Origin of the sequence: Janthinobacterium sp., from assembly GCF_031995485.1 — a bacterium.
Lineage (GTDB): Bacteria > Pseudomonadota > Gammaproteobacteria > Burkholderiales > Burkholderiaceae_D > Janthinobacterium.
Genome location: NZ_DAMAGB010000004.1, coordinates 110,195 through 167,865, shown reverse-complemented (window position 1 = coordinate 167,865; position 57,671 = coordinate 110,195). Strand labels below are relative to the sequence as shown.

General features: G+C 59.0%; 45 protein-coding genes (2 of these 45 running past the window's edge). 20 read left to right on the top strand and 25 right to left on the bottom strand.

Translation table 11 applies throughout. The features are described 5' to 3' along the window. A protein-coding gene (locus tag RTQ46_RS04910) for a phage integrase N-terminal domain-containing protein (RefSeq protein ID WP_312435015.1) crosses the window boundary here: on the top strand, window positions 1–445 show its 3' portion. The gene continues 437 nt to the left of window position 1, outside the view; the window shows 445 of its 882 coding nt (coding positions 438–882); its start codon lies off the left edge, out of view; it ends in the stop codon at window positions 443–445. Window positions 446–581: 136 nt separating this feature from the next. After that, on the top strand, window positions 582–740 hold the full coding sequence (locus RTQ46_RS04905; protein WP_312434967.1) for a helix-turn-helix transcriptional regulator: 159 nt from the start codon (window positions 582–584) through the stop codon (window positions 738–740). A 510-nt stretch (window positions 741–1,250) separates the two neighbouring features. Here RTQ46_RS04905 and RTQ46_RS04900 read toward each other — a convergent pair. The 8 genes from RTQ46_RS04900 to RTQ46_RS04865 form a co-directional block, all read right to left on the bottom strand. Then, on the bottom strand, window positions 1,251–2,279 hold the full coding sequence (locus RTQ46_RS04900; protein WP_312434966.1) for an RES family NAD+ phosphorylase: 1,029 nt from the start codon (window positions 2,277–2,279) through the stop codon (window positions 1,251–1,253). Next, window positions 2,276–3,211 carry a sce7725 family protein gene (locus tag RTQ46_RS04895; protein ID WP_312434965.1) on the bottom strand — a complete coding sequence of 312 codons (936 nt, stop codon included), beginning with the start codon at window positions 3,209–3,211 and terminating at the stop codon, window positions 2,276–2,278. The genes RTQ46_RS04900 and RTQ46_RS04895 overlap by 4 nt, the downstream gene beginning before the upstream one ends. A gap of 4 nt (window positions 3,212–3,215) precedes the next feature. Further along, window positions 3,216–4,115, bottom strand: coding sequence for a sce7726 family protein (locus RTQ46_RS04890; RefSeq protein ID WP_312434964.1), 900 nt, complete (start codon window positions 4,113–4,115; stop codon window positions 3,216–3,218). 1,166 nt (window positions 4,116–5,281) lie between these two features. Continuing rightward, complete coding sequence (locus RTQ46_RS04885) at window positions 5,282–6,109, bottom strand: hypothetical protein (RefSeq protein WP_312434963.1); 828 nt, start codon at window positions 6,107–6,109, stop codon at window positions 5,282–5,284. Window positions 6,110–6,345: 236 nt separating this feature from the next. After that, window positions 6,346–6,990 carry a hypothetical protein gene (locus RTQ46_RS04880; protein WP_312434962.1) on the bottom strand — a complete coding sequence of 215 codons (645 nt, stop codon included), beginning with the start codon at window positions 6,988–6,990 and terminating at the stop codon, window positions 6,346–6,348. 10 nt (window positions 6,991–7,000) lie between these two features. Beyond that, entirely contained in the window at window positions 7,001–7,870 is an 870-nt protein-coding gene (locus tag RTQ46_RS04875) for a toll/interleukin-1 receptor domain-containing protein (protein ID WP_312434961.1), read from the bottom strand. Between the two features lie 103 nt (window positions 7,871–7,973). Continuing rightward, window positions 7,974–9,398 carry a hypothetical protein gene (locus RTQ46_RS04870; protein ID WP_312434959.1) on the bottom strand — a complete coding sequence of 475 codons (1,425 nt, stop codon included), beginning with the start codon at window positions 9,396–9,398 and terminating at the stop codon, window positions 7,974–7,976. A 622-nt stretch (window positions 9,399–10,020) separates the two neighbouring features. Continuing rightward, window positions 10,021–10,410, bottom strand: a complete 390-nt coding sequence (locus RTQ46_RS04865) for a hypothetical protein (protein WP_312434958.1) — start codon at window positions 10,408–10,410, stop codon at window positions 10,021–10,023. 713 nt (window positions 10,411–11,123) lie between these two features. Between RTQ46_RS04865 and RTQ46_RS04860 the strand changes: the two genes are divergently transcribed. The 3 genes from RTQ46_RS04860 to RTQ46_RS04850 all read left to right on the top strand — a co-directional run bounded on the left by RTQ46_RS04860 (window position 11,124) and on the right by RTQ46_RS04850 (window position 14,902). Beyond that, window positions 11,124–13,487: a TonB-dependent hemoglobin/transferrin/lactoferrin family receptor gene (locus tag RTQ46_RS04860; RefSeq protein WP_312434957.1), complete on the top strand. Its 2,364-nt coding sequence runs from the start codon at window positions 11,124–11,126 to the stop codon at window positions 13,485–13,487. 81 nt (window positions 13,488–13,568) lie between these two features. Beyond that, window positions 13,569–14,102 carry an EF-hand domain-containing protein gene (locus RTQ46_RS04855; RefSeq protein WP_312434956.1) on the top strand — a complete coding sequence of 178 codons (534 nt, stop codon included), beginning with the start codon at window positions 13,569–13,571 and terminating at the stop codon, window positions 14,100–14,102. Next, window positions 14,099–14,902, top strand: coding sequence for a DUF4198 domain-containing protein (locus RTQ46_RS04850; RefSeq protein ID WP_312434954.1), 804 nt, complete (start codon window positions 14,099–14,101; stop codon window positions 14,900–14,902). Before RTQ46_RS04855 ends, RTQ46_RS04850 begins: the two co-directional genes overlap by 4 nt. 203 nt (window positions 14,903–15,105) lie before the next feature. Here the strand turns inward: RTQ46_RS04850 and RTQ46_RS04845 are convergent, their stop codons facing one another. The 4 genes from RTQ46_RS04845 to RTQ46_RS04830 all read right to left on the bottom strand — a co-directional run bounded on the left by RTQ46_RS04845 (window position 15,106) and on the right by RTQ46_RS04830 (window position 20,648). Further along, complete coding sequence (locus tag RTQ46_RS04845; RefSeq protein ID WP_312434953.1) at window positions 15,106–16,686, bottom strand: isocitrate lyase; 1,581 nt, start codon at window positions 16,684–16,686, stop codon at window positions 15,106–15,108. 292 nt (window positions 16,687–16,978) lie between these two features. Next, on the bottom strand, window positions 16,979–18,535 hold the full coding sequence (locus tag RTQ46_RS04840) for a sensor domain-containing diguanylate cyclase (protein WP_312434951.1): 1,557 nt from the start codon (window positions 18,533–18,535) through the stop codon (window positions 16,979–16,981). Window positions 18,536–18,709: 174 nt separating this feature from the next. Next, window positions 18,710–19,999, bottom strand: coding sequence for an MFS transporter (locus RTQ46_RS04835; RefSeq protein WP_312434950.1), 1,290 nt, complete (start codon window positions 19,997–19,999; stop codon window positions 18,710–18,712). Between the two features lie 133 nt (window positions 20,000–20,132). Further along, window positions 20,133–20,648 carry a hypothetical protein gene (locus RTQ46_RS04830; protein WP_312434948.1) on the bottom strand — a complete coding sequence of 172 codons (516 nt, stop codon included), beginning with the start codon at window positions 20,646–20,648 and terminating at the stop codon, window positions 20,133–20,135. 88 nt (window positions 20,649–20,736) lie between these two features. Here RTQ46_RS04830 and RTQ46_RS04825 point away from each other — a divergent pair, with 88 nt between their 5' ends. The 7 genes from RTQ46_RS04825 to RTQ46_RS04795 all read left to right on the top strand — a co-directional run bounded on the left by RTQ46_RS04825 (window position 20,737) and on the right by RTQ46_RS04795 (window position 27,025). After that, window positions 20,737–21,186: a hypothetical protein gene (locus RTQ46_RS04825; protein ID WP_312434947.1), complete on the top strand. Its 450-nt coding sequence runs from the start codon at window positions 20,737–20,739 to the stop codon at window positions 21,184–21,186. After that, window positions 21,183–21,539: a hypothetical protein gene (locus tag RTQ46_RS04820; RefSeq protein WP_312434945.1), complete on the top strand. Its 357-nt coding sequence runs from the start codon at window positions 21,183–21,185 to the stop codon at window positions 21,537–21,539. The genes RTQ46_RS04825 and RTQ46_RS04820 overlap by 4 nt, the downstream gene beginning before the upstream one ends. Continuing rightward, window positions 21,536–21,958, top strand: a complete 423-nt coding sequence (locus tag RTQ46_RS04815; protein ID WP_312434944.1) for a hypothetical protein — start codon at window positions 21,536–21,538, stop codon at window positions 21,956–21,958. Before RTQ46_RS04820 ends, RTQ46_RS04815 begins: the two co-directional genes overlap by 4 nt. 67 nt (window positions 21,959–22,025) lie before the next feature. Then, the gene (locus tag RTQ46_RS04810) at window positions 22,026–22,667 is read left to right on the top strand and encodes a TetR/AcrR family transcriptional regulator (protein ID WP_312434942.1); all 642 of its coding nucleotides are present in this window, start codon (window positions 22,026–22,028) and stop codon (window positions 22,665–22,667) included. Between the two features lie 110 nt (window positions 22,668–22,777). Next, window positions 22,778–23,596 carry an alpha/beta hydrolase gene (locus tag RTQ46_RS04805; protein WP_312434940.1) on the top strand — a complete coding sequence of 273 codons (819 nt, stop codon included), beginning with the start codon at window positions 22,778–22,780 and terminating at the stop codon, window positions 23,594–23,596. A gap of 141 nt (window positions 23,597–23,737) precedes the next feature. Next, on the top strand, window positions 23,738–25,936 hold the full coding sequence (locus RTQ46_RS04800; protein WP_312434939.1) for a TonB-dependent receptor: 2,199 nt from the start codon (window positions 23,738–23,740) through the stop codon (window positions 25,934–25,936). Between the two features lie 99 nt (window positions 25,937–26,035). Then, complete coding sequence (locus RTQ46_RS04795; RefSeq protein WP_312434938.1) at window positions 26,036–27,025, top strand: PHB depolymerase family esterase; 990 nt, start codon at window positions 26,036–26,038, stop codon at window positions 27,023–27,025. Window positions 27,026–27,034: 9 nt separating this feature from the next. On the opposite strand, the gene RTQ46_RS04790 is transcribed toward RTQ46_RS04795, so the two are convergent. Continuing rightward, window positions 27,035–28,009: a nucleoside hydrolase gene (locus RTQ46_RS04790; protein WP_312434936.1), complete on the bottom strand. Its 975-nt coding sequence runs from the start codon at window positions 28,007–28,009 to the stop codon at window positions 27,035–27,037. 225 nt (window positions 28,010–28,234) lie between these two features. Between RTQ46_RS04790 and RTQ46_RS04785 the strand changes: the two genes are divergently transcribed. The 7 genes from RTQ46_RS04785 (at window position 28,235) to RTQ46_RS04755 (ending at window position 37,739) form a co-directional block, all read left to right on the top strand. Next, window positions 28,235–29,431: a HAMP domain-containing sensor histidine kinase gene (locus RTQ46_RS04785; RefSeq protein ID WP_312434935.1), complete on the top strand. Its 1,197-nt coding sequence runs from the start codon at window positions 28,235–28,237 to the stop codon at window positions 29,429–29,431. Window positions 29,432–29,508: 77 nt separating this feature from the next. Next, entirely contained in the window at window positions 29,509–32,316 is a 2,808-nt protein-coding gene (locus RTQ46_RS04780; RefSeq protein ID WP_312434934.1) for a type VI secretion system Vgr family protein, read from the top strand. Window positions 32,317–32,333: 17 nt separating this feature from the next. After that, window positions 32,334–34,601, top strand: a complete 2,268-nt coding sequence (locus tag RTQ46_RS04775; RefSeq protein ID WP_312434933.1) for a DUF3274 domain-containing protein — start codon at window positions 32,334–32,336, stop codon at window positions 34,599–34,601. 2 nt (window positions 34,602–34,603) lie between these two features. After that, complete coding sequence (locus RTQ46_RS04770) at window positions 34,604–36,259, top strand: DUF2875 family protein (protein ID WP_312434932.1); 1,656 nt, start codon at window positions 34,604–34,606, stop codon at window positions 36,257–36,259. A 9-nt stretch (window positions 36,260–36,268) separates the two neighbouring features. Next, entirely contained in the window at window positions 36,269–36,535 is a 267-nt protein-coding gene (locus RTQ46_RS04765; RefSeq protein WP_312434931.1) for a PAAR domain-containing protein, read from the top strand. Between the two features lie 49 nt (window positions 36,536–36,584). Beyond that, window positions 36,585–37,262, top strand: a complete 678-nt coding sequence (locus tag RTQ46_RS04760) for a hypothetical protein (RefSeq protein WP_312434930.1) — start codon at window positions 36,585–36,587, stop codon at window positions 37,260–37,262. A gap of 39 nt (window positions 37,263–37,301) precedes the next feature. After that, a complete protein-coding gene (locus tag RTQ46_RS04755; protein WP_312434929.1) occupies window positions 37,302–37,739 on the top strand; it encodes a DUF695 domain-containing protein in 438 nt (145 codons plus the stop codon). Here RTQ46_RS04755 and bla read toward each other — a convergent pair whose 3' ends face one another. Both bla and RTQ46_RS04745 read right to left on the bottom strand, forming a co-directional pair. Next, window positions 37,740–38,636 (bottom strand): class A beta-lactamase, encoded by an 897-nt coding sequence (gene bla / locus RTQ46_RS04750; RefSeq protein WP_312434927.1) that lies wholly within the window; start codon window positions 38,634–38,636, stop codon window positions 37,740–37,742. Next, window positions 38,629–41,637, bottom strand: a complete 3,009-nt coding sequence (locus RTQ46_RS04745; protein WP_312434926.1) for a PAS domain-containing protein — start codon at window positions 41,635–41,637, stop codon at window positions 38,629–38,631. Before RTQ46_RS04745 ends, bla begins: the two co-directional genes overlap by 8 nt. 505 nt (window positions 41,638–42,142) lie before the next feature. Between RTQ46_RS04745 and RTQ46_RS04740 the strand changes: the two genes are divergently transcribed. Further along, the gene (locus RTQ46_RS04740) at window positions 42,143–44,362 is read left to right on the top strand and encodes a TonB-dependent receptor (protein WP_312434925.1); all 2,220 of its coding nucleotides are present in this window, start codon (window positions 42,143–42,145) and stop codon (window positions 44,360–44,362) included. Between the two features lie 74 nt (window positions 44,363–44,436). Here the strand turns inward: RTQ46_RS04740 and gluQRS are convergent, their stop codons facing one another. The 10 genes from gluQRS to tssF form a co-directional block, all read right to left on the bottom strand. Then, window positions 44,437–45,345, bottom strand: coding sequence for a tRNA glutamyl-Q(34) synthetase GluQRS (gene gluQRS / locus RTQ46_RS04735; RefSeq protein WP_312434924.1), 909 nt, complete (start codon window positions 45,343–45,345; stop codon window positions 44,437–44,439). 154 nt (window positions 45,346–45,499) lie between these two features. Then, window positions 45,500–45,751, bottom strand: a complete 252-nt coding sequence (locus RTQ46_RS04730; protein ID WP_312434923.1) for a hypothetical protein — start codon at window positions 45,749–45,751, stop codon at window positions 45,500–45,502. A 26-nt stretch (window positions 45,752–45,777) separates the two neighbouring features. Then, a complete protein-coding gene (locus RTQ46_RS04725) occupies window positions 45,778–46,038 on the bottom strand; it encodes a hypothetical protein (protein ID WP_312434922.1) in 261 nt (86 codons plus the stop codon). A 166-nt stretch (window positions 46,039–46,204) separates the two neighbouring features. Then, complete coding sequence (locus tag RTQ46_RS04720; protein ID WP_312434920.1) at window positions 46,205–46,594, bottom strand: VOC family protein; 390 nt, start codon at window positions 46,592–46,594, stop codon at window positions 46,205–46,207. Between the two features lie 379 nt (window positions 46,595–46,973). Next, entirely contained in the window at window positions 46,974–47,600 is a 627-nt protein-coding gene (locus RTQ46_RS04715; protein WP_312434918.1) for a hypothetical protein, read from the bottom strand. Between the two features lie 191 nt (window positions 47,601–47,791). Then, window positions 47,792–52,444: a PAAR-like domain-containing protein gene (locus RTQ46_RS04710; RefSeq protein ID WP_312434917.1), complete on the bottom strand. Its 4,653-nt coding sequence runs from the start codon at window positions 52,442–52,444 to the stop codon at window positions 47,792–47,794. Further along, window positions 52,441–53,724: a DUF2169 domain-containing protein gene (locus RTQ46_RS04705; RefSeq protein WP_312434916.1), complete on the bottom strand. Its 1,284-nt coding sequence runs from the start codon at window positions 53,722–53,724 to the stop codon at window positions 52,441–52,443. Before RTQ46_RS04705 ends, RTQ46_RS04710 begins: the two co-directional genes overlap by 4 nt. Window positions 53,725–53,726: 2 nt before the next feature. Further along, the gene (locus tag RTQ46_RS04700; RefSeq protein ID WP_312434915.1) at window positions 53,727–55,883 is read right to left on the bottom strand and encodes a type VI secretion system tip protein TssI/VgrG; all 2,157 of its coding nucleotides are present in this window, start codon (window positions 55,881–55,883) and stop codon (window positions 53,727–53,729) included. A gap of 91 nt (window positions 55,884–55,974) precedes the next feature. Then, window positions 55,975–57,027, bottom strand: a complete 1,053-nt coding sequence (gene tssG, locus RTQ46_RS04695; protein WP_312434914.1) for a type VI secretion system baseplate subunit TssG — start codon at window positions 57,025–57,027, stop codon at window positions 55,975–55,977. Further along, on the bottom strand, window positions 56,991–57,671 hold the end of the coding sequence (gene tssF, locus RTQ46_RS04690; protein WP_312434913.1) for a type VI secretion system baseplate subunit TssF. The gene runs 1,149 nt beyond the window's last position; 681 of the gene's 1,830 nt are visible here — the last part of the coding sequence; the start codon falls outside the window, past its right edge; the stop codon is at window positions 56,991–56,993. Before tssF ends, tssG begins: the two co-directional genes overlap by 37 nt.

Here is a 57,671-nt window from a genome sequence, read left to right as displayed (position 1 = left end):
GCGGCGCGAGGAAAGCATCAAGATCAAGCCGGGATGGGCCGATGGCGGGAACATCTTGCGGCTGCAGGATAGCTGGACCAAGGGTGGCAAGTACAGGGAGGTGCCGATCACAACCATGCAGCAGCACGCCGTGCTGGAAGCTGCCAAGGCGCTAGCGGGAAAAGGCAGCTTGATTCCGGCGCAGTTGCGGTATCGGGACCAGTTGAACCGCTTTCGTGCGCAGTGCGACAAGGCTGGCATTCGTGGCGTGCATGGGCTGCGTCATGAGTACGCGCAGCGGCGCTATACCGAGTTGACTGGCCGACCTAGCCCAGCCTGTGGCGGCGCGACTTCCAGACAGCTGGATGCGTCGCAAAAATTGGTGGATCATGCCGCGCGGCTGAAGATTTCGGCAGAGATGGGGCATGGCCGTGAACAGGTCACCTCCATCTATCTGGGCAGATAACCGACCACTTGTATCAGGGGCGCAGCGCATGGAGCGGAAGATATGTAAGGAGTGCAGCCCTGGCGCTGCCGGAACTATCGCGGAGAGTCGGCATGACTCTCCATTGTTTGCAGTTCATCAATCGAAGGAGAATCTTATGACCACGACTAAAAAATTCCTCCGCTTGCCTGCGGTAATCGAGGCCACCGGCTGGTCCCGCGCCACAATCTGGCGCAAGGTGAAGGCAGGCGTGTTGCCTGCACCTATTCCTATCGGCCCCAAGTCTATCGCCTGGGATGCAGAGGAAATCGCTTAATGGCAACAACGCTGCATTGACGCTAGGCGGGGAGTTGCTTGAGTTGGAGTTAATAGTGGCTGGATTAGAAACGTCCCACCTCGTAAGACGTCACAGGGGACTACCGGCCCTCTCCGAATCGTCCAACTGCTGCTGCGCGGCAGCCCGCGCGTTCGTGGTTCTAATTAGGTATCGGCTGAGTATGCTTTTACGGCGTCCAATACGTCAGTCTGTGTCCGAATGGCAGACCTGACCCTGGCGGCATACTGACTGCTAGCCCTCCGCGCGCCTGCGGCGCGGTTTGATGGTGCTATCAGATTTCGACTGAGCAAAACTTTTACGGCGGCCAACGCATGAGTCCGTGTTGGATAGGCAGACCGGATACCATCGCGTTGTAATGCTTGCTATCGTAGATATTTTAAGAGGAAAATCAGCAGCATCACGTGGTCGATAGAAATGACAAAGCATGTCTCGTTGGTGCGATAGATGGGAAACAAATTGGTGATCTGAGTATGGCTCGCCTGTGGTGGGTCAGACGGCGTGGAACTGCACAGACACATGTGAGACTGAATGGACTGTTACATTGTTTGCAGTGCCCTTGGCAGGATCAAACAGGGCCAGGTTGACTCCGCCGTCAACTGAGCTACGATACATTACGCCATCGTAGCCGCATTTCTTCGCAAACTCGCAAAGGTATTGGCTTGGAATGTAGTCATAGGCTGCCGACTTGGGTAATACAGGACGGGTCAACTCCTCGCCTAGACGTTCCAATAGGCGAACATCCTCGCACATCTCTGACACCTCTTGACTGTCGGGCAAGATAAAGGGCGAGACCATCTTTCGAGGATTGCGCAGGTCTGCAATCTTCAAGCCCTCCGGGAGCGTTATTGCTGCTACAGATATGAAATCGCCGCTATGTGGCCTGACTTCCGAAATTGCCGTTGCAAAGCTGGATGCGATGTATAGATATGGAATTCCAGCTGGATTTGCTCGACCGTGCGATGCAAGTTCAGGTGGCGGCGCGCCCATATGCTCAGCGAGATATGCCACATCGGACCCTTGAATTCTTGCGCGGTACCATAACTGTGGCATGTCAGCTTGGTCAAGTAATAGATTTGACAGTAACTCTTCCAGGCGCTCCAAGTCCACCCTAGTGGTAGGAAAAAAGCGATTCGAATGCATGAGCTCCACACAACGATTCTGCCAATTGGTAAGGCCTTCAGATTTTCGCTCTACTACGGCTTGAAACCGTTCGCGCACTATCTGACCATCATCCAGAATATCGCTAAGCAAGTCTTTTGTGTGAGCAATATCTAAGCGCTCGAATAAGCTCCAGTCTTCTCTGAGGAATTCGACCAAAGTCTTGCCTGTCGGATCTTGTTTGTAGACGCCGATCACAAGTTCAAACTGTTCACGAAGGAGTATCGGATCTAGTAGCGGTTGCTCCTTCGAGTCGCAATAGGAGCAATTACCGGACGTTTTAGATAGAGTGGGAAACAGTTCTCGTCGTAGATATCGATCGCCGAAGCACTCGGGACAGCACAGGCGCGGGTCGCTCATTTTTTTGCAAGAAAATATGCTGCAAGCGTTTCAATATGATGATTCATGGACAATTTTTTCGCATAACCCAACCCTGGGAAGTGGCCACTGTCACGCAGAGACAAAAACTCTAGAACCGCATTGGTTCTCAGAATATTCGTACCTTCTGAGTTGACTTCAGCGGCTAAATTGTCAAGCGCTTCCGCAAATTTCCCTGCAGGATCTGTTGGGGTTTCATAGCGAATTGATTTGAAATGATGAATAAACATAGCATCATCTTTTGATGGGTCAATGCAAGTCAGATGAATTGCAACTGAGTAGGCCGGACCACCTCCATCGCTATAGTCGGCACCCACTATCAAGAAGTCACCGAATCCGTCCATTCCCACTTCTTCAAAAGTCACGTGGAGATCAGAAAATTCCTCGTACTCGGGATGCTGCCTGTTGGCTCGTTTTTCAAATCCATTTAGAACGAGAATTCGTTCGTCACCTTTGAAGTGCTTCCTATATAAACGATTGTCCCCTACAAATACGTGGCGGATAGCCATCCCCCCTCGCTCTAGATGATCTGCCAGTGTGCGATCCGTGAAGCCGCTATGTATGAGTGTAATCTGCCGCTCACGATATGAGTTACATAGGGCCATGATCGCTTCAACGGTCATTCCTTCGCTCAAAAGGATGCCGGGAGCGATATTTTGATGTTCGTTCAACTCGTCTTGCATCAGAGCTGTCAGCGCCGCCGGGTCCTCAGAGTGCTGTCCATTTACAGGATTGACAATCAGGATAAGGTTCCCTCCAGCCAAGTTAACCGCATCAATAGCACGCTTGAGACCGTTCAAGTTTTCCTTGACCGGTTCTACAATTGGAGTGAATCCGACTTTCGCCATAAGAGGCGCGCATTCTCGGATAGTGATTAAATCGAATTGCTTACCACGGAAGTATGGATAGTACATGCAGTTAAGCCCAGGTGAGGGCCTCCGCAACCGGAGTGGAGAGCGATGCGATTAACCTTTCATGATCCCGCTCGCGTATTGAACTTGAAAACGCCAAGGGCTTCAATGACTTTGGTAACGCTCGCGCAAGCTCAGATAGTGGAAGCAAGCTACGGGTTTCTTTTAGAATCCTTATCATACACTCATGGAGTTTGTGTGGAGGCAATCTTGAAAATATTGTAGCTAATTCGCTGTGAATGCGGGTATTAGGGACATCCGGAATGGGTACACCGAAAGATTTTAGGATTTCAAACGCTTCGTTCCTATGTAGCGAGTCAAGCAAAGTCAACGGACACAGATCCGTCAGCCGGTCTTGGGCCTCTCGTACGGGGGAAATTTTAAGGCGGCTATTGAGAAGCAACACACCTACATCATCGGGGACGCTGTCAAGCACCGCGTCTATGTGATTCTCGCTCGTTATGATGTTTACGCGTGAAAAGACTTTAAAGTACGCGGCGATTTGATTCGGAAGTCGATCAAGGTTATCACGTTCTGATTTGATCTCGTAAACAGTGGATGCGCCATTCAATATGACCAGGTCAGCCTTGCATGTCCCAATTCTAAATTCCGAAAGCATTGAGGCGGTGTTTAGTGAATGGATACCAAGTAAAATTTTATGCGTGACTGCGGCTCGGTAGGCATACTCATACCGAAAGTTCTTCCGTGTCAAGAGCGCAAACGCAGATTCAAAAAATGCACTTAGCGGTGCGGAACCGCTGACTACTTCATGCAATGCCGATTCGCCAAGCAAGCGAGCAAACGTGCGAGACCTTCCTTGCCTTGCCAACTCTTGAACAACCACAGACGAGAACATTCTTGCGGTGGCCGCAAGCTGGGAATTCTCGGTCATTTTTTTGTTGCTCATTTTTGCAATTTTCTATGGGTAAATAGCTTTCTACTGCGACAGAATGCTCTAGTTTAACTGTTTCTTTTGTGATAATTTTCACAAAATTTAAAAAATACAACAAACCTTCTATTATAACTTGTACTGGCTTTTGGCAGACGAGATGCATACCAAACGGTCGTAGTTCTACGCACATCCGGATGCCGGTGTACACGTCGCACGTGTACTCAGTACCATGGAATAGACTTATGACGCATCGGATTGTAGCTCTGCTGCCTTCCGCGACGAGTTATAAAGGGTCGGGTGCAGGTCCGCCATTTGGACGCGGGCTGATGCATTGAGTACTTCAGAAGCCCGGTCAGTTATAGCGACGAACGCAGGTCCTCTGCACGCGACGCTGCCGACAAAGACCTAAGGGATTCTACTGCAACCACAGCACCAATCCGTGTCCAAATGGCGGACCTGACCGTGGCTCCGCAACAGCTGCCGCTGCGCTGCAGCCCCGCGCGCCTGTGGCGCGCGTTCATGGTTCTAATTAGTTATCGACTGAGCATGCTTTTACGGCGTCCAATGCATCAGTCTGTGTCCGAATGGCGGACCTGACCCTGGCGGGTGTGCTGAACCTTTGCGTGACTCCGTGTCCGAATGGCAGACCCGCCCCTTACTCCTCGGCAGTCCGACGCGCCTGCGGCATGCGTTCGTGGTTCTAATCAGGTTTTCGACCTAGCATGCTTCTACGGCGCTCAATACATCAGTCCGTGTCTAAATGTCAGACCTGACCCTCGCTCCCGTGAAGGGCGCTAGCCCAACTGAGATTGCGGCCCGCTACTACCAGATGACCGGGGTGCAGATTTCAAGACAGGCGGTAGCAAATCAGCTCGCCAAAGTGCGCGCCTTGCTGTGTGAACGAGGAGATGACTTTATGGCTTAGAAATGAAGCGAATAGGGAGGGGGTGTATCCCTTTTCGAGAACGTAGTTCTCGATTGTCTCTGTCACCCCTTGAATATGTCACCGTGCCCCATGATTGGGTAATTTTGTGGGGTGACGGAATGAGCCACTTTGAAGGGTGGCGAGATGAATCCTTTGTCGCCTATTAAACTTATAGGTGCCGTCACCCCACACGGACGTGAGAACTAACGCGTAAAAAATGCGCAGAGATCTCAGCCAAAAAGTTACCAGCGATTGCTTACGCTGGGCGCAGTTCTGGCGGAACGGTCAGCAACTCCGCTACTTCAGCTAAGCGTTTTTTTGAAAAATTCCATCCGCGACCACCTGTTTTAAGAGGAATATATTTGCCTCCCAAGCGCTTCAACTCTTCGCGATGATTAAGCGTATCGCCTCGCACCGCGAAAGACTTCTCGCTGTAATCTTCAAACCAAAGTGACTCGTTGTTCTCAGCCTCAGGCACCTGCGGCGCTGTTTTTGTTGGCTCGGCGACGGTATCAGTTGGGCTAGCGCCAGAGGCGCGAGCTTCCTTAACAACACTTGGGTTGACCACTGTTCCAACGGACATGCCGCGCATCACGATCGTCAGCTGCCTTGATAGTTTCTGCTTTAGCTCGTCCACAAGAACGTATTGCTCTTGAATTCCCTTGTCGCGAATGGACTTCTTGAATTCACGAAGTTTCTCTAGCTGTGCAGTGTCGATTGCATCGAGATCTGGTTGCGCCTTGGAGTAATAGAGCATCACAGGTTTGTTGTTCTTGAGGAACCACTTGATTTCTTCGACTGTCCCACTGTCTTCAATCCCGGTCGGAGAACCTAGCCTTGTCCAGAAAGCGCCGATCAACATGTCGCAAGTATGGACGACTTGATCATTGATGATGGCCTGCGGTCGGTCTCCCATCACGGGTGCGCTGTGTGACTCCCACATTACAGGGAGTAAAACCTTGCCTGTTTCAACTGAATTGAGAGCGTTCCATTCGTGCAGACTTGCTGCGATCGCCTCCCGTTCAGCGGGAACATCTGATGGTGATGCAATAAGGACGTTAAAGACAGTTGCGGAAAATGGCATGATTTATTGCCCCTAGTATTTGAAGTGCACCAGTGCTTGCAGATCGCAAATCTGAGCACCCTAATTGTTATCTACGGATTTTATTTCCGAACAAGAATCTTAGCATTTAGAGTTTGCTTAGAAATACGTGCTTTCTCACTCGCAATAGCAAAGTCCTAGGAAAAATCGATCAGACCGATGGGGCTACGTCATCAACTCTGGGGTTGAATCCGCTTATCCTTATACTTTCGCATAGGTCATTTGTTGAATTCCAGCTTTGTAGTAAATGGCCCCTGCGCGGTTGCCCTAATCATTCGGGGAGGAGTGCCATCGCTCGGCGCATCAACAACCCACACGCCTTCGAAGTCCGGCGCTCGGATAATGGTCCGGTGTTTGTGGAGCAGCGCTCGAATTTTTGTTATAGCGTCCGGGAGGTCTGAGGCAAATTGTTGCCAGCCTTTGTCCTGTCCCCAAGGATTATCTGCGTGTAAGAACTTGCCTAGCCTTTTATAAAGCGCCTCAAAATTCTTGCGTTTCATGTAGCCGTTAAGCGGCTTTCCGAAGTGCCAGTGGCCGGGTGCAATTTGAGTTTGCCGAAGCAGCGGGTCCGGGTAGAAGTCGGCATTGACCTTGTTGAGAGCAAGAAAAATTGCGTCAGCGGCCCAGTCCGTGCGGAAGTCGGGCGATTTCTCGGCCTTACTCCGGATTGCCGCGTATTGCTGCTTGTTTGGGGCGATGGCGGCCAAAGCAATTGCCTCCATCGCTTTGCGAAGTTGCAGAACTGCCGACTCCAGTTCGAATTTGTTTCCTGACTCGTGGTGCTTCGCAAGGTAGTCTTCGCTTGCGTCCAAGCGCCTTATGGCTTCTGCCATCTTGTCCAGATATATCGTCGGCTCGTTCATGATGCGGCGCTTAGTCATGGATGTCGATTACGTGTTCAGGAAGGAATACTATTTCGTCGCCGACCGCTAGATTCTCCTGTTCGTCCGACGTAACTGGATTGTTGTTTAGCTCCCCAACGTAGTAAGGACCTACTCGCCGCTTTACGATTACCCACATGCGCTCGGAAAACGTCTCTGGCGATTCTGGATCATCTTCGTCTGGTGGAATTGCGATTTCGAAGATCAGCTTTACGACGTCATCTTCTACCAAAGCACGGCGTTCCTTTTCCCCTGGCATATAGAATGTTTCAGGGGTTCTGTGATGTTGCGCTAGACCGCTTTGAAGTTCCCAGCCGTCCAAGTCTAACGTGGCAAGACGGATTTCCTCGACATCGTCTACGACGTCAGCACCCCAATCGGGTGGCTGCCCGATGGCAGGCGGCGCATGAAGCGGAGCTTTGAATATAGCTCGTAGAACTTGATCTTGGGAATGATCGAACGACTCGCCTTCGCGCATATCAATGGCGAAAATTCCGGCGAAATGAGGAGGAATTGCACAGTCATTGCCGGGTTCGAAACTGCCCTGACGCACTATTGGTATGAATTTTTCTCGTGGCTGTCCGGCGGCTAAATGACCGGATATGATTTGCTGCTCGTAACCCACGCCGCCGCGTCGATTGAGCGACTTAGCGTAGTAGTTTTGTGTGCAAATAATCAGCATGAAGTCGCACGTAACAATTTCGACTTCCATGAATTGGGTCAGGCTCTGTCCGGGAGCCACATGCCACTGATCAAGTCTGATGTCTACGCCATTCATGCGTAGACGTTCAGCCAAACTCCTGACCCAGTTTTTGTGGTCTTCAGAGTCCCAAGAATATGAGATTAAAGCTTTTGGTGGCATATAAGTGTTTAGTTCGGGAGGAGGGATACTAATTCCAATTTCTATCGCCGATGGAGGCATTGATACGACGTCGCGTTGCGAAGTTTTGTGACTGCACCGGAGTTCATTTCTCTGCTTTGCTTGCGGACTCTCGCACGGAGCCGTCGATCATTATCACCCGAGGGCACGGCGGCTTGGTGAAGAAAACGACATCCTTAAATTTTTTCATTCGGGCGGGAGAACACCCTCCATTGTCGATGACGAAGTAAATGCCGCGTTGTGCACCTTCAGCTGCAATATAGATTGGAAGTTGGTTTTCAAATCCGTGCATTAGCTGATTATTACTAGTTAGCTTGATCTCAACCAGCACCTTGCCGTTAAAGCCACTGCTGATCTTGAAATCTACCGGGCCACGTCCAGCATCACTTTCGGGAGAAAGATCCAAACCATTTGCGGTGCAATAGGCGGACGCGATCCCAAAGAACAGCAGTTGGGCGGCGGACTCATGCTTGCGCACACCGTTCTTGTCGTAGAGTAGGCGCGCTAACTGATTGTCTTCAACCAACATTCGAAAGTGCTCACAGATGTCCAGAACGACTTTTTCGACATCGTCGATTGTTGGCTTTGCCGAAAGGGTCAGGTTCAATGGGCAATTTTCGACGACACCACGCGACGCGCGATACCAGATGACTTCGCCAGCCGGGTCGCCCTTGAAGTCATAGAACTCAGGGTCGGAAGCAAGATAAGCTTTCAGCAAATCTTGGAGAATCTCCGGATGTGCCACAAACGTGTTCCGAAGTGCTTGCTTCTTATCTGACAAGGTCGCATGGGACATGGATGAACCGACAATGGCGTTCAGCTCGTCACGGAGGAATTGATTTTGAGCCGCGATCACTGCTACATCGCCATAGTCCGAGGCTACCGGTAAGTCCCGAAGAATTTCATTGGGAACTAAGATGATTGGGGAACCGTCCAAGGGATTTACCGGTAAATCCTCCTGCTGTAACTGCTTGGAAATAGTGCAGCTTTCCATTGGGATTCCGCAGTCGCTGCATACGCGCTGCGTGAAAGCAATGAGAGCCGGCAGGATCAATTTGGCGATCATGTCGCTGATACGATCTGGTCCGACTTTGTCCTGAAATATGCCTACGAGTTCGAATAACGCCGGATCATCTACGCCAGCGCGAACAATCTTGATGATGTTTTCAAGGAGGTTTTCTCGTAAGTCCTTGCCCATGCCGCTTCCATTGCTACCTGCGGCGGCATAGCCGATGCACAAACCTTTTACCTCTGGGAAGGTCAACATTCGATCAGCGGTCTTCCAGAAGGGGTCGTTTTTTTTCTCGATGTTCTTAACGACGCGCATCACGTTTGCGAAATGCTCAGAAATTTTCTGATGACTGTCTTCGAACTCCGGGATGGAAGTCTTTAGGACCAATCGCGGATCGATGAACAACTGGGTATCGATGCCGAGGATAGGATCGAAAGCTCCAGTAGCCGCGTAAACGTCAGGGGGGATCTTGTGATAATCGGCGAAACTTTGCAGCATATTATTTCCCAGTCTGTGTTGAGAGCGGTCAATGTATGTAATAGTTGATAATGGTAAATTTAGCAAGTATTTCTTGGCTAAAGTATTTTAACTGCAACACATGTCGCTATTTGGTCACAGACCTTTAAGCATTGGTCGTAGTCTGTCGAAGATGGATAGTATTGAATACGAACATCCCATAGGCGTTCTCTGCTGATGATTTTTGACGGTATGGGTGACGGTATTAAGTCTTTCTAATCGCACGAAATGAAGTATTTATACGGGTTTCTAGTGATGATTAGGCTTCCCTCTCAGACACAAAAGCAAAAAGCCACCTTTGGGTGGCTTTTTGCTTTTGTGCGTGGCGAAGAGAAGCAGGGCGCCTGCGTGCCCTTCGCGGGGATTCGAAGGGTCGGGCCTACCGGTCCGGCCGTTTCCGAAACGAACTGCGCTGCGGCTTCACGCGCCTGAGGCGCGCGTTCGTGGTTCTAATCAGGTTTCGACTGAGTAAGCTTCTACAGCGCCCAATGCATCAGTCAATGGCCAAATGGCTGAGCTGACTCTGACGCCCCTGTTAAAACTCTGAAGTCCGAATGCCGAACCTAACCCTAGCACCCTGCCAGTGCCTCTGGGGAATATGCGCTCAATCAGTCAGCAGGCTTTTTCGGAGGCGCTTCAACGTCTCTGTAAAGACATCCGTTCGGTCAAATGCACGGGCCAAAACCAAGGTACCCTGGATACTGCCAACCACTTCTTCGGCGAGAGCTTGGGCTTCTTGTGGCTTGCGTCCAGTCCGTTCCAGCGCAGCTGCAAGCGCGTCGATCCAGGCGGCGAAGTAATCGCGGATTCTGTCGGCAAAGCGATCGCGCTCATTTCCAAGTGCGAATACTCCAACGAGACAGACACGGCGGCCGGAGAGGAAGTAACGACCCACATCGTCGAACATGGCCGTGATGCCCTCTACGGCATCTGAACGTTCGTTCAGCGATTCGAAGACATTCCGCTTGAACCAGTCATCAACTTGAGCGAGCACGCCAGGTCCGCCATTTGGACACGGGCTGATGCATTGAACACTGCAGAAGCTCGGTCAGTTAGAACAACGAACGCACGTGCTCGGCACGCGATGCTGCCGACAAGGATCTAAGGGCTTTTACTGCAACCACAGCACCAATCCGTGTCCAAATGGCGGACTTGATCTCACGCGCGTTGCGTGAACGATGTTCCTTGGTACCCCTGGCCGGAATCGAACTAACGACACAAGGATTTTCAATCCTCAGTCCGAATGGAAATTTTTTGCTTCAATTTATTGTGCAGATAAGAAACCAATCAGCCACTTACGGGCGTTTCCAGCGAAGTTTCGAATCCCCCTCTCTAAAGACAAAACAAAGTAAGCTACCCTCAGTAGCTTTTTTTTCGTCTACACGCTTCGAATCTACACACAGCTTGCGGCTACGCGGCAGCCTCGCGCGCCTGCAGTGCGCCTGTCTGGTTCTGATTAGGTTTCGACTAAGCATACTTTTACGGCGCCCAGCGCATCAGTCTGTTTCCGCATGGCAGACTTGGCCCTCGCTGCCACTTTGACGAGGCGCATCCCAAGCGAAGCATGCCTCCAGTCCAACTCCGGAATCCCTCCCTCAAAAAGTTAATGAAAATCATTCCCATTTGAAGTATTCTAGCTTGCCAGCCAGAAATCCCCGCCACACCATCAAGGAGGTATCCAGCCAAAAACAAGCCCAAAGAGACTTTATGACCGGATACGCTTTACGGGATACGCTCCCGCAGCGGCGCCTGGCTGCACGCCATCGCTGCACCCCTCTGCTGGCCCGTACATCGCTGGCCTGCGCCATTTCCACCCTGTTCCTGGCACCCGCATTGGCCCAGGAAACCAGCAACAGCCAGCCGCCATTCATGCAGACGATGGCGCCGGTCGCGGTGACCGAGCAGGCTTTGGCCGAGCCCGGCACGGCGACGACGGTCAGCGGCGACGAGCTCGATCGCGCCAACAACATGAAGGATGTGGTGCGCAACCAGCCGCTGGTGTCCGCGCCGGGCACGGTGGCGGGCACCACGCGCAACCGCAGCAGCTTTGACCGTTCCGGCACGACCGGCTACAACATTCGCGGCATCGAAGGCAACCGGGTCGGCATGGATGTCGATGGCATCGAAATGCCGGACGCCACCACCCGCCCATACGTGAGCCGGGCCGGCGTCAATTCGTTTGGGGTAGGGCGCGACTTCATCGATCCAGAGATGTTCACCTCGGTCAATATCCTCTCCGGCACCACCTCGGCCACGCGCTCGGCGGGTGGCATCGGCGGCGCCGTAAGCTTCAAGACCAAGTCGGCGGACGATTATCTGCGCGGCGACAAGGTGTCGTATTTCGGCGGCAAAGTGGGCTACGACTCGGCCGACCGCTCGTGGAACGAGAGCGTGACCGCAGCCGGCAAAAGCGGCAACCTCGATGGACTGGTCAGTTATTCGCGGCGCGATGGGCATGCCACGCGCAATAACAGCGATATCGTCGACAGCATGGCCAACGACTGGCATTCCGATGCCTTGCTGCTCAAGGGCGCACTGCGCATCGATGCGGCCAACCGGTTTGAGCTGTCGGCGGATTTGTACCGGCGCAAGAACGACACGTCGTTCTTCGGCTGGGACACGACCAGTACCTTCATCACCGAAAACTCGCAGCAACATAGCGACACCAGCCGCAACACGCTGCAGCTGATGCACCAGTGGACGCCGAACAACGCCTGGGCCGACCAGGCCGATACGCGTCTGTATTTCCAGAACACTGACACGAAAGACACGACCGATACGCAGACGGTGGCCACCAACGCCAGTGTGCGCAATGTTTCCGAGAACAAGACGAGTACCTGGGGACTGTCGAGCGTGGTCAACAAGCGGCTGGGCCGGCACTATCTCAGTTATGGCCTGAACGCGTCGGCGCAGGATGTGGAGCGGCCGTGGAACGTGACCGGCTACATGAAGCCGCAACCGGACACGACGACCACTCGGGCCGGGCTGTTTGTGCAGGATCAGATCGGCTTCGACCTTGGCGGCCATCGCCTGGTGCTGATCCCGGCACTGCGCGGCGACTACGTCAAGATCAGGACGCGTGACCTGGAGAACTTTGTCTCGGGCGTGTTGACGCCGGCCGACGTGGAAAAGATGTACGGCACTCCGAGCACCACCATCTGGAGTCCGAGCCTGGGCCTGAGCTACGACCTGACGCCGGCCATGGCGGCGTATGCGCAGTACAAGCGCAGCGGACGCGCGCCATCGGCCGGCGAGATTTTCGGCTCGTGGAACCTGGCCAGCAACTATGTTGCCAACAACCAGTACGCGCTGATCGGCAATCAAAACCTGAAAGAGGAAACCAGCGATGCTTTTGAGATCGGCCTGAAGGGCAAGCCAGCGCCGGGCGTGACCTTGAATACGTCGCTGTTCTACACGCAGTACAAGGATTTCATCGCCTACACCCGCTACGGCCGCGCGATGTTCCCGGCCATGTTCACCAAGGTGCCGGCGCATATCGGCACCATCTACCAGGCCGAAAACCGCGACGATGCGAAGATTTACGGCTTCGAACTGAGCGCACGGCTGGACCACGGGCAATGGAGTCCGCAGGCCAAAGGCATCTACACGACCTGGGCCATGGGCCTGAGCCGCGGCACCGCCAAGTCCAACTATGCCGGCGACAAGGACGTGCCGCTCGAATCCGTGTTGCCGCGCAAGGCGATTATCGGCGCCGGCTACGATGCGCCGATGAAAGCATGGGGACTGAACCTGACCGGCACTTTCGTCGGCAGCAAGCAGGCCGTGGCGACCAACCGCGATGCCTACAACAACTCGGGGCCGGCGCTGACCGATGCCACCACGGCCCTGTTCCGCGTGCCGGGCCATGCGTCGTTCGATCTGATCGGCTACTGGCAGATCAACCGGAACCTGCGCCTCGATGCCGGCATCTACAACCTCGGCGACAAGCGCTACTGGGATTATTCCAGCGCACGCAGCTTGCAGCCGTCGGTCGCCCGTGACCGGCGCGACATCGAACTGCTGACTGAACCGGGCCGCACCGCGGCAGTGTCACTGAACCTGGCGTTCTAGGGTGTCCTGCCGGCCTGATGCAACGCCGGGCCGGCAGGGTGCACATTGGCGTTATCCACGTTTTATTTACAAGAGGTATCCATGCAATATCAACAAACCACACGCGGCGCGCGCGCCAGCCGTCTCGCCATGGCGGCCATGGTGGCGGCCATAATGGCTGCCTGTACCTCGGCGCCGCCGGCGACACAGCAATCGGCAACACAGCAGCCAACCGCGGATACAGGACCATCAACGCCCGCCGGCGGGCATGGCCTGTCGGCATTTATCGGCGGTTTCGACGCCAACCGCGACGGCGTGGTCACACGCCAGGAGTACGACGCGGTACGCACGCAGCGCTTCACGGCAGCCGATACCGATCATGATGGCGTGCTCAGTGAAGATGAGTATGTGGCCGAATTCGCAGCACGCCTGCAGCAGCAGTATGCCGGCCGTGCCCAGGACGACAAGTACGCCGGCTCGATCAGGCAGGCCCATGTGCGCTTCAAGATTCTCGATACCGACCATGACGGCAAGCTGACGCTGGCGGAAGAAAACGCGATTGCCGGGAAAACCTTCCAGCGCACCGATACCAATGGCGACGGCAAGATCGATCAGGCTGATGGGGAGAAGAAATGATGCAACCATTCCTGCTGCGCGCGCTCATCGCCGCATCGTCCCTGGTCATGCTGGCGGCACGCGCCCATACACCTTACTTGTTGCCGAGCAGCTTCGACGTGCAGCCCAAGGAGACGATCGGGGTCGATGCGGGTTTCACCGAGAAATTCTTTGTCCCCGCCGTGGCGTTTGGCGAGACGGCATTTTCGATCGTCACGCCGCAAGGTGCGCGCATGGCCTTTGGCGACATCCGCCAGTTCAAGCAGCGTACGGTGGCCGAACAGGCACTGCCAGACGAGAAAGGCACGTATCGCCTCAGCACCGGCCCCCGGCTGGGCGCCGTGTTTCGCACCTGGGAGCACAACGGCAAGACCGAGTCCGCACGCGATCCGCAGCAGGTCATGCCGGCAGACGCCAAGTTGCTGAGCCACTATCAGTCGCTGTCTGTTGCCGAGGCGTATGTCACTGCCGGCAAGCCATCGACGAAGGCGCTGGCCCCGCTCGGCAAGGGCCTGGAAATTGTCGCCATCACGCATCCGAGCGATCTGTACGTCAACGAGAAATTCGAGTTCGTGGTGCAATACGACGGCAAGCCCTTGCCGAACCAGAAGGTCAGTGTTTATCGTTCGCCGATGGATCTGGCCAGCCAGAGTACGGTGCAGCATCTGACCACCGATGCCGACGGAAAAGTCGCTTTGCCGTTGACGAAATCCGGACTGTATCTCGCCCTGGTGCGTTTTCAATCACCGGCGCCGGCCGGCGCCGCCGCGCCGATGTACGGCAACAATTACACCTTGACGTTCCACGTACTGGATCAGTGACTTCATCGATGTTTTCGGATTACGCGCTTGCGCTGATCCGACCTACGATCGCATATGTTCAGGCGGCGTGGTTCGTAGGTCGGATTAGCGGCGGAACGCCGCGTAATCCGACAACACCACCAACACCAGCGATGTTGCGGATTGCGGCGACCATAAAAAAGCTCGCCGAGGCGAGCTTTTCCCTTTCAAACCAATCCTAACAATCAGAACTGATTCATGGTGTTGTCCTTGCCGGCCGCCTTCAGCGCCGCTTCGCCGCTGAAGTAATCCTTGTGATCATCGCCGATGTCTGAACCCGACATGTTCTGGTGCTTGACGCAGGCGATGCCCTGGCGGATCTCCTTGCGCTGCACGCCGGCCACGTAGCCCAGCATGCCCTGGTCGCCGAAGTATTCCTTGGCCAGATTGTCGGTCGACAGCGCAGCCGTATGGTAAGTCGGCAGCGTGATCAGGTGGTGGAAAATGCCGGCTTCGCGGGCGGCGTCGGCCTGGAAGGTGCGGATTTTTTCGTCTGCCGTGGCAGCCAGTTCGGTCTCGTCGTATTCCACGCTCATCAGCTGGCCGCGCTCGTAGGCGGACACGTCCTTGCCATCGGCTTTCATCGCGTCGTAGACCTGCTGGCGGAAGTTCAGGGTCCAGTTGAACGATGGGCTGTTGTTGTACACCAGTTTGGCGTTCGGGATGACCTTGCGGATTTCGCTGACCATGCCGCCGATTTGCGAGATATGCGGTTTTTCGGTTTCGATCCACAGCAGGTCGGCGCCGTTTTGCAGCGAGGTGATGCAATCCAATACGCAGCGCTCTTCGCCGGTGCCGGCGCGGAACTGGAACAGGTTGCTTGGCAGGCGTTTCGGACGCAGCAGCTTGCCTTCGCGCTTGATGATCACGTCGCCATTGCCCAGCGCGTCGGCCGACACTTCTTCGCAGTCGAGGAAGGAATTATATTGGTCGCCCAGGTCGCCAGGGGTGGCGGTGACGGCGATCTGCTTGGTCAGGCCGGCGCCCAGCGAGTCGGTGCGGGCGACGATGATGCCGTCGTCCACGCCCAGTTCCAGGAAGGCGTAGCGGATGGCGCGGATCTTGGCCAGGAAGTCTTCGTGCGGCACCGTCACTTTACCGTCCTGGTGACCGCATTGTTTTTCGTCCGACACCTGGTTTTCGATCTGGATGCAGCAGGCTCCCGCTTCGATGAACTGCTTGGCCAGCAGGTAGGTCGCTTCGGCATTGCCGAAACCGGCGTCGATGTCGGCGATGATGGGCACCACGTGGGTGACGTGGCCGTCGATCTTGGCCTGGATAGCTTGCTTGGCGTCACCTTCGGCGGCGTCGAGCTGGCGGAACAGGCCGCCCAGTTCACGCGCATCGGCCTGGCGCAGGAAGGTGTACAGCTCCTTGATCAGGGCCGAGACAGCGGTTTTTTCGTGCATCGACTGGTCCGGCAGGGGACCGAATTCCGAGCGCAGCGCAGCGACCATCCAGCCGGACAGGTAGAGGTAGCGGCGGTCGGTGCTGTTGAAGTGCTTCTTGATCGAGATCATCTTCTGCTGGCCGATAAAGCCGTGCCAGCAGCCCAGCGACTGCGTGTATTTCGACGGGTCGGCGTCGTAGGCGGCCATGTCGGCGCGCATGATTTTCGCCGTGTACTTGGCGATGTCGAGGCCCGTCTTGAACTTGTTCTGGGCGCGCATGCGGGCGGCTGACTCGGGATTGATGGCGTTCCAGGCGCTGCCTTGTTGCTCTTTCAAACCTGCAACTGCCTTGATGTCGTCTTGGTATTGGGACATGTGAATCTCCTGAAAAAAAGCGATGGAAATAGAAAGTTGTCGTGTCTGCCGCTACGCTGGTAAAAGCAAACTGCATGACTAAATAGTAGGCCATTTTCAGGTGTTGCATCAAGTCTTATATAAGACATATAACTTAAATTTAATCGTTAAATTTCAATGACTTGAGTTTTGAATTTTGGGATGTGGGATGAATTTTCAATCCGTGGTACGGATGAGTCAAGGACGGCCGGGCGGCCATTTCATGATGTGAAACGGCTTTTCAGCTTTTGATGCAAGTGCACATTTTCAACGCTCACGCAGGCTGGTTTTGCCACGCCGTCACGCGGTTGCGCCCGGCGTTTTTCGATTGATACAGTGCAGCATCGGCCTGGTGCATCAGTTCCAGCTTGCCGATGCCGGCATGCTCGCCCGGAACGGCCGTGGCCACGCCGATGCTGGCGCTGACGTGCTGTTCGACACCGTCTGCATGCGGCAGGGCCAGCGCCACGATGGCTTCGCGGATCGCCTCGGCGACGACCTGGGCGCCGGCCATGTCGGTATTGGGCAGGATCACGGCAAATTCTTCGCCGCCATAGCGCGCCACCGTATCGGCCGAGCGCACGGCGTTGCCGGCGATGGCGCCGGCAACCGCCTGCAGGCAGGCGTCGCCGGCCACGTGGCCGTAGCGATCGTTGAACTTCTTGAAAAAATCCACATCCAACATCAACAGCGACACGGCCTGATGGCCGCGCCGGGCGCGTTTCAATTCGTAGTCGAGCACGTTGTCGAACGAGCGGCGGTTGGCCAGGCCTGTCAAACCGTCTTTCATGGCCATGGTTTGCAGGTCGGCATTGGCTTTTTCCAGTTCCTGGCTGGCGACGCGCAATTCTGTTTCCACGTGGTCGCGGATGGCAACCTGGCGTATCAGCTTGCGGAAAAACCAGGCCAGCGCGGCAAGCGCCCCCAGCGTGCCCGCGATGATCTGCGCGCTGAAGGTGCGCCATTGGGCAAAGATATCCTGCTTCGACAGGGCGGTGGCGACGATCACGGGAAAATCGTCGAGGCGGCGGTAGCTGTACAGGCGCTCGACGCCGTCGACGGTGGCCACCAGCATGCGGGTGCTGGCCGGGCCATGCTGGTAGTAACTGCGAAACATGGAGCCTCGCGACAGATCGGTGCCGATCAGTTTTTCCTGGAACGGGCGCCGGTAGATCAGGGTGCCGTTCTCGAGCGCAAAGAAGACCGTGCCCGAGGTGCCCAGGTCGAGGCTGTCATAGACGCGCTCGAAGGAATCGAGCCGCAGCGTGGCCAGCGCCACGCCGGCAAAGCTGCCGTCGCCGTGTTCCAGCCGGCGCGACACGGGAATGATCCAGTGGCCGGTCGAGCGGCTGCGGATCGGGGCGCTGATCAGTGTGCCCGTCTGCTTGTTATTGTGGTGATAGATAAAGTAATCGCGGTCCGAGTTATTGCCGATCTGTGGCGTGCCCAGCGAGGTGGCGTTCCAGATGCCGTCTTCGTCGTAGACAAACAGGCCGTGGACCTCGGGCACTTTGTGCGTCAGGTGGGCCAGGTAGCCATTCAGGCGCTGGCCGGCCGCGCCTGTCGTGCCTTCGCGCTGCGAGCGTTCGACGATATCGTCGAGCATCACATCGGCAATCTTGAAGGCGGTATTGGCTTGCGAAGCGAGCGTGCGCGCCATGTTTTCGGTCGCTACCTCGGCGTCGCGCAGGCGTATCGCATGCGACGACCAGACCAGCCAGGCGCAGGCGCCGGCAAGCGCCAGGCAGATCAGCAGCATCGCCAGGCTCATTGCGGCGATCAGCGGTCGTTTCTTGTCATGCAGTCCCTGCTGTCGCAAGTCTGTCATCATGTGCTTGGCTGCCTGCATGCGGGCACTCGGCGAGTGAATGGGGAGACAGGGCTGGCGCGTGGCTGGACGCCTTGCCTGGATCAGGAAAGGCCTGATGGGGATACGGTATCACAATCGCCCGCAGGCGACTGTGATTTTCTTTTACGACAACATTGCAACTTGATAGTGACGGGGTCAGTGCGCGGCGTGTGGCTGGTGTTTGACAAACAGCGCGGTCAGCATGCCGATTACGCACACCGCGATCACATAGTAGGCTGGCGCCAGCACGTTATTTTTCAGCAGCAAGGTCACGACCACGGGCGTCAGGCCGCCAAAAATCGCATACGACAGATTGTACGAAAATGACAGCCCCGAGAAGCGCACCTGGGCCGGGAACGATTTCACCAGCACGTACGGCACGGCGCCCACCACGCCCACGCACAGGCCGGTCATTGCATACAGCGGCAGCAGCAGGTCAGGGCGGCTGCCGATGGTGGTGTAGAAGAGATAGGTGGCGATCGCCAGCAGCAGCGAGCCGGCGAAAATTACGCGCTTGCCGCCCAGGCGGTCGGCCAGCATGCCGGCAATGATGCAGCCGAACGCCAGGCACAGCGTGGCCACCGTATTGGCCACCAGCGTGGTGCGCGGCGCGATATGGTGGATCTTTTGCAGCAGGGCCGGCGTCATCAGGATCACCACCACGATGCCGGCCGACAGCAGCCAGGTCAGCAGCATCGAGACGGCAACGGCACCGCGGTGGCTGCGCAGCACGGATTTCAAGGGCATTTCGGTGGCCAGGGTCTTGCGCTGCTGCATTTCCGCAAACACCGGCGTTTCATGCAGCCAGCGGCGCAGATACATGGCGCCAAAGCCGAATACGCCACCGAGCAGGAAAGGATAGCGCCAGGCGCCGTCGAGCACTTCGGCCGGCGTGTAGACGGTGTTCAGGCCGGTCGCCACCAGTGAGCCGAGCAGGATGCCGACCGTCAGGCCGGCCGTCAGGATGCCGCAGGCCAGGCCCGTGTAGCGGGCAGGCACATGTTCGGACACGAACACCCAGGCGCCCGGCACTTCGCCACCGACGGCCGCGCCTTGGAAGACGCGCATCAACAGCAGCAGCAACGGCGCCGCCAGGCCGATGGTGGCGTAGGTCGGCAGCAGGCCGATCAGCAGGGTCGGCACGGCCATCATCAGGATCGACAGGGTAAACATGCGCTTGCGGCCCAGCAGGTCGCCGAAGTGGGCCATCACGATGCCGCCCAGTGGACGCACCACGTAGCCGGCGGCAAAGATGCCGAAGGTTTGCAGCAGGCGCAGCCAGTCCGGCATTTCCGGCGGGAAGAACAGCTGGCCGATGGCGTTGGCGAAGAAGACAAAGATGATGAAATCGTAGAATTCCAGCGCGCCACCGAGGGCGGCCAGCGACAGCGTCTTGTAGTCTTGTTTGGTGAGCGGGCGTGCGGAAGCGATATCAGAGGAGGCCATGTGTCTCTTTTATGTGTTTTATGGGGAAAACTGCTGCTTACAGCATACGCAATTCCATGCGTTGAGTAAACGTTATGACCAGCTTGCTACCGCCGGTGTCTCGCGCACGCATCGCACGCTGCGCGCCGGCCGGCTAAGCTTGCCGGTACACCCCGCTCCAGCCCAGCCGCTCTTCCAGCCAGTCGTCCACTTCCGAGCTGTCCATATGCATCAGCACGGTGCCCCGCTTCAGGTCACCCTTGGCCAGCGCCAGCACGGTCAGCACAGCGTTCAGCAGCTCGGGTTCGCACTCGCCCTGCAGATCGCGCGCGGCGATTGCCGGCAACTGCGCCCAGGCTGCGTGGTAGCTGTCGGCCAGCCAGCCTGGCACGGGTGGATTGTGCCGGCGATGGCGTTCGATCTCGATCAGGGCAATCAGGGCATAAAAATCGACGCCGCGCTCTGCTGCGCCGCCGCAGATGGAGACCAGCTGCGGCACGGCCGCATACGAGGCGGCGCCCACATCGCCCTGGTGATGCAGTTCCTCCCACAGTTCATGCCATATATCATCGCCGGCGCGCAGGGCCTTGAGCGGCGCGGAGGCGTCATACGGCTGGCGGTAGCCGCCTTCGAGGGTGGACCAGAGGGGATCGTCGAGGGACAGCGGCATGGGTTTCCTTGGTTGAACTGCGCTCGCGTGCGCAAAGGCAGACTATACAATCACTGTGCAATGCGCGAGCTCAATAGAAAGGGAGAAGATGCTGTCTGAAAAACTGGTCGATTTTTTCAAGCAACAAGGCTGGTGGTATGACGACGCCAGCAGCGTCTATGCACAGGCGCTGCAGCAGCTGGGCGTGGACCTGGACAGCGATTTCGCCCGCTTCCATCTGCATGTCGAAGACGGGCCGACGTTTATCCAGCGCGGCAGGGAGCTGTACCAGCTGGGCTGGTTCGTCAGCAACACCAACTACGATCTGGCCTTGCAACATGCACATGATACGCTGGGGCTGCCGCGCGACTATTTGCCGCTGGACAGTTTCGAGGGCGAAAGCGGCTATTTTTACAACCGCAGCACCGGCGAGGTACTGCGGGTGTCGCTGGGCGACGAACTGATGGATTTCAGGGAGGGCCGCCTGGCGCCGCAATGGCCGACCTTCAATGACTTCCTGGCGCATTATTTTCAGCTGGATGCATCGCCGTGCCCATGATGGCCACTGCCACTTTTGACGATGTCGTGCGCGCGCTGCGCGCCAGCCAGGGCATCCGCGACAAGGTGATGATCACCGGCGCCACCTTGCTGGAAGACGAGCTCGGCATTACCGGCGACGATGGCTGCGATCTGCTGGAAGACCTGGAGCAGGCCTTCGATATGTCGTTTTCTGACGCGGACGGTTCGCTGCGCGAAGCCTTCGGCCTGGCTGACGATCAGTTCCTGTTCCATGGCGAAGGCTGGAATTTGCTGGCGCTGTTTCGCAAGGAAAACGTCAAGCCGCTGAGCGTGGGCGAGTTGCACCGCGTAATCGTGGCACGGCAACTCCTGTGCGGCGCAGGTGTCGCATGAGCTGGAGGTCTCCGCCACAACTGGTGGCGCTGGCCGCCATGTATGCCGAAGTGCAAGCTGATCCGCATGCCATCGATGACGCAGCCTTTCTTGATGCCGTCACCCGCGCCCACTGGCCCACCAATTGCTGGAGTTATGCGCAGGCATCGCTGGCCATCGTCAGCCATGCCTGCGTCCTGCGGCCGCGCCTGGCGCGCGAGTTAATTGCGCTGCCGGTGGCGGCCATGATGGCCGCTGGCCTGGACAGCGGTGCTGCCATCATCGAATACGGCAAGGCTTGCGTCGTCATGGAGCAACCGTATGTCGACTTCACGCCGCAAGGGCGGCGCTGGATGCGGCAGCAATGGCCCACGCTGGGCGCGCTGGTCGACGAGGAGGTTGCGCGGCAGTGGCTGGAGCTGATGGACGACGACAGCTGACGCTGCAGCAGCTACAATACCGTTATCATCTTTAACGGAATATCTATTCCACTTCCTGGACGCATTGATGCCTGAACTCGCCCCCATCGCCTTTCCGCAAATGATCGTGCCACCGGAACCCATGCAGGAGCGCAGCAGGCAGGCCTTCGAGCGCCTGCTGCAGGTGGGCGAGCAATTGCTGGCCGAGAACCGTTTCGACGAAATCGGCGTGGCCGATCTGGCCAAGCTGGCGGAAACCTCGGTCGGCACCTTTTATCGCTTGCTGAAAGACAAGGACACCCTGAGCCGCCTGCTGCTGCAGCGTTTTTTTTCCGACATGGTGGCGCAGGTCGAGGCGCTGACGGAACTACACCAGTGGCGCGAGCGCAGCCTGGAAGAGTTCATTCGCGCCATGGTGGCGATGTTTGTGACGGTCAACCACGGCCGGCGCGGCGTGCTGCGCGCGCTGATCACGCGTTCGTCGCAGGATGCGCAGTTCCGCGACCGCGTGCACCAGATCAACCATCTGATTTCGCAGCGCACGGTGGCCGTGCTGGCCAGCAAATCGGCCAGCATCGGCCATCCGGACCCGACCCAGGCGATGATGGTGGTGCCACCGGTATTGCTCGGGATATTGAACCAGCATACGCTGACGGGCTCGCTGTCGTTTTTGTCGGCGGCCGCGCTGGAAGACGAGCTGGTGCGTGTTGCGCTCAATTATCTGCGTTAAATATATTTTCTGAATTAACTTGAAATCGGAATTCGGATTCCGTATTATGTTTTCCAAGGATAAGCAAATGACTTGTCCACGAACACACAGCATGTTCACCGGAGACAGCAATGCGGCGCCATACGACATCCGATGTCAGTTTGCATTATCTCGATTTCCATGCCGGACCGGGGCAGGGCGATCCGGTGTTCCTGCTGCATGGCCTCGGTTCCTGCAGCGAGGACTGGCGCCCGCAGATCGATGCGCTGGCCGGCGCACACCGCCTGATCGTGCCCGACCTGCGCGGCCACGGCATCAGCCCCGCGCCCGAAGGCGCGTGGCGCATCGGCGACTTCGCCAACGATCTCTTCAACCTGATGGATCAGCTGGACCTGCCGCGCGCCCACGTGGTCGGCTTTTCGCTGGGCGGCATGGTGGGCCTGGACATGGCCAACCGCGCGCCGCAGCGCATCGCCTCCTTGTGCCTGATCAACTCGCAGCCGTTCCAGGGCCGCAAACCCGCCACCTTGCTGTTTGCCTACTGGCTGCGCCGCACCGTGATTGCCACCTTCGGCCTGAAAGCGATGGGCAAGCTCATCGGCAGGAAACTGTTTCCCGAGCCAGCCCAGCAGGAGCTGGTCGAGCGCTTTGCCGCGCAGATGGCCGGCATGTCGAAACGCGCCTACCTGGCCGCTCTGGACGCCATCTTTCACTGGGATATCAACGTTCAATATGACGCGCTGGCCATGCCCGTCCTGATCATGGCGGCCGACCAGGATTACACGCCGGTGGCCAGCAAGCGCGCCTTTGCCGCACCATTACCCGATTGCCGGTTCGAGCTCATCACGAACTCGCGCCATGCGACGCCCCTGGACCAGGCGCCGCGCGTCAATGCGTTGTTGCAGTCCTTTCTTGCAGTGCCTGCCTTAGCTTCAACATACTCAAAATAAACAGGCCGTCTGCCGTAGTGGCAGGGGCATGGCGCCAGACGACGGGCAGAGCCGCTGCATGCGGCGGGCAGCACTGCGCCTGGGCAATCTGGCTCCACGTTCCTGTTCATGCCGCAAGCGAGCCTGACAACAGGAGACGTCATGAAACATGCTGTGAAATTGTTGCCCGTCGCGCTGGCCGCGGCCGGCGTTGTCAGTCTTGCCCTGCCGGCCCATGCGCAGGAAACCACGCCGGCCACGGCGGATGAGCAGGAGGCCAGGGAGCGGATGGAAACCGTCACCGTCTCGGCGCGCCGCCGCGACGAGCGATTGCAGGACGTGCCGCTGGCCGTCACCGCGTTTTCCGCCAGGGCACTGGAGCGGGCCAATATCCAGAGCCTGGCCGATTTGCAGGAGCGGGTGCCCAATCTCACCGTGTATGCCTCGCGCGGCACCAATACGACGCTCACGGCCTTTATCCGTGGCGTCGGCCAGGCCGATCCCGTATGGGGTGTCGATCCCGGGGTCGGCATTTATTTCGACGACGTGTACATGGCGCGTCCACAAGGCGCCTTGCTCGATGTGTTCGACGTGCAGCGCATCGAGGTGCTGCGTGGCCCGCAAGGCACCTTGTACGGCAAGAACACCATCGGCGGCGCCATCAAGTACATCTCGCGCCCGCTGGCAAAGGAAAACGGTGCCTCGGCAGAGGTGGGTTTCGGCAACTACCAGCAGCGCAACCTCAAGGGCGCCTTCAACCTGGCCAGCGAGAACGGCGTCTGGCGCGCGCGCCTGGCGGCGGCCAAGCTGGACCGTGACGGCTTCGGCCGCAACACCTATAACGGCGAACAGGTGAGCGACCAGGACAGTACGGCGGCGCGCCTGTCGGTCGGCTATTTTCCGCTGGATGTTCCGTTGAGCATCGTGCTGAGCCTGGACGCCACCGACGACAAATCGGGCGTGCGCGGCTTCCAGCGCATGGGCGTCAGCGCCTTCGATCCGCTGCGCCGCCCGCCGTCCACCGATGCCTACGATATCGAGAGCAGCATGCCGGGCAATAATTTTACGCACAACCGCGGCGGCTCGCTGGTGGCCAACTATGCGCTGTCGAACGACTGGTCGGTGAAACTGATCGGCGCGAAACGGCGCAGCAATTCCGAACAGACCATCGACTTCGACGGCTTGCCGCTGCCGATCGCCGACGTGTTCGGCGACTCGCGCGACGAGCAGAAGAGCCTCGAACTGCAGGCGTCGTACAGCGGCGATCATGGCTCGGGCGTGATCGGCCTGTACCGCTTCGAAGGCACGGCCGGCGGCGGCATCTACAACAACTTCCTGGGCCGCCAGTTCACCTCGGCCGTCAGCACGGTCGAGACCGACAGTACGGCGCTCTACACCGACTGGACCTGGCCGCTGGGCACCTTGTGGAGCGTCAACGCAGGCCTGCGCCATACGCGCGAGACCAAGCGCGCCATCGTGCTCAACCAGGTGTTTGCCGACGCCGCTTTTACGCGGCCCGTGCAGAACGCCGCCGACTTCGACAAGTCGCTGTCGGTCAGCAATACCTCGCCCAAGTTGTCGCTGCGCTACCAGGCCTCCAGCACCACGAATCTGTATGGCAACGTCTCGCGCGGTTTCAAGTCGGGCGGCTACAACGTACGCGCCAACAACCTGGTGGTGGCCGACTCGGCGCGGCCTTACCGCGATGAAACGCTCGATGCGCTGGAAGTGGGCATGAAGTACGCTGCGCCCGACGATACGCTGGACGTCAACCTGGCGCTGTTCCACAACCGCTACAAGGACATTCAATTGTCGGTGTTTACCAGCTACACGCAGCCGGGCGGCTTGCCCGGCTTCTACGGCGACTTCACGAATGCCGGCAAGGCCACCGTCAATGGCGCCGAGTTCGAGTTTTCGTGGCGGCCGAACCGGCAGTGGGAACTGAACGGTTTCCTGGCTTTTCTGGATGCCAGTTACAAGGAATTTATCAGCGGCGGCCGGGATATTGCCGACACGCAAAAGTTCAGCAATACCCCGCGCAAGCAGCTGGGCCTGAACGTCACCCGCACCGACCGCGACGTGCTGGGCGGCACCTTGCGTTCGATGATCGGCTATGGCTATCGCAGCAAGGTCTATCCGACCACCGACCTGAGCGAAACGCTGGCGCAGGGCGGCTACGGTTTGTGGACGGCCGGCGTGGTGTGGGAGGGCGCGAAAAACTGGACCTTCAGCCTGCATGGCAGCAACCTGGGCAACGCGCGTTACCGCACCGATGGCTACAACATTCCCGCCGTGTATATCCTCGATGGTTTCTATGGACCACCGCGCCAGGTCATTGCCAAGGCGGCTTATAAATTTTAGTCACCATTAACGTCCGCTTTAACCCCAAAGCAAACCCCGGCATTTCAGCCGTTGGGGTCAGAGATCATAAGCAGCAGTAATCACTCAAAGGAGACTGGCATGCTGTATCACTACCTGCGTCACTGCTTTACAGTTTTGATCGCCGCCTGTGGCCTGCTGGCGGCGATGCCGGCCTGGGCCGGGCAATGGGACTTCGGCCTTTATGCGAGCCTGTGGGGTTCGCGTGAATATCAGGTCTGGCTGCCCAGCAACTACAACCCGAACACACCCTTGCCGGTGGTGCTGATGCTGCATGGCTGCGGCTCCGAGCCGAACAGCATGGCCGCCGTCAGCCGCTATAACGCGCTGGCCGACAGCGAGAACTTTATCGTCGTCTATCCGCGCCAGAACACCACGGCCAACCCCATGCGCTGCTGGAATTTCATGCTGCCGCTGAACCAGGAACGGGGCACGGGCGAGCCGGCCGTGCTGATGGGCATCCTCAACAAGGTGAAGAACAAGTATGCGGTCGATGCGCGGCGCATCTATGTGACGGGCATCTCGGCCGGCGGCGCCATGGCCTCCATCATGGCCGCCTGCTATTCCGATGTGTTTGCAGCCGTGATGGTGCATTCGGGCGGCATGTACAAGGGTGCGACCGGCCTGGCGACGGCGGCCGATTCGCTGTTCAACGGCAGCAGTTTCGATCCGAAAGTGCGCGGCAAAGATGCCTGGCAATGCTCGGGTTCGCCGCGCCGCCTGATGCCGACGATGGTATTCCACGGCACGGCCGATATCGTGGTCAACCCCGTCAACGGCGAGCAGACCATCGAGCAGTTCCTGCAGACCAATGACTACGGCGACGATGGGCTGGACAACGACAGCGTGCGCTACCGTGCCGACAGCATCGTGCGCCAGACGGTGCCGTATGGGCGCAGCTATACCATCGACACTTACCTGGCGCATGGCGCCGTGATCGCGCAGAAATACACGGTCGAAGGCATGAACCACGCCTGGAGCGGCGGTCCACCGGGCTGGCCGTTCAGCGATGAACTGGGGCCGGACGCCACCACCATCAGCTGGAATTTTTTCAGGCAGTACCAGCGCTGAGGCAGCTTTTTACTTCAGCAGCCGCTGCATCAGGATCTCGAAAAAGCGCGGCTGGTTCGATGCCAGGCACACCTGGGCGTTGGGCTGGCCTGCCGCTTCGCGCGTATAACCGTCGCTGGTCACGGCGATGCGCAGCGGCACCGTCGGGCAACTGGCCGGATCGATCAGCCAGGTCACCGGCACCACGTCGAACAGCGACGGCATATTGCTCGACCATGGCTGGTAGCTGTCGATCCACTGGTGATACAGCAGGGTGACGGCATCCGTCAGCGGCGAACCATGGCCGAAAATGGCGTTGCGTTCGACTTCGTCGAGGCGGATCTGGGTCGAATCGAGCGGCATCATGACGATCGGCACGCTTGATGTGAACAGCGCCTGCGCGCCGGCGATATCGGACACGATGTTGTATTCCTTGTCGGCCGGGCGCGTCGGCACATACTGCGACTTGCGGTAGCCGGCGCGCACCGAGCCGCCCATCATCACCACCTGTTTCAGCTTGCCGAACGCGGCTGCATCGCGCGCGATGGCCGCGCCGATATTCGTCAGCGGACCCAGCGCCAGCAGCGTCACCTGGCCCGGCTGGCGCGCCGCCTCGCGCAGGATAAACTCGACCGCATCATGCGGCGCCGTGGCTGGCGCCTGGCCCCGCGCGGCATAGCGCGCCTGGGTAAACGGCGTCGGATTCGCGGTGGCGATACCTTGTGCCACCGCAATGCCGGCATGGCCCGTTTCCCGCAGCATGCGTTCGAGCAGGCGGCCGCGCAGAGCCGTGTCGCCCCACGCCGTGGTGATGCCGACAATCTCGATATCGGGACTTTGCAGCAGCAGTGCCAGCGCAAACGCGTCGTCGATATCGTCGCCGATATCCATGTCGACGATCACTTTGTGCATCGGTGCGGCGCTGGCGTGGCCGGGCAACGACAGGCTGGCCAGCAAAATCGGCAACAGGGCCGCGCGGCGTAACAGGGAGAGGCAGAAAGACATGGCAAACCTGACGGTAGTGGACGGAAAGGAAGCAGCGGGCGATTTTAGCAGCCAGCGCTGCGGCAATGCTGGCATAACATTATTGTTATGGTATTTGCAATCCGTGCATTGCTCGCGTTTCAACCGGGAATAGCCCATAATCGGACTAGCGCCGGGTTACCGGCCAGCCGCAGAATGGCACAATTTTAATGGACAGCAGCGCAATCAGGGATGGGGCGGCACGGAATGGAAGAGTCAAAAGCGAGCGATGTTGCATTGGTGCAATCGATTGCCGCCGTACCAACGATCATGCGCGTGATTGCCGAAAGCACGGGCCTGCGCTTCGTCTGCGTGGCACGGGTAACGGAAGATTCCTGGACCACCTGCGCCGTGCTCGACGGCCTGGGCTATAACCTGGTGCCTGGCAGCGAGCTGGTGCTGTCGAGCACCTTGTGCGACGCCGTGCGCACGCGGCAGACGCCGATCATTATCGACAGCGTGGCCGCCAGCGATCTGTACCGGGACCATCCGACGCCGAAACAATATGGCTTCGACAGCTATTTTTCCGTGCCGCTGTACTGGCAGGACGGGAAATTCTTCGGCACCCTGTGCGGCCTCGATCCGGAACCGCACAGCCTGACGACGCAAAAAGTGCGCGACTCGCTGCAACTGTACGCGGAGCTCATTTCGCTGCAGCTGGAAACGGGCAAGCGCATGATGGCCACCGAAGGCGCCTTGCTGGCCGAGCGCGAGACGGCGGAACTGCGCGAGCAATTCATCGCCGTGCTGGGCCATGACCTGCGCACGCCACTCGCTTCGATTGTCAATGGCGCCGAGCTGATCAAGCTGATGGCGCCCGGCGACAAGGCCAGCAAAGTCGCGCAGCGCATCGCCCGCAGCGGCCACCGCATCGGCAGTCTGGTTGACGACCTGATGGACTTCGCCCGTGGCCGCCTGGGCGGCGGTATTCCGCTGACGATGGTCACCACCAGCGAGCTGGGTGCGCAATTGCGCCACGCCGTGGCGGAACTGGAAAGCAGCCATCCGGGCCGCGTCATCCGCAGCAACATCGAACTGGACTGCCAGCTGGTCTGCGATCCGCGGCGCCTGACGCAGCTGCTGTCGAATCTGCTGCTCAATGCGCTGACACACGGCGACGCGCAATATCCCATTCATGTGAGCGGCGAATGCCGCGACGGCCAACTGCTGCTGGCCGTGGCCAACCAGGGCGAGCCGATCGCGCCCGCCACCCTGGAACGCCTGTTCCACCCGTTCTGGCGCGGCAACCACAGCAATCCCGGCGCCGCCGGTCTGGGCCTGGGCCTGTACATCGCTTCCCAGATCGCGCGCTCGCACAATGGCGAATTGCATGTCAGCTCGACAGCAGAGGGCACCGTGTTCAGTTTTCGCATGAGCGTGATGGAAGACCCCACCTCAAGGTAAGTTGCTGAAACTCAAGTATTGCCTGTATCTCCCATGGCATTGTCGATGCTCCATATCGATATGTGCGGGAGGCGGCAATGGATGGCAGCGACGACGTTTTTCTTGAACCAGCCAGCCTGCTGGGCAGCAACCGCCCGCTGCGCTTGCGCCTGGGCGCTTCGCCACGTATTCCGACAGACAGCCTGATACCGCAAACCGTGTTTGGCGATGAAGCCATCTGCGGCGGCATCGAGTACCGCGTGCTGTGCGTGTCTCCCCATGCAGGGTTGCCGCTGGCCAGCCTGATCGCCTTGCCGGCCGCGCTCGATATTGTGACCGACCAGGGCCAGCTGCGCAGTGTGTGCGGCATCGTCACGCAGGCCAGCGCGGGCGACAGCGATGGTGCGCTGGCCAGCTATCAGCTGGTGTTCGCCGACGTGTTTGCCGTGATGGAAAAGCGTGTCAATACCCGCGTGTTCCGGCGCCTGAGCGACATCGATATCGTCAAACTCCTGCTCGACGAATGGATACGCAGCAACAGCGTGCTGGCCCATGCATTCCAGTATGCGTATGCGGATTTTTTTGAAGTGGAAGCCTATCCGCAGCGCGAGTTCGTAATGCAGCACAACGAGTCCGATGCGGCGTTTGTGCGCCGGCTGCTGGCGCGCAGCGGCGTGGGATGGTTTTTTCGCGCGGGTGATGGCGGCCCGGCCCGGGCGCAGGCCGAGCCATCGCATACGCTGGTGCTGTTCAATCACGCCGACGGCTTGCGGCGCAATATGGCCGGCAGCGTGCGCTACCACGCTGATCGCGCCACCGAACAGCGCGACTGCCTGGTCTCCTGGAACGAGGTACGCACCTTGCAAGCGGGCAAGGTGACGCGCCATAGCTGGAACCATGTGCATCCACGCGCGCGCCAGTTCATGTCCGCCGATATCATTACACAACGCAATCAAGGCATGCATGGCAATGCACTCGCAGCCAGCCTCGACGATTATCTGGTGCTGCCGCCGTGCGCCGGCACGGACCATGAAGCGCTATGTTACTTGGGCATGCTGGCGATGCAGCGTCACGATTATGACAGCCATTGCTTTCATGCCGAAGGCGGCGTGCGCGATCTGTGCGCGGGCGAATACTTCAGCCTGGCGGGGCATCCCGATATCGACCGCCTGCCTTCAGGCGAACGCGACTTTGTGGTGACTTCCTTGCAGGTGGCGGCGCAGAACAACCTGCCGAAAGAACTGGCCGCGCGGGTGGCGCGCCTGTTCGGCCGCAACCGCTGGCTGACGGACAACGACACGCTGCTGCAACGCGATTTTGGCGCCGTGGTCGACCGCGGTCCCTTGCGCATGCATATCGAACTGACGGCAGTACGGCGCGGCATTCCCATCCTGCCCAGCTACGATCCCCGTACCGACCTGCCGCCATTGCCCATGCAAAGCGCGCTGGTGGTGGGACCGGCCAATGAGGAGGTGCATTGCGATGCGCATGGCCGCGTCAAGGTGCGCTTTCCCGCCACGCGCTGTGTCGATCATCAGCATGCCGGCGGCGCCGGCGCCAACGATACCGATGCCGATTCCGCCTGGGTGCGGGTGGCGTCGAGCTGGGCCGGCAATGGGCCGGGCAGCGGCCGGCAGTGCGGTTTTCTCGGCTTGCCGCGCATCGGCAGCGAGGTACTGGTGGCGTTTCCCGGCGGCGACCCGGACCAGCCCATCATTATCGGCCAGCTGTACAACCACAGCGCGCAGCCGGTGGCGCTGTCCGATGCGGGCGAGCTGCCCGGCAACCGCTATTTGTCCGGCATGAAAAGCCGTGAAATCAGGGGCGGTCGCGCCAACCGTTTGCGCTTCGATGACATGCCGGGCCAGATCAGCGCCCAGCTGGCCAGCGACCATGGCGCCTCGCAACTGAACCTGGGCTGGCTGGCGCAGGAGCGCAACGGCAGCCAGACCATCGCACGCGGCGAGGGCGCGGAACTGCGCACCGACGAGCAGCTGGCGCTGCGCGCCGGCAAAGGCATGCTGCTGTCGGCTTGGCAAAAGCTCGATGCACAAGGCGGCCAGATGGCGCGCAGCGAAACGCTGACGCTGATGGAAAACTGTTTGCAGCTGTTCCGTTCGCTGGGAAGGTATGCGGCCAGTCACGAAGGCGGCCAGCCTGAAGACCAGGCGCAGCAGGAGTTGCAGCAAGACCTGAAAAGCTGGGAAGGCGCCAGCAATACCGCGCCACGCGCCGAGCCAGGCGGCGCCCCGCTGATCGCCGTGACCGCACCGGCCTGCATCAGCTTTGCCAGCTCCAAAGCGATTATCAGCTACGCCGCCGGCAATATCGATAGCGTGGCGCAGCAGCACCTGCAGTGGGTGGCGGGGCAGCGCTGCAGCGTCAACGCGGGCAAGGGCATCTCGCTGTTTGCCCACGCGGACGGGCTGCGCGCCATCGCGCATCATGGCAAGTTGCTGCTGCAAAGCCAGCACGACGATACCGACATCAATGCCGGCAAAAACCTCAAGCTGACGGCCAGCGAAGGCAAGATTACAGCGATGGCCGACGAGATCGTGCTGATCTCCAAACATGGCGCGTTTATCCGCATTGGCGACGGCATCACGCTGGGCAGCGACGCGCCGCTCAAGTTCAATGCGCCCAGTTTTGCCTTCGGCGAAGCGCAAAGCATGGAGACGCAATTGCCGGGCTTTGCCGATGGCAGGGCCGACCAGCAGTTCATTTTTGAATACGAAGACAGCGATGATCCGGAACAACCTCAACTGGCGCCGCAGTCCGCGTTTGAAGTCAAGCTGGGCGACGGCTCGACGGCGCAAGGAAGCAGCGACGAGGCCGGCAAGAGCGCGCTGCTGGAGCGAGACGCCATGCATCTGGCCGGTATCGAAGTGTTCAACAACAAGGACTGAAGACAGCGGAGGCGGCGATGAGCATCTATCCGAAAGTACCGTATGTGGTGGGCAAGGACGTGACCTTGCTGCAATGCGAGCGCAAGATCTGCAAGAAGGTGGCAATCCGCCGCAATCTGCCCGGCAATATCATCGTGATTCACGGCGTCAACGACCTGGGCGTCAGCTACCAGGCGGTGGAACATGGCCTGTGCGAGGGGTTGAAGGAGCGGCTGGGACGTGGTTTTGCGCCGGCGTCGTACCGCATGCCGGTGGCGGCGGACAAGGACAAGCTGGAAGAAGACCCGGACGCGGTATTTTTCAAGCGCAGCTTCAACGAGGAGACCAATAGCCCCGTGATTCCTTTTTACTGGGGCTACCGCGAAGTCGAGGACAAGAGCGGCATCAAAAATGGCCAGTATGTCGACCGTTATGGCAACCGGCTGGACAAGGATCTGTCAAAAGAGGGCGGCCCTTTCGGCAACGCCACCAGCAGCCTGCCTGACATGTGGCGCCGGGGCATTTCCGCGCCGATCGACCCCGTGAATGACGCCCTGCGTCCGTTGCGCACTGCCCCTGGACGCATGTATATGGTGCTGGCGGCGCAGCGCTTGGCCGCGCTGATTGCCATGATCCGCGATTACGATGCGGAAGAGACCGTGAGCATCGTGGCGCACAGCCAGGGCTGCCTGCTGTCGCTGCTGGCGCAGGCGATGCTGATGGAAAAGGGACTGGCGCCGGCCGATACGCTGATTCTGATGCATCCGCCTTACAGTTTGCTGGACAACATTCCCTATGCAATGAAGAAGATCAGCACGCTCGATGGCGGGGAGGATGCAGCCATGCGACCGTATTATCACCTGCTTGACGGCATGCAGACGCTGTCGGCGCGGTTGAAAACATTGGTCAATATCGTGGCCGGAGTGGCCAAGGGAACCGGCAAGTCGGCTAATCCATCGTTTGACGGGTTGAAGGATGACAAGCACCGCGGCATGGTCGGCAGCGGCTGGAAAGCGGAAACCGACCGCGACAACCGTGGCAAGGTATATCTGTATTTTTGCCCCGAAGATATGACGGTGGCGCTCGATAATATCCAGGGAATTGGTTGGGATGGAGTGGCCGATATTGCTGCCGGTAGCGAGATAGCGATAGAAGAAAGAGCCTGTCTGGAGAATGGCCAGAAAGGTGTTCTCAGCATTCCATTTGTGCGTGACTATGTGAGCAAACCACTGGAGGAATTGGGCCAGCGTTTTTATCAGCGTGTCTTCAGCAACAAGGAACGGCTTGACCCTGCGACAGGAAAAGTGGGTATATCGCTGGTGGGAAAACCGCCGCCCTTCGATTTTCCTTTGCGGCTGCCGACGGAGTCGGAACAATCGCATGTGGAAGTCTCGCAGCGCAGCAATCGCGCACAGCACAAAAAGGTCGCATGGCCCATCGATACCAAGCTCAGCAAGACAGAACAGCGCAACGGCATTCGCACCATCACGGGTGAAGCCTTGCACAAGCCCGTGCCGGCCGATCTGCGCGGCACCTCGCAAATCGATCCGGCCAACATTCCGGCCACATCCATGATGAGGAATCGCTCACCCAAGGATCAGGGGCCGGCCGAGGAAGTCGATCCCTGCGAAGCGACGATCGCAGTCACGAGCGCGAGCGGCATGCTGGTGCACAAGGAATATCGTCCTGATCCGGGGGGCTATCAGAAGTTTCCTGATCGAGCAGAATCTCTTGGTGATCAAGAACTTGCACTGATGACAGCAAGCTATAACAAGGAAAAAGGGCTGGACAAGAGGCCCGAATCAGACAGGCATACAGTCATTTCCGCGAAACGCTATCCCGATAGCAATGTCGTGGCCGACATACAGGAAACCCCGAATGAAGCACGCCTGCGCTGGCAGCGTGAAGTCAGTCCCAAATCCTTCCATAGCTCGATTATCGGCAGCGCGAAAAACCATCGCCAGGTGACGGCATATGACGTGGCCATCGGTAGTGGCAAGGCCAGTTCGGATCCGAAGTTTTATGCGTATTTGTGTGCGGTGGCGGATTGGCGGGTGAAAAAGCCTGGCCCCGCTGATAAGCGGAGAGACGGAATATTGTTGGCAGATAAATTTCGTACTTTGCATGCCGTGTTTCTGGCTGTTGAACCAGCATGGCGTAAAACAATTATTGACGGAAATATCGACTATTACAACAGTGGTGTATTACCGGCAGGACTGCCATTGCTGTCAGGTGGATTGTGGAAGATCGTCATTTCTCAAACAAAAAACATGAAGGTGGTGACTGAGAGGCCGACGAAAAAATAAATATGTTGATCGATGAAATATTGCTCAAAAAGGTGATGATCATGATGCTGCGTCTTTTTTGGTTTTTATCGGTAGTAGTCGTGTTGATTGTCGGAGTGTTGTGGATAGGGGCTGCCGCAAAGAGGGATACCCGGAGTCAGATAGCAGGGAAATTGTCCGCAGAAGTAAATGCCAGTTCCGGCGAGCAGGAGCGACGGGAATATGTATTGGAAGTGATAGGGCTGGGTGTTACGCTGGACAAGTATCGGCAAGGCAAACTGTGGGATGCTTTGCAACAAGGAAGTCCCTTCACCACCGTACGCGAGCAGGACCCCAAGAAATATCCCTGGTCGGGGTCTGACAAGGATGGGACAGGCGGTAGCAGAGCCTATGACGCGCTGGAAAACGGCATCAATTTCACCCCCATCTGCTGGGGAATGCCATCGTTTTATGCCGGCTCGCCCATACGTGATCCTGCTCAGCTGCCGACTCCGACAGAGCCGATAGCAGGACTGGTATCCGGTGCTGCAACAGGCGGCATGCCCATGCACCTCTTTGCAATCGCATCCTCGAAGCTCGACGAGCATCCCGATGATCTATTAAACGAAGTATTCGCTTTTTTCGATGCGCATCCTGATGTCCCTTATGTAGCGGTGCACTCCGAAGACAGTGTCGGTACTCGCGATGGGAATCGCAAGCCCGGTGATCCGATGAAGCTGACTGATGGCTATTACATCCCGGACATGCCCGACGCTACCGCAGTGTTCATCCTTGCGCGCAGGGAGAGAGTCGCATCCATGCTGCCCTATGTATGGGACGATCCCGAGAATAAATTTGTGAATGAACAGCTGCGGGCCATGTATCACGATTTGAAAAGATCGCTTGCCAGGCCGGTCCAGGCAATATGGTCCAGCAGCATGATGCCTCGCCAACCCACCGTCCCCGAATGGCTCGCCGCCACCGCCAAATTCGCCCAGCGTCCCGATGTCCGTGGCGTGGGGGTGTATCAGTTCAATGCCATCAATCCCTGGATCCACCATCCACCGCAGACCTGGAAACCGACGCCGTGGTTTCCGATTCCCTGGAACCGCGAACAGATGGCAACCTTTGATCGGCTGCCGTCGTTCGGCTTCGTGCACCGGCCCATATTTGTCAAATTCAAGGACGAGAACGGCAAGCCGGTAACGCGCCGCGATGAACGGCAGAAGATCTTCAATGCGGGCTGGCAGGATGCGCTGCAGACCTTGCCCGAAGCGGAACGCACTAAAGGAGCGGCACGCATCATTGCCGCCACCGGCAAGCAACCGGCGCAGCAGCTGATGCTCGAAGGCATGCTGCATGACTATGCGGCGCACGGCGGGCCCGAGATCGACAGCGGCAAGACGGCGCAGTTCATCAATACCGATCACCGGCTGGGCAATACGGGGTCGGCGACCTTCTTCGTGCAGATGGCGATCGGCGTGATGGGCAGCTATCGCGATGGCGGCGCCAGCGCGGCCATCAACCTGCGCGACCGCGATGAGGCAAGCATCATCTTCATTACGCCGCCGTCCGATGCCGTGCGCGAGGAGCAGGAGCCGCGCGAGATCTTCCGCAGCCGCGTCACGCCCGCCGTCGATCCGGCCAATTATGCAGCGCCGTCGGTGGAGTCCTTGCTGGGCAGCCAGGCGACGAAATAGGGGGCAGTCATGCGCAAAGTCATCCGTCTCGGTGATGCCACCTCGCATGGCGGCAAAGTAATCTCCTGCTCTGCCACGCATGTTACCGTCGGCGGCATTGCCGTCGCCTGTGTTGGCGACCTGTGCAGTTGCCCGGTCAAGGGACATAATGGCTGCACCATTTCCAGCGGCTCGCCGCGCCATGCGGTCAATGGCGTGGCAGTGGCGTTCGAGGGCGACCGCACCAGTTGCGGCGCGACCCTGGTGGCTGGCGGCGCCACTTACCGTTCTACATGACGCCAGCTTGCTCCTCTATAATTCCTTGATCATCTCCTCAAGGAATTGCATGCAAGTTACTCCCCTGCGCCCGCTGGCGCTGCTCGCCTTATTGACCGGTTGCCTGTCCGCCAGCGCAGCGGAGCGTGCGGCGGCGCAGACTCGCGCACCGACAGCCGAAGAACAAAAGTCGTTCGACCAGTTTTATTCGCAGGCCCATCCTGGCGACAAGCCGGTCCGTACGCTGTTCGAAGTGCGGCGCGAGGCGGGCAGCCGTGGCTGGACGGTCAGCGCCGCAGCGGAAGCGGCGCCGCACCGGGGGCAGGGGGCATTGTGCCGCACGCACCGCACCAGCTATATGCTGAACGGGGCGGGCAGGCAGGCCAGGTGGGAGGAGCGTGGCGTCGAGTATTACGCCTGGCTCGACCGTGGCGCCTGCCGGCCTGTGGCCGAGCCGGTGCGGCTGCTGCAGCGCGTGCCCGATGCGGAGCTGGAAGGGGTGTTGCTGTACCAGAAGCCGCTGCTGGCGCGGGCAAGGCTGCTGATGGCGGGCAATACGGAATGCGCGCCGCTGCGGGCCCTGAACTTTACGCTGGCCGGTGTCGACGTGGGCGCGTCGCGGCCGAAAGCCGAGGAGCAGTATGCGCTGGTGTTCCGGAGCGACCGCAACAGCTATGCGCGCATCTGGCTGCGCAAGAGCGGCAAGCAATATGATGCCTGGACGGTGACTTGCCCGCCGGTGCTGTAAACTGCGCACCCTTGTTATTTCTTTTTGACTGCCGCAACCATGAACCAGAATTCCACTTCCGCCCGCAGCTGGGGCACCGTCGTTACCCATAGCGACGAGATGGCCATCATCTACCGCTATGTCGATGCGTTCCACGATGACTGGGACCTGTCGTCGCAGCCGGACCGCATCATCATTGCCTGGCGCTATGAAGACGAGACGGGCATGCCGTCGCCGAACGAGCGCGAGCACATGGAAGAGCTGGAGGCGGCGCTGGCGCCCGTGGTCGAGGAAGAAGGTTTCGCTACCCTGGCGCTGGTGTCCACCGGCGAAAACCTGCGCGAATGGATTTACTACACGCAGTCGGGCGAAGAGTTTTTCAACCGCCTCAACACGGCGCTGGCGCCGCGTCCGAAGTTTCCGATTGAAATCCGCAGCGCGGCCGATCCGGCCTGGTCGACCTATGCCGGTTTCATGGCGGCGCTGCCGCAAAACTGATCAGGCCAGGGCGGCCACCACAATGCGCGTGGCCGCTGTAATGATGTCCTGATTCGTTGGCGCGCCCTTGACTTCGCGCGTGTAGTAGACGGCAATCACCAGCGGCGAACCGGAACCCGCCGGCGGCCAAGCGACGCCGATATCGTTGACGCTGCCGTGGGCGCCCGAACCGGTCTTGTCGGCCACGCTCCAGCCGGCCGGTACGCCGGCGCGGATGCGCTGGTCGCCAGTGGTGTTGCCGCGCATCCAGGTGTCCAGTTGCTGGCGCTGCTGTGCGGGCAGGCTGGTGCCCAGCAGCAGATGCTGCAGGCTGTGGACGGTTGCGGCCGGGCTGGTGGTGTCGCGTATTTCGCCGGGAATCGCGCTGTTCAGTTCGGTCTCCCAGCGTTCCAGCTGGAACACCTCGTTGCCGATGCTGCGCGCATAGGCGGTCACAGCCTGCGGGCCGCCCAAAATCTTCATCAGGAAGTTGGCGGCGCTGTTGTCGCTGTACTGCAAGGTGGCGGCGCACAGCTCGGCCACGCTCATGCCTTCACTCACATGTTTTTCGGTAATCGGCGAATAGGTCACCAGTTCCTTCGCTTCATAGCGCACGCGCTTGTCGAGCAGGTGCGCGTCGCTGGTGCTGCGCGCCAGCACGGCGGCCGCCAGCATGGACTTGAAAGTGCTGCACATCGGAAAACGTTCGTCGGCGCGATACGCAACGCGCGCGCCGCTGCCCGCATGCAGCGCGGACACGCCCAGACGGCCGCCGGCGGCCTGCTCCAGCGCCGCCAGTTGCGCTTGCGCATCCGTGGTGGTGCCTGGTGCCGCATGCAGCAGTACCGACGGGCACAGCAGGGCGGCGCCGGCCAGGATCACCAGGTGGCGGCGGGTCAGGTTCAGGGCTTCAGGCATGGTCGTTTTTCTGGTGGTGAGTGGACAGGGTGGCCAGCAGCTCGCCGATGGCTTGCAGGTTGGCCGGTTTGGTCAGGTGATGGTCGAAGCCGGCCGCGCTCGACTGGCTGCGGTCGTTCTCCGCGCCCCAGCCCGTCAGGGCGATCAGCACGGCGTGCGCCCCTGATGGCGTCTGGCGCAGCGCGCGCGCCACCTCGTAGCCGTTCATGCCGGGCAGGCCGATATCGAGAAACACCACGTCGGGCAAGAACTGTGGCGCCGCCGCCAGCGCCTGCGCGCCGTCGTGCACCACCTGCGTGGCATGGCCCATCATGTCGAGCAGGGCGGCCAGGGTGTCCGCGGCGTCGATATTGTCATCGACTACCAGCACGCGGAACGAGCCGCCTGGAGCGATGCCTGGTTGCGTGGTGTCAGGGGCGGGCACTTGCGGCAAGTCGCTGGCCAGCGGCAGCCGTACGGTAAACGTGCTGCCCAGGCCGGCGCCGGGACTGGCCACCGCGACGCTGCCGCCGTGCAGTTCGGCCAGGCGCCGCACCAGCGACAGGCCGATGCCCAGTCCGCCCTGCGCGCGTCCCATGTTCTGGCCGACCTGGGTAAACATTTCAAACACGGTCGGCAGCGATTCGGCGGGGATGCCGACCCCGCTGTCGCGCACCTCGATCACCGCCTGGTCGCCATCGCGGCGCGCATCGAGCACGATCCGGCCTTTTGCCGGAGTGTATTTGGCGGCGTTGTTGAGCAGGTTGCCCAGCACTTGCGCCAGGCGCGTGGGATCGGCGTCCAGCGGCAGCGCCTGCTCCGTGACGGTCACTTGCAACTGGTGCTGGCTCGCTTCGATCAGCGGCATGCTGGTTTCGACCGCGCTGGCAATTATGGTTTTCAGGTCCGCGCGTTCGAGTTTCAGTTCGATCTGGCCGCGCGTGATGCGCGCCACGTCGAGCAAGTCGTTGACCAGATGCACCATCTGGTTGACCTGCCGTTCCATCACGTCGCGCACGCGCGCCACCGTGGCCGGCTTGTCGGCGGCCAGGTGCATGATCTGCAGGCCGTTGCGGATCGGCGCCAGCGGATTGCGCAGTTCGTGCGCCAGCGTGGCCAGGAATTCCGTCTTGCGCCGGTCCATTTCCGACAGATCGTCGGCCAACTGGCGCAGCTTTTTCTCGGCGCGCTTGCGTTCGCTGATATCGGTAAACAGCACGGCCAGCTTGGTGCTGCCAGGGCCGCCCAGGCGCGCGGCAAAAATTTCGAACCAGCGCTCCATCGCATGCGCTTCGTCTACATAGCGCATCGGCTGGCCGGTTTTCACCACCTGGTCGTAGACGTCGAACCAGTGCTGGTCATGCTCGGGCACGAAGCTGCGGATGGTCTTGCCGATGGCATTTTCCAGGCCTGACTGTTTCACGAACGCGGGGTTCGCTTCCAGGTAGCGGAAGTCGACCGGATTGCCCTGGTCGTCATACAGCATGTCGATCACGCAAAAAGCCTGGTCCATCAGTTCGATCAGCGAGCTGTAGCGCTCTTCGCTGGTCTGCAGCGCACTTTCAACCTGGGTCTGGCGCGTGATGTCGAGAATCACGCCGGGCAAGCGCAGCGGTGTGCCGTCGGCGCCATATTCCACGCGGCCGCGCGCCAGCACCGAGCGGTAGTCGCCATTGATGGCGCGCACGCGGTAGCGCGATTCGAATGGCGCATGCGACTGCAGCGCCTGGTCGATCTGCCGGCGCACCCTGGCGCGGTCGTCGGGATGGATCACTTCCAGATACAGCGCCAGCGGCGCCGGTGCGGATGCGCCGCCCTTGACGGGGAACAGGCGCGCCATACTGCTGTCGGCCGTGACCTGGTCGGTCACGATGTCCCAGTTCCAGGTGGCCACGTCGCCGGCGTCCAGCGTCATGCGCAGGGTTTCCTCGTTGTGCTTGCTGGCGGTGACATCGAGAGAGATGCCGGACAGGCCGATCACGTTGCCGGCGGCATCGCGGTTGCAGGTGCCGCGCATGTGCGTCCAGTGCAGCGTGCCGTCCGGCCAGCGCACGCGCAGATCCGCTTCAAAATCGCCCGCGCTGGCGATCGCCTGCAGCACCATGTCGTGCCAGCGTTCGCGGTCCGGTTCGAGCATGGCCGCGCCCAGTTGCTGGTAGTCGATGCGGGCGTCCAGGGCAAAGCCGAAATTGCCCTTGAAGGCGTCCGAACATTCCATGCTGCCGCTGCCCAGGTCGATATCCCAGGTGCCCATGCGCCCGCCCTGCATGGCCAGCCGCAGCCGCTGTTCCGCCTGCCGCGTGGTGGTCACGTCGGTATGCGAACCTACCCAGGCGCTGATGGCGCCATCGGCCCCGTGCACGGGCAGCGTGCGCGCGATGACGTTGCGGTAGCCGCCATCGGCATGGCGCAGCCGGTATTGCACGGCCTTGATTTCAGCGGGATGCAAGGGGACCGCGCCGGCAATCGCGCGGTCGTCGGGATGGACGGCATTGAGCCAGCCCTTGCCCATCAGTTCAGCCGTGCTCTGGCCCGTGTAGGCGCGCCAGGACGGCTGGTCCGCGTCGAACATGCCGGCGGTGCGCGTGCTCCAGGCGATGTCGCAATGGGCGCCCAGCAAGGTGCGTGCACGCAGCGTGTTCTCCGCCAGCTGGCGCGCTGCGGCCAGGCGGTCGCTGATATCGCGGCAGATGGCCAGTACCGCTTGCGTGCCGGGCAAACGGTGCAGCAGTACCTGCCAGCCGTTGCCGCCCGCGTCGCCGGACAGGCTTGCTTCGCATTGCGCCTGGCCGTCACGGCGCGCCGTGTCGAGTGCCGCCTGCGCCGCAAGCCGGTCTTCAGACCGCCAGAGCTGGTCCCAGCGCGTGCACTGCAGCACGCGCTGCGCGCTGGCATTCAGATCGGTGAGGACGCCGTCATCGGCGATGCGGAAGACCAGGTCGGGAGTAAGGTCGAACAGCGATACCGCCGTGCGAGGGAGGGTGCGATCAATGGCAGGCTGGGGGGGGCGGGGTTCGGACATGGACACTGTGGGCTATGGTGCGGCGGACCGCAGCTGCACCGGTATGGGGCATTGCGGCGGCTCTGGTATGGAGATATTACAGGCAAACGTGGCTACCGGCATTTACGCTTGCAGCGATATGGAAATTTTCGTGTAGTCATTTTGGAAAGCAGGAAACCCACGTAAAAATACCTTAACGAGAGGGCTTTGTGGCTGAATAACCACTATCGGGACGGTTCTTGGTGCGATTGATTGTGCGTAGCAACAATAATCTTGCGGCGCAAGACGCGCTTGAATTAAATTGGCGCCTTGTTTTGAAGTTGGCGTCTGCGAGACATCGAGACGATGCGGCCACGACCGCTGCCGGCAAAAGGGCAGCAGGGACAGAGCCAGCAACGCCAAGAGCGGGGGGACATCCGCTCGCGCTGCCGCACCAGAATGGTGCGGTGTATCCAGCGCCGCAAGAAGAATACCGGAGACGCAGGACATTCTTCGCATTACTTTTTAACTTCTGGGGAAACTCTGTATGATCAAAATGTCCAAGATGCAAAAGCGTTTGTGCGCCAAAAGCGCCGCCATGCTTGCCCTTTCCGCTGCCTTGCCTATCGGCTCGGCGTACGCTGACGAAGTTGCCGCTGACACGACGCCTGCCGCCAGTCAGCTCGAAACGGTGACCGTCACGGCCCAGCGCCGCAAGGAAAACATCCGCGACGTGCCAGTATCCGTATCGATGCTGACCGCCCAAAAACTCGACGTCATCGTCTCCGGCGGCCAGGATATCCGCATGCTGGCCGGCAAAGTGCCGAGCCTGAACGTGGAATCGTCGAACGGCCGTACCTTCCCGCGCTTCTATATCCGCGGCTACGGCAATACCGACTTCAACATCTTTGCATCGCAGCCAGTTTCCCTGATCTACGACGATGTCGTGCAAGAAAACCCGATCCTCAAGGGCTACCCGATTTTCGACGTGGCCAACGTCGAAGTGCTGCGCGGTCCGCAAGGCACGCTGTTCGGCCGCAATACGCCGGCCGGTGTCGTGAAATTTGAATCGGCCAAGCCGAGCCTGGACAAGGTCGAAGGCTACTACAGCGGTTCGGTCGCTACCCACAACACCATCAATGCCGAAGGCGCTGTCAACGTGCCGCTGAGCAAAGAATGGGCGATGCGCGTGTCGACCCTGCGCCAGCACCGCGACGACTACGTCGACAACACCTTTACCGGCCAGAAAGACTCGCTGGACGGCTACAACGAACACGCCGAACGCGTGCAGGTGCTGTACGCGCCGAACACCACCTTCAACGCCCTGTTCAACGTGCATCAGCGCAACACCACCGGCAGCGCGCGCCTGTTCTTCGCCAACGCCATCAAGCCTGGCACCAACGACCTGGTCGACGGCTTCAACCCGAACGCCTCGTTCACCAACGCCCTGAACTTCCAGGAACTGCGCACCAATGGCGCCAGCGCCCGCCTGAGCTGGGACCTGGACGGCGTCAAGCTGTACTCGATCACCGGTTTCGAGCGCGTCGGCAATTACCTGTCGCACGGCGATATCGACGGCGGCGTCGGCGGCACCAACACGCCGTTTGACGTGGAAACGGCTGGCGGCATCACCAGCGTGAAGCAATACTCGCAAGAATTCCGCGCCGAATCGAAAAATGCCGGTCCGCTGAACTGGCAGGCAGGCGTGTACTACTTCAATGAAGATGCCAACGGCTTCTCGGACACCTTCAATGCCAGCTCGCATGTGCTGGCCTCGCACCTGGCCAGCCGCCAGAAAAACACCGCATGGGCAACCTTCGGTTCCGTGAACTACGCCGTCAACGACGCCTTCATGCTGCGCGCCGGCCTGCGCTACACGAAAGACAAGAAAGACTTCGATACCGTCGCAGCCGACCGCGTGGTGCAAGTCAATCCGACCAGCGCCGATGTCAGCAAATCGAAGGTCAACTGGGACCTGAGCGGCACCTACAAGTACACCAAGGACCTGAGCTTCTACGGCCGTGTCGCTACCGGTTTCCGCGCGCCAAGTATTGCGCCAGCGAGCAGCAGCGTGCCGGTCACCGTGGCCGATGCCGAAACCATTACTTCGTATGAAGCCGGCGTGAAAGCCGACCTGTTCGACCGCCGCGCCCGCGTTGCGTTCAGCATCTACGACTACGAAGTCAAGAACCAGCAGCTGACGGTGGTGGGCGGTAACTCGAACGTCACGCGCCTGATCAACGCCGCCAAGACCAACGGCCGCGGCGCCGAGCTGGAATTGGAAGGTTTCGTGACGCCGAGCCTGAAAATGTCGCTGGGCGGCAGCTACAACTTCACGGAAATCGACGATCCGAGCCTGTCGGTGGCCACCTGCCGCAGCTGCACCGTGACCGATCCGAAAAACGCCGCAGGTTTTGCAGTGATCAACGGCAATGCACTGCCACAGGCACCGAAGTGGACCGTCACCGCCACCGGCCGCTATTCGATCCCGACGGAAACCGGCGAGTTCTACGTCTACACCGACTGGTCGTATCGCAGCAAGATCAACTTCTTCCTGTACGAGTCGACCGAGTTCACCGGCAAATCGATGGTCGAAGGCGGCTTGCGCGCTGGCTACATCTTCCAGGACGGCAAGTATGAAGTGGCAGCTTTCGGCCGCAACATCACCAACACCAAGCGCGTGACCGGCGCCATCGACTTCAACAACCTGACCGGCTTTATCAACGAGCCACGCCAGTTTGGCGTCCAGTTCAAAGGCAATTTCTAATTGCCGATTTCAGGCGCCGGCCTTGGCTGGCGTCTGCTTTGGACCCGCTACGGTTTGCGCCGTAGCGGGTTTTTTTATTTTAAATCAGACAGAAGCTCCGCCCAAGCCGGCACCGCCTGCCGCCAGAAATCGTCGAGGCTGTCCGCGCGCAGATCAAAGCCGAGGAAGCGCGCCGCCGGCAGCAAAGCCGACTCCAGCAAGTCCAATGCTGGCGTGCCCGTATCGAACGCCAGCGCCCCCGTCTGTTTCGACAGTTTTTCGCCCAGGTCATTATTGACGACCGGCACATGCAGATAGCGCGGATGCGGCAAGCCCAGCACGTCCTGCAGGTACAGCTGGCGCGGCGTCGAATCGAGCAGATCCGCCCCGCGCACGATATCGGTAATTCCCTGTTCCCCGTCATCGACCACCACCGCCAGCTGATACGCCCAATACCCGTCGCCGCGCAGCACGATAAAGTCGCCCACCTCCTCAGCCACATCCTGCTGCTGCGCCCCATGCCAGCGGTCGACGAAGCCATACACAGCCGGCGCCTCGGGCACCCGCAGCCGCAACGCCCGCGCCGCCTTGCCGGGCGCCAGTCCATGGCGGCAGGTGCCCGGATACACGGCGGCACCATTCTTCGGCAAGCCCGCCTGCAGCACCGAATCCTGTATCTCCTTGCGCGAACAGCCGCAGGCATACACCAGTCTGTCATCCCGCAGGCGTTTCAGTGCGGACTCATACAGCGGCAGGCGACGGCTCTGCCAAGTTGCCTCGCCATCCCATGCCATGCCACAGCGCTGCAAGGTCGCCAGGATGGCCGCATCAGCGCCATCCAGATTGCGGTCATAGTCGAGGTCCTCGATACGCAGCAGCCATGTGCCCTGATGCACCTTGGCATCGAGATAGCTGGCCATGGCGGCTACCAGTGAACCCATGTGCAGGGGACCGGAGGGAGAGGGGGCGAAGCGGCCGATGTAGGGGGCGGTGGACGAAGACATGCAGTGTATGTTGACAATGATGATAGGTGCTGGCAGTGCGTTGCTCTGGGGGTTAGTGGGCGTAGATAGCAGCAAGTATCGTGCAGGGTGATCGGCAAGTCAAATTTGGCAATCGTTCATTCCAATATTCTTAGCAATGGTGACAGGGCGTAGTTTATATTTCTGACATAAAGTTATTGCAAATCCATTCGAATTTTTTGGCAGAATGAATATTTCCTTTTGCACGTTCATTTTTTGCCTTTTGAAGAGATTCATTTTTTAAGTCGGACGTTGCTCTCTGGTACATCCATATCATAATGGAATCATATAAGGCGTGATCTGTGCCTATATCATTTAATATCTCTGCCATCAGGTGCAGACCAGTCTTGATATCGCCCTTTTCGATGTGAAATTCAGAGATTATCATGCGCAATCTCGGAGATTTACAATTTTTTAAAGCGTGAAGAATTTTATGCTGCTCATTCTGGCTGGATTTTCCAGATAATAACAAAAGGCAATTTCTGCATGATTTTTGAAAACATCATCCTCATTGGAGGCGCTTTGCAGAACAATATTTCTTGCAATTTTCAACACAGATAAGTGTGCAGGACTATGAAAAACGATGCTCCAGATTTTCTTATTAAAATCGGGTTCAAAAGAGGAATTTTCAAGAAGATTGCTTAAATAGTCAAGCTCAATAGAATCAAGAGGCATGTATTTTCCTGTTTCTATTTTTTTTCATGTCTCTCAAATAATTATGCTCTTGGCGTAGTTTTCTCATGGAATGAGTAATCCGTAAAAATAAAAATTTTTCTTTGGAATTGATTTTTTCTATGAGGATTAAATTTTACTAATATGTTGCGTTCTGATTTATCGAATTTCAGAAAGCCTCATAAAGACATATATTATTTCCCATCGGATCTTCCAAGGTTAGAAAACTTGCGTAGGGTACCTCTGTATAATTAATGAAAAATGCGGTCTTCTCCAGTCGCTCTTTGATAGATTCAATATTTTTTGTTGGTAAAGTGAAAAGGTTAATAGTGCCACCTTTTGTACCTATGCGCTTTGCCTGCTCAAGGCTTGAAGGGGACATGAATTCTATCGAGAATTTTGTATTTGATTTGTGCGTCATTATCAAGCGACGGCTAGTGCCCGAATCATACTGATTAATGATATCCATCGTAATAAAAAATCCCAGATTTTCTATGTAAAAATCTTTTGCTTCGTCAAAATTTTGGCAAAGTATGTCTATATTAATTGAATTTAACATATGAGGCTTTCCTGATTTTTATTATTTTTAATATTGCAATTGTGAAATTATTTATTTTTATAAAATTTCAGTAGTCTATGGGTTTTGTCAACTTAGAATGAGGTTGATTAATTAAAATTCAATCGTATGTACATACGATTGATGTTGTTAAATTATGAGGATCATAAAATGCATCTATTCGTCCCCATGAATGCTCTTGTGGAAGGGAAATATTAAATTTATTTTTAAACCATTGCCTGATTCTTTTTGTATATTTTCCCTCGGGTTTAGGTTGAAACCCATCCATGCAATTTTCTGGTCCAAAATCCCAAAATTTTATAAATTCATTATTTTCTTCAGATTTTATTTATTTTAAATTATAGCTTCATATTTATGAATTTTAAAAATTCCAAGATATTCCGATTGCGGTTGTGGATGATTGAATGGATGCTGAAGCAGATACATTGCCCCATGGAAAGTAAAATGCTGAAAAAGTTTTTTTTATTTCATCAGGTTCTTTATCGAATATTTTGGCAAGTAATTTTGCTAAATTATTTTTATCGGCTATCAATTGGTTTTCTGTGGTGTTGTACCCATATTTTTTTGAATTTCCCCCATCCCAAAATAGCCAAATACTCTTCATAAAAGAATTTTCAAAAATAAAATTTACTCCAAATTCAAATTCATTTAAAGTCCCGAATGTTGAGAAATTGTGGATGTGAGTATTTGTTTGGGTGGTTATTAGTTCAATTTTATATTTCATTGACTTTTCAATAAATTCAATTTCCCCAAGTGGTGCTATTACGATATTGTCCAATAAAATATTACCGGTTTTTGTATCAAAAGATATTTTTTTCATTTTTTTAAGAGAAATTATTTTTCCTGTGTCGATTAATTTTGTTTTATCTCTGTTTTCTATAAAAAACTGTTCTCCGCCTCCAGGTCCGAATTGAGGATTGTTTCTTGAAATCCCTTCTGCCATGCAGGTATCTTCTTTTAGTATATACACATGAAGTTTGGTGCGCATGGGCCTAACCCCTTTGTGACTAGAGTTGCTGGCATGTGCAACCTGTACTGCATCGTTGAATTTTCTTGCTTCTCCATTTGCTAAAACTGTGTCCGATTTGGAAAAATAATTTCCTGGCGCCGGTCCATGTGGATATAGCGTAAATAGTACGGTACCTTTTTTTACAATAACATTTACATAAATATCTTGACCTAAATATGGATAATTAAGAGGACCCTGCCAATTTTTTGCTTCGCTAGCGGGATCTCTACCTGTGCACGCATTGCAGATCGGATTTTTAGGGCAGGTTTTTTTTGATAGCCCAAGCGGATCAATCCAAAAGGTTGAATTAGAGGCATATTATAACTATTAGCTCCGCCAAGCAAAGATACGGGATCATATGTCAGGTAGCGCGCTGTGTCGGCATCGTAGTATCGGTAGCGGTTGTAATACAGACCAGTCTCAAGATCCGCATATTGACCTTGAAGGCGTAGTAGCTGCTTGCCTTCTTTCCCTTCAATCTGTTTTAATCGTCCCCAAGCCCTATAACTTGCCTCCCAAATTACACCCTCCAGCTCATCCAATATTTCGCGAGGTGTACCCAAGTGGTCGCAGTTGTAATGACCGATCTGGTCTCGCGCGGCTGAGTCATTTGCCTTTACCTGAATGCTTTGCCAAGCTGATAGCTGTAAAACTGTGGCATTGCTTTCTTGCTGGGCTATTGCTGCGTACAACTCACAGCTTAATCCTGTACTTGGAAAACTCCATGTCTCTACGTATGATAGATGTATTGCTTGCGCGACATTGTTATAGTCGGTCTGTGAAGCTATCCGCGCCAGCGGCACAAAACTATCCGGCTCATACAGATATGTGACTGTCTCCTCCTGCGTAAGTTCCTGCGCCAGCGTATCGCCATCCCACACAAACAGCGTCGTGGTGCTACTGGTCTGAGCGGGCGGATCGGCGGCGATATCCTGCTGGTTTTCCCATTGCTCCACCTCGACCCGCTTGGCGATGCGGCGGCTGAACGCATCGTAGAAGTACTCGGCGCGATGGCGCGTCTGGCGTTCCGTGCGGGTAGCGTGGCTGAGGCGGTTTTCGGCGTCGTATTCCAGCTGCAGGTCGCTCCAGGCCGATTCGCGGCCGGGCGGGTGGTAGCGCTTGCGCGTGGTGTTGCCCTGTGCGTCATAGTCGTAGCTGAAGTCGCCATAGCTGCGCAGCAGGTTGCCGGTGATGGGGGCGAGCTGCGCGCCGGAGGGCGCGGGCGAGGCGTCGAGCATATTGCCGGCGGGGTCGAAAGCAAACCGCTCCGCCAGGCCGGGCTGGACGGCGGACAGCAGTTGGCCTATGGGGTCGTAGGTGTAGTGCAGGTTGCCGAGCGGGCCGTTCGCCGTCTGTCCGGTCTGGGCGATGGTGGTCAGATTGCCCGATGCGTCGTAATGGAAGCGGCGCTCGCGCAGTGGCGAGGGAGCGTCGGGGCCACGCGCCAGGGTCATTTGCGTCAGGCGCGACTGGCGGTCGTACTGGCGCTTGGCGACCAGGCCGCTGTTGCCCAGTGTGCGCTGCTTTTCCCGGTGCAGGCTGTCGCGCTCGACATCGACCACGGTCTGGCCCTGCCACAGCACGCTGTGCCAGTGGCCGGAGCCGTAGCGCAGGGTGTCGACGCGGCGGCCGTTGGGCAACACAGTCTGGATGCGGTTGCCCAGTTCGTCGTAGGCGTGCGTCATGACAAAGCTGGCGTCGGGCGTGCGCGGGGCGTTCGGCAGTCTGCCAGGTTCGGGCAGGGACTGCAGGAAGTAGCTGCTGCGTTCTTCAATCAGCTGGCCCAGCGCATCGTGGAAGAAGCGCTGCTCCGCTTGCGGCGACGAGACGGCGGTCAGGCGGCCCAGCGCATCGTAGGCATAGCGCACGACGCCGTCGGCGGTGGTTTTTGCCTGCAGCAGGCCCAGTGCGTCGCGCAGCAGTTCCGTGCGCTGGCTGCCGCTTTGAAACGCGGTCAGGTGGCCGGCACGGTCATAGCTGTAGTCGGTACGCTTGCCGTCAAAGCCAGTCTCGGATGCCAGCCAGCCTTCGGCGTGATAGGCCAGTCGGTAGATTTCACCTTTGGCGTTGACCAGTTCGGTCAGTTGCTGCGCGTCGTCATAGCCGTAGCGCAGAATCTGGCCGATGGCATCCGTGCGTTCCACCGGCAGGCCCTGGCCGTTGTAGCGGTAGCGCGTCTGGTGGCCTGCAGCATCGGTATGCACTACCAGGTTGCCATCGGCGTCGTAATCATATTGTTCGGGCGCGCCACCGGACGATGATAGCCGTATCAATCTGCCCAGCTTATCGTATTCCTGTGTCGTGACATGGCCCATCGCATCGCGCGTGGATATCAGGCGTCCCTGCGCGTCGTACGCGTATTCACTGGTATGGCCCGAACAATCCGTGTACGCCGTCAGCAGGCCCCGGCTGTTGTAGCGCAAGTGCTTGCTGCCGCCCCTGGCGTCGACCAGTTCGACCAACTCGCCGCGCCGGTTGTAGCGGAACCGGGTCGCCTGGCCCAGGGCATTCGTGATGCTGACGGGGCGGCCCGCGTCGTCGTATTCGCGCCGCGTGGTGTTGCCCAGCGCATCGCTGAAGAGGATCGGCAGGTTGTGCGCGTCATAGCTGATGCTGCTGCGATGGCCGAGCGCATCGGTGCTGCTGACCAGGTTGCCGGCGGCGTCATACGTATAGCGGGTGGCGGCGCCGTTGGCGTCGATATCGGCCAGCAGCATGCCATCGCGGTCCCACTCGCGCCGCCCCAGCGGCACGGCCTGGCCGTTCTCGATGCGGCGTATCTCGGTAATCAGCCAGTTGGCGTCGAACACATACTCGCGCACGCTGCCGTTTTGCGTGACCCGGCTGGTGTCGATATCGAGGTAGTCGATGCGTGTCTGCTCGCTGCCGTCGACAGCTTGCGTGGCGACCGCGCGGGCCTGGTAGCTGTTGTCGGGCGTGATCGGATACTGTTCCAGCAAAGCTGCGTCCGGCAGGGAATTGCCACGCCAGCGGGCGCGCAGCGCGTCCAGGCTGATCCATTCCAGGACATGGGCAAAGCCCGTGTAGCTGGTGCATGAAGTCAGCAGATGGTGGCGATAGGTGTAGCTGCGCGCGTCGCCCAGCACATTGATCTGGCGCACCAGATCCATGCCGCTGTACGCCGCGGCGTACTGGTAGCGCACATGGCAGACGCGGCTGCCGTCGCCGAGCACCTCCTCGATGCTGGCGATGCGCGCCGGTTCATTATCGCCCTCGCGCAGCGCTTCGACGACCGATTCGTCATCTCCACGCAGGCGCAGCAGCACTTCGCCGGCCCTGGCATCTGGAAAACGCTCGATGGTCACGCCGCGCCCGTCGCGCTCCTGCGTGCGCATCAGATCGAAGCGTTCGACGCGGACCGGACCGGAAGGCGCCAGCATGGCGTTGACGCCGTCGTAGCCATGCGGCAGCCAGCCGTCGGCGCCGCGCTTGAATCGGTCGAGGCTGCCATCGCGCCATAACAAGGTAAAACTGTCGTCGCTGTCGCGCGCCAGGACAAAGCCTTCCTTGCGGTTGTCGTATTGCCGGCCGACAGCCAGGAGCGGCAGGCGCAGCGCGCGGCCGCTTTCGTCGTGGTATACGATGCCGGCGTCGCACAGCGACAAGGAGGTAGTGTACGGCGTGGACCAGCGCGCACCGAGCAGGCCCTGGTCCTCGCATTCGGCACCCGAGCGGTAGCAGCGGGTCCAGGCGATGGGGATGCCGCGCTCCAGCGCGAAGTCGGTCTGGTACAGGATTTCCTGGCCGGTGCCGAAATGCACGGGCTTGCGGCTCTTGGCCGGCTTGTTGCCGGGGCCAGCGTTCTTGGGGCAGCAGTCGGACGGCGCTTCGGATTTGGGTTCTTTCTTGCCGCGGCTTTTGCCGTCGTCGCCGCCGGATCTTGGTGGGGGCTTGTCGAGTTTGGGTGGTTCCTTGACCGGCTTTTTACCGGCCAGTTTTTCCTTGATTTTCTTGCTTGCCGACGTCAGCTTCTTGCCGAAGAATTTACCCAGTAGACTTCCACCAGGAATTCTGTTGAGCACGGCTTTCAGCGCCAGCGTCTCCGCCGCATTGGTGACGACGTTGACTGCGGTATTGACCACATCAGGCGTCTTGCCGGTCAAGACATAGTCGGCTGCCTGGTCCAGTACCGTGGCAGATGCCTCCATCGCCGTGCCGCCGGCAACCGTTGCGCCACCTGCCACCGCGCCCGTCGCCGCTGCCGTTTCCATTGCGGCGGCGGCTGGCAAGCCAACGCCGGTTGCCGCCACTGCTGCGCCAGCAACGCCTACCACCGCGCTGCCTGTCAATATCGTGCCGCCCACATCCACCATATCCTCTGCTGCTGCATGCATTTTTTTCGAACCATGATCCTTGTATTGCTGCGCCAGCGAATGGATCATGTTGTCCAGCATCGACAACGTGGGCCTCGCCATCTCCCCACCGCGCTCATAAATCTTCCCCACCGTATTGCGCGCATTCATCCACACTTCGCGCCCCACCTGTACCAGGTCGGCGCCATTGGCGTGGTGGATAGGGCTGGCCACCTTGGTATCGACCTGCTTGCCCACCGTGCCGCTCTTGATGCCGCCGGCCCTGCCTGGCGCGTCGCCCGTCACGCTGGGGATGGTGCTGCGCTGGTGCAGGATTACCGGTTCGCTGTGCGACTTGACGTTCGGCGAGGCATTTTGGGCGGCGGAAAATTCGCCGATAATGGTGTAGGGCAGTGGTGGCGTGCTGGAGCCGACCGGGGTCTTGCAGATGTCGGGCGTCAGGCTGACGCAGTAGAAGCGCGAGGATTGGGTGACGGTCTCATTGGTCATGGCGCCTCCGCCGCCAGCGCTTCCTGGGCCTGCTCCAGCAGCGCGACCCGTGCAATCTGCTCTGGCTCGCTTACATGCATCAGCCGCGCCGCCACCTGGCCCGCATCGGCGGGCAAGATGGCGCGCCAGACCAGTTCCACCTTGTTGGCATCCGTATCGATCACCACGGTATCGATGGCCAGGCGCAGCACCAGCAGCTTGTCGTCACGGTCGGCCAGCAGCAGGAACAGCGCCTGTTGCGGCAGCGTAAAACGCAATACGGTGTTGCCGATGCGGTCGGCGCGCGCGGATGGGTGATCGTGGCGGCACAGATTGGTCAGGGTAAATTGTTCCTGTCCTGACAGGTGCGGACATTGCTGGTCCGGCGGCGTGCAGTTCCAGTAGGCGAAGTCGAAGTCTTCGGGCAGCATGGGCACCTCTTCGGGATCCCAATGTGTTTTCTCTTCGATGCTGCCGGCAAGCAGGCGGCGCGGCAGCCAGCCACGGCCAATCGGCGCCAGCCCGGCCGGCAGCGGCAGGTCCTTGCCTGCCGCGCCCTGCCAGAACTGCTCGGCGGTACAGGGCTGTTTAGGATAGCAAATGCGCGGCGCCGGCAGCTCGCTCGTCTGCATGGCGTCCAGGTACCAGTGCCGCGCAAAGCCGCGCCCCAGCGGATTGGACTGGCAGGAGTCGTGCCGGGTGCCTTCGGACGCTTCGAGCTTGCATTGCCCGCCCGCCGCATGGGCATACTGCAGCGGCAGCTGCGTGAACTTTTCGGGCGCGCTCAAGCGCCATGGATTCGGGCGCAGCAGGCCCAGCGTGGCAATGTGGGCGCTGCCCTGTGCCAGGCGCTTGAGCAGGCCTTTCCTGCGAAAGAAACGTTCGCCGCATACCTGCAGCGTCTTGTCGATCAGGGTCTTTCCCGCCGCACTGACCTTCAAGTTGACGGCGAACTGCGCCATCGCCAGGCCCCGCGGCGCGTGGGCGGCACCGTTGACGATCACGTCGCAGCGCGGCTTGTATGGTGCGAAATCGCTTTCCTGCAAGGTGCCGGCCTGGGTATCGCCATCGAGATGACGATCTTCGGTCAGCAGCGGCGCGGGCAGGGAAGCGGGCAGCAGGCTGGCGCCGCCATCGGCACCGCACGGCCCCAGCGTATAAGCCATGCGCGCCACGACCACATGGAAAGCCTCGCCGAACTGGTCGACCATGTCGAACTGGCTGGCGGCAAGCGCCGTGCGGTTGTCGAATACCAGATTCGGAATAGTGAAATGCGGCTGGCCGGCGACTGTCGTGGTCATGGTCAGTCCGGATTGTTGTCGATATCGTCGCCGTGGAGCTGCACCTTGCTCCGTCCGCGAATGATGATTTCATCGGCGGCCAGTTCGATGCGACCCGGCGTGATGGTGATGGTCGAGGTGCCGACGGTAACGGTATGCGATTCGCCCGCGCTCAGCGTGCTGGCAGAGCCTACCGCCACGCTTTTCGCCAGTCCCACCTGTTCGGTTTGCGCCAGCGCCACGGTGGTATTCATGGCGCCCAGCACCGTGGTCTGGTAGGCCGCGCCGATGGTCAGTGCCTTGGCCAGGCCGATCGATTCTTCCTTGGCCAGCTTGACCCGTTCCGAACGGTAGCCGTCGATCTGCACCTGCTCGTTGCCGTGCACATGTTCGCGCCGGTTGTTGCCGATGTCGATGTGCTCGTCATGATCCACGCGCTCCTTGCGGTTGTTGTGGACGGTAATGCTTTCGTCATGCCCCACCGTCTCCGTCCGGTCATGCTTCACATGCACGGTCTCGTCATGGTCGACGGTCTTCCTGCGGTCGTTGCCGACCCAGTGCGATTCGTCGTGCTCGACTTCGATGCGCTGATCTTTTTCGGCGTGCAGCCACAGCTCTTCCGCGCCTTTGCGGTCTTCGAAGCGCAGGGCGTTGGCGTGCGAGGCGGTCCCGCCTTTTGAGGAGCGGCTCAGCATGCCGCTCTGGGTCTTGTTGGCGGGCAGGTCCCACGGCGGCATATTGCGGGCGTTGTAGACGCAGCCGATAATGATGGGCATCGAGACATTGCCGTCCAAAAATTGCACCACCACTTCCATGCCGACGCGGGGCAGGCTGATATGGCCGAAATTGGGGCCGGCCCAGTTCGACACGACGCGGATCCAGGGCGAACTCTTGTCGTCGAACTTGCCCAGGCGGTCCCAGTGGAACTGCACTTTCACGCGGCCGTAGCCGTCGGTATGGATTTCCTCGCCGGGCGGTCCCACCACGGTGGCCGTTTGCACGCCGTAGATTCGCGGCGTGCGGCTGTGGAAGTTGCGGCCCGGCCGCCACGGGATGCCGCGCTCGATGCAGGTAAAGGTGTTGCTGTAATGCGAGGTGGCGTGGCGGCCTTGCTGGTAGTTGTTGCTGGCGTGATGGCGTACCGACAGGATCAGGTATTCGGTGGCGGCCTTGCCGGCGCTGCCGGCGTCGAAGTGGCCGCTGAGGGTGAACCAGCGGCCGGGCTGGGCGGTGCGGTCGTTGCCCTGCGCTTCGAAGAGCTGGCCTTTCGCGTCCAGCTCTTCCATGCGGCGCCGGGCCAGCGCTTCGCCGTCGTCGATATCCCTGAAACCATAGCTGCCCGTGTTTTCATACACTTCCAGTTGCGGCACGGCGCCCTGGCGGTTCATGCTGTCGCCGCCGGCGCGGGCGCTGCGCGGGTTCTTGAAGTTGAAACTGGCCACGGTCATCTTGCCCGGCGCCAAGCGGCGCACCGTGCTCCAGTCGTGCACGCCGTCGTCTTCCAGGCTGCCGGCCTGGTGCTGGAACGGCATGCTGCTGATCTCGCCCTCGATGGGTTTGCCGGCACTGCTGTCGTCGGACAGCCATAGTGTATGGCCGTCCGCGCGGTGTTCATAGCGGTAGTGCCAGCCCAGTTGCTCCCAGTGGCGGTGCAGCAGGTTGTGGTCGCTCTCGTTGTGCTGGCAGACATAGGTGATGGCGGGATCCGCGCCGCTGGCGGCCAGCTTGTAGTCGCGCATCAGATAGTCTTCGAACACCTTGTCCGTCAGCGCCGCCACCGTCACGCCGTGGAAGGCGACGTTGTTGTAGCGCAGGCGCAAGTGGCTGAGCCAGGGTTCGAGCACCATTTCGTAAAAGGCAAAGCCGCCGTCGGTGCGCAGAAAGCGAAATTCAAATACGTAACCGTTGAAGTAGCGTAGGGTGCCGTCTTCGCGCACCAGCTCGATGGTCACCATCTTGCCCATCACGCTGGTGAGCGCGATCGTGGCGCTGTCGGACAGCACTTCCACCACATAGGAAAAGTCGCGTGACAAGCTTTCGCTGGCGTCGAGCGCATTGGCGACCATCAGCACATCGGCGGGTGCGTCGCCTTGCGGAAAACGCAGGCGCAGCAGGCGGTCGCCCTGCATGTCGCCGGGCAACGATATCAATGCTTGAGCAGCGTCCAGGAACTGATTCATGCTTGCCTTTCATGAGATGCACAACGCGAGATAAGGCCAGAGCGCCGACTGTAGCAATGGCGAGCACAGCTGTTTTGAGCGGACGCAAGCGTCATTCATCGAGCGCCGGCACCAGGTGCAAGGGGTACTGCAGATCGTCGCGATCGTCAGCTGGCAAGGCAGGGGCAAGAAAACTGTCGCAGCCCAGTCCCGCCTGTGGCGCGTCGAGCGCCACGCCGCGCACTTCGCTGGCGCGCAGCACCAGCACGATGTCATAGCGCAGCAGCGGCTGGCCAAACAGTTTCAGCATGTGCTGCAATTGCACGCTGGCGGCGCCGTGCGGCAGGAAGCTGGCATATTGCACTGCGCTCAGGGGACCGATGCGCAGGCGCACGGCCAGCTCGGGCCGTTGGCAGCGTTCGCCCAGCATGGTGCGCTGGCCCAGCACGGCATTGGCGCCGCCCAGCGCCGTTTGCGTGTGCGGCGCCATGGTTTCCATCGCGCCCGTGTTTTCTTCGATGCTGAACGGCACGCCGAAGTGGTCGGACAGGATGCGCGCCATCACGATTGACGAGATATTTTTTTGCTGCAGCAGGCCGCTGTACAGGCCAATGACTTCCGGCTCGATAACGCTGGCGGCGTCATTGACGTGGGCGCCGGCCAGGTCCAGCAGCCTCGGCAGCAAGGTGGTGCGCACGGGCGCGTGTTCGACCCGGTATTTTTCCCAGGCCTGGTAGAACAGCGTGACGGCGCGGCTGGAAAACAGGTCGAGAAAGGCGCGCGGGGCCTGGTCCTCTTCGCTGTGCTGGTGGCTGGCGATGCGCTCGGAGTAATGGCTGGGCAGGCTGCCATGCATGCCGAGAAAGCCCATGAAGGTGGGCGTCAGGTGAAGTTGCGCACGCCTGCCCGAGAGCAATGCGTGCAGCAATTCGTCCGCCTCGTGCAGGCCGGCGGCCGACAGCGATTCGAGCTGGCCGGCCGGAAAGCGCATCGAAACGCTGTTATCGAAGCGCACCAGGTTGGCCAGGGCGTCGGCGGGCGCCACACCGTGTTCGTGCAGCCAGCCCAGCAGCAGGCGCAGCGCCTGGCAGCACTCGAAGCGCTGCGGCGCACGGAGCAACTGCGCGATTACGCTGGGCTGCTGTCGGCGTAGCGGGCTGGACATTGGACGATTTCCTCGCCGCTGCGCTGCGACACCAGCGACAGGCGGGTAAAGCAGTTCAACTGGCTGTTCATGGCGAAATAGCGCTGCAGCACTTGCGCGAACACATGCAGGCTGCTGCCGACAAATGCCTGTTCGTTCAGTCCCAGGCGGATGGCGATGCCGGGCATCAGGGTGGGGAAGGGCACGGTGGCCATCCAGTCGCGCGTGCTGCCGTGTTCCAGGCTGGCGATGCCGTCGATCAGGCGCCGGCTGGCGGGCGAGCGGGGCAGGTCGTGCAGGCTCAGCATCTTCTGGAATGGCGCGAGGCCCGCCTGCGTCAATCCCGAATAGTTGAGCGACAGCTGCGCGATCAAGCGCCAGTGTGCGTCGTTGCCCGCATCGAAACGGTGGCTGGCGGTCGGTTTGCGCAGGAAGCGGATCGGCATGCCGTCCGGTACTTCCTCGGCTTGCAGGTCGCCGCCGGGCAAGCCGGCATGCAGCTGGCCGGGCAGGTCGCGGTTGCTGCACAGCAGCTGGGTCGAGACGGTGGCAAACGCGGCGCTATCGGGCGAGAACTGCGGGTCGACCAGGGTCAGCCGCGTTTCATGGCCGGGACTGACGGCCGCCACCGTCTCGTCGCGCCGCGCCAGCCAGTAGTGGCCCGC

Excerpts from the sequence above, each read along its gene's own strand:
- RTQ46_RS04905 (WP_312434967.1), top strand. The coding sequence starts at position 582 with ATGACCACGACTAAAAAATTCCTCCGCTTGCCTGCGGTAATCGAGGCC.
- RTQ46_RS04900 (WP_312434966.1), bottom strand. The coding sequence starts at position 2,279 with ATGAGCGACCCGCGCCTGTGCTGTCCCGAGTGCTTCGGCGATCGATAT.
- RTQ46_RS04895 (WP_312434965.1), bottom strand. The coding sequence starts at position 3,211 with ATGTACTATCCATACTTCCGTGGTAAGCAATTCGATTTAATCACTATC.
- RTQ46_RS04890 (WP_312434964.1), bottom strand. The coding sequence starts at position 4,115 with ATGAGCAACAAAAAAATGACCGAGAATTCCCAGCTTGCGGCCACCGCA.
- RTQ46_RS04885 (WP_312434963.1), bottom strand. The coding sequence starts at position 6,109 with ATGCCATTTTCCGCAACTGTCTTTAACGTCCTTATTGCATCACCATCA.
- RTQ46_RS04880 (WP_312434962.1), bottom strand. The coding sequence starts at position 6,990 with ATGAACGAGCCGACGATATATCTGGACAAGATGGCAGAAGCCATAAGG.
- RTQ46_RS04875 (WP_312434961.1), bottom strand. The coding sequence starts at position 7,870 with ATGCCACCAAAAGCTTTAATCTCATATTCTTGGGACTCTGAAGACCAC.
- RTQ46_RS04870 (WP_312434959.1), bottom strand. The coding sequence starts at position 9,398 with ATGCTGCAAAGTTTCGCCGATTATCACAAGATCCCCCCTGACGTTTAC.
- RTQ46_RS04860 (WP_312434957.1), top strand. The coding sequence starts at position 11,124 with ATGACCGGATACGCTTTACGGGATACGCTCCCGCAGCGGCGCCTGGCT.
- RTQ46_RS04855 (WP_312434956.1), top strand. The coding sequence starts at position 13,569 with ATGCAATATCAACAAACCACACGCGGCGCGCGCGCCAGCCGTCTCGCC.
- RTQ46_RS04850 (WP_312434954.1), top strand. The coding sequence starts at position 14,099 with ATGATGCAACCATTCCTGCTGCGCGCGCTCATCGCCGCATCGTCCCTG.
- RTQ46_RS04845 (WP_312434953.1), bottom strand. The coding sequence starts at position 16,686 with ATGTCCCAATACCAAGACGACATCAAGGCAGTTGCAGGTTTGAAAGAG.
- RTQ46_RS04840 (WP_312434951.1), bottom strand. The coding sequence starts at position 18,535 with ATGATGACAGACTTGCGACAGCAGGGACTGCATGACAAGAAACGACCG.
- RTQ46_RS04835 (WP_312434950.1), bottom strand. The coding sequence starts at position 19,999 with ATGGCCTCCTCTGATATCGCTTCCGCACGCCCGCTCACCAAACAAGAC.
- RTQ46_RS04830 (WP_312434948.1), bottom strand. The coding sequence starts at position 20,648 with ATGCCGCTGTCCCTCGACGATCCCCTCTGGTCCACCCTCGAAGGCGGC.
- RTQ46_RS04825 (WP_312434947.1), top strand. The coding sequence starts at position 20,737 with ATGCTGTCTGAAAAACTGGTCGATTTTTTCAAGCAACAAGGCTGGTGG.
- RTQ46_RS04820 (WP_312434945.1), top strand. The coding sequence starts at position 21,183 with ATGATGGCCACTGCCACTTTTGACGATGTCGTGCGCGCGCTGCGCGCC.
- RTQ46_RS04815 (WP_312434944.1), top strand. The coding sequence starts at position 21,536 with ATGAGCTGGAGGTCTCCGCCACAACTGGTGGCGCTGGCCGCCATGTAT.
- RTQ46_RS04810 (WP_312434942.1), top strand. The coding sequence starts at position 22,026 with ATGCCTGAACTCGCCCCCATCGCCTTTCCGCAAATGATCGTGCCACCG.
- RTQ46_RS04805 (WP_312434940.1), top strand. The coding sequence starts at position 22,778 with ATGCGGCGCCATACGACATCCGATGTCAGTTTGCATTATCTCGATTTC.
- RTQ46_RS04800 (WP_312434939.1), top strand. The coding sequence starts at position 23,738 with ATGAAACATGCTGTGAAATTGTTGCCCGTCGCGCTGGCCGCGGCCGGC.
- RTQ46_RS04795 (WP_312434938.1), top strand. The coding sequence starts at position 26,036 with ATGCTGTATCACTACCTGCGTCACTGCTTTACAGTTTTGATCGCCGCC.
- RTQ46_RS04790 (WP_312434936.1), bottom strand. The coding sequence starts at position 28,009 with ATGTCTTTCTGCCTCTCCCTGTTACGCCGCGCGGCCCTGTTGCCGATT.
- RTQ46_RS04785 (WP_312434935.1), top strand. The coding sequence starts at position 28,235 with ATGGAAGAGTCAAAAGCGAGCGATGTTGCATTGGTGCAATCGATTGCC.
- RTQ46_RS04780 (WP_312434934.1), top strand. The coding sequence starts at position 29,509 with ATGGATGGCAGCGACGACGTTTTTCTTGAACCAGCCAGCCTGCTGGGC.
- RTQ46_RS04775 (WP_312434933.1), top strand. The coding sequence starts at position 32,334 with ATGAGCATCTATCCGAAAGTACCGTATGTGGTGGGCAAGGACGTGACC.
- RTQ46_RS04770 (WP_312434932.1), top strand. The coding sequence starts at position 34,604 with ATGTTGATCGATGAAATATTGCTCAAAAAGGTGATGATCATGATGCTG.
- RTQ46_RS04765 (WP_312434931.1), top strand. The coding sequence starts at position 36,269 with ATGCGCAAAGTCATCCGTCTCGGTGATGCCACCTCGCATGGCGGCAAA.
- RTQ46_RS04760 (WP_312434930.1), top strand. The coding sequence starts at position 36,585 with ATGCAAGTTACTCCCCTGCGCCCGCTGGCGCTGCTCGCCTTATTGACC.
- RTQ46_RS04755 (WP_312434929.1), top strand. The coding sequence starts at position 37,302 with ATGAACCAGAATTCCACTTCCGCCCGCAGCTGGGGCACCGTCGTTACC.
- bla (WP_312434927.1), bottom strand. The coding sequence starts at position 38,636 with ATGCCTGAAGCCCTGAACCTGACCCGCCGCCACCTGGTGATCCTGGCC.
- RTQ46_RS04745 (WP_312434926.1), bottom strand. The coding sequence starts at position 41,637 with ATGTCCGAACCCCGCCCCCCCCAGCCTGCCATTGATCGCACCCTCCCT.
- RTQ46_RS04740 (WP_312434925.1), top strand. The coding sequence starts at position 42,143 with ATGATCAAAATGTCCAAGATGCAAAAGCGTTTGTGCGCCAAAAGCGCC.
- gluQRS (WP_312434924.1), bottom strand. The coding sequence starts at position 45,345 with ATGTCTTCGTCCACCGCCCCCTACATCGGCCGCTTCGCCCCCTCTCCC.
- RTQ46_RS04730 (WP_312434923.1), bottom strand. The coding sequence starts at position 45,751 with ATGATAATCTCTGAATTTCACATCGAAAAGGGCGATATCAAGACTGGT.
- RTQ46_RS04725 (WP_312434922.1), bottom strand. The coding sequence starts at position 46,038 with ATGCCTCTTGATTCTATTGAGCTTGACTATTTAAGCAATCTTCTTGAA.
- RTQ46_RS04720 (WP_312434920.1), bottom strand. The coding sequence starts at position 46,594 with ATGTTAAATTCAATTAATATAGACATACTTTGCCAAAATTTTGACGAA.
- RTQ46_RS04715 (WP_312434918.1), bottom strand. The coding sequence starts at position 47,600 with ATGCGCACCAAACTTCATGTGTATATACTAAAAGAAGATACCTGCATG.
- RTQ46_RS04710 (WP_312434917.1), bottom strand. The coding sequence starts at position 52,444 with ATGACCAATGAGACCGTCACCCAATCCTCGCGCTTCTACTGCGTCAGC.
- RTQ46_RS04705 (WP_312434916.1), bottom strand. The coding sequence starts at position 53,724 with ATGACCACGACAGTCGCCGGCCAGCCGCATTTCACTATTCCGAATCTG.
- RTQ46_RS04700 (WP_312434915.1), bottom strand. The coding sequence starts at position 55,883 with ATGAATCAGTTCCTGGACGCTGCTCAAGCATTGATATCGTTGCCCGGC.
- tssG (WP_312434914.1), bottom strand. The coding sequence starts at position 57,027 with ATGTCCAGCCCGCTACGCCGACAGCAGCCCAGCGTAATCGCGCAGTTG.